The organism is uncultured Acetobacteroides sp. (assembly GCF_963667355.2).
Lineage (GTDB): Bacteria > Bacteroidota > Bacteroidia > Bacteroidales > ZOR0009 > Acetobacteroides.
This window is the reverse complement of record NZ_OY763328.2, coordinates 3,291,542-3,349,212: the sequence shown is the minus strand read 5'-3', so window position 1 is coordinate 3,349,212 and position 57,671 is coordinate 3,291,542. Positions and strand designations below refer to the sequence as shown.

Below are 57,671 nucleotides of genomic sequence, written 5' to 3'. Positions count from 1 at the left end.
TTCTAAAGAGATGAAGATATCTATAAGCAATACGAAGCTGCTGTCGGGCATCCTGTATACTTTGCTCGTAGGCGCCCTTGCCATAGTAGTGCTTTCGATGGCATCGTGCCAAAAGATGGACGTGCAGCTATCGAATCCCGACAAGGCTGTTGTTAAAGGTTACCTATTTGCCGGCAAACCCGTTTCGATAAGCATCTCCAAACAGCTGCTGTACGGTGCTACCGATACCATTACACACCCAATAGAGAACCTCGAAGTGGTTATATACGATTCGAAAAACAACGCCTACCCATTGCTATACACCAGCAATGGGGTATACAAATCGGATAAGCTGATACCCCAAGTAGGCGAGACCTACACCCTAAAGTTTACCTACAACAGCAAGGAACTATCGGCAACCACAACAGTACCTGCCAAGCCTTCCGGTTTTCAGGGAACATCTTCAATTTCGGTTCAACCTTTCGGCTCCACAACATCTGGCCCCCCATCTATGTCGCGTGCCGAATACTCTTGGACAAATACCAACAGCAGCTACTTCCTTATGGTAGTCGAATCGATAACGCCCAAGGCCACCCCCATAAACGACACAACCGAATACGAGGCGCTACCCGTATTCAGAATTTCACCCACACAGGGCAACTCGCAAAGCTTTATGGGGCATTCGTTCTACTACTACGGAGATCACAACGTCATTCTGTTTGCCATAAACCAGGAGTATGTCGACTTGTACGAGGATACGGGCAATAGCTCGCAAAATATTACCACCCCACCAGGAAACATCACAAATGGCTATGGAATATTTACTGCCATAAACGCCGATACGCTTAAACTTAACATAACGCCTTAATATATTCCCTTAATCCCAATTCTTTTTCAGTTACGATGGTGTTTACCATTATGCAATGAGGCGCAGTGATGCACCTCATTGCTGTTTATAGGGCGTTGTGTCTACATCGAACCCTCCCTGTAATCACCGGTTACTAGTAGTTATCCTAAATAATTACACCGTTGTTTAAAACCTTTTAGCTGAATAAGTTGTTAGTACCAATAAAAGAATCTATCAATGAGGCTTCAGAAAACCATCATCATAGCACTCGTCATAACAGCAGCAATTGCTGTTGCATGGTTTGGCGTGGGCATAATCGTAATGAAGAACGCCATCGAAAGCTACGAAACCAAAAAACCAGGCAGCAGCTACGAAGATTTTGCCCGTACCAAGTGCTTCAACGAGGAACAGCTCAATAATCTCAAAAAAGTAGAGTTCACCATTCCCTCAAAGAAGGATGGATGCCTGCTATCGGCTACGCTTATATACAACCCAACGCCATCAGCCAAAACCATTATATACTGCCATATGATTACCAGCTCGCGCTGGGAGGTTCTAAAGGGTGGCCGAATTGACTCGTTGCTTGCGCGTGGCTTTAACGTGCTCACCTTCGACCAGCGGGCACACGGCAAGAGCGAAGGATCGAGCCCCACCTACGGATTCCTCGAAAAGTTCGATCTCGATCAGTGGGTAGATACCGTATCTGCCATATTTCCTCGTGGGATTATTGGCGTTGAAGGAGTATCAACAGGAGCCGCAACGGCAATACTCCACGCAGGCGAGATTAACCCCAAAAAGGATGCGGCTCGTAAGGTTGCCTTTTACGTATTCGAGTGCTCCTACTCCGACCTAGCCAAGCAGCTTGCCTATCGAGTAAACCAGCACTACTACCTCCCCAACATGGCGCTCAAGACATCGCTAAAGATACTGGACCGTCCGTTTAACGGCTTCAACATCTACGATGTATCGCCAATAAAGGCGGCACGCCACATCGATGTCCCCGTTCTCTTTGTGCATAGCAAAGCCGACGGCTACGTTCCTGCCCAAATGAGCAAGGAACTGTACAATGCCGTGCGCCCACCTAAGATGCTGCTACTCGTCCCCAAGATGAGGCATGCCGAAGCTATATACGCCAGCAAGCTTTACTGGAACACCTACGATCGCTTCCTTAAAAACATCGCTCGGATTAAGGAGTAAAGCCCCAAACTTCGCGGTGGGCAAGGGTTGTGGCATCAAAAAAGAAGGTATATATTGTGCCTTGCTTTACGATTTTAAACAACAAACCACAACTACCAAGCATGGAAGAAAGAAACATCGAAACCATGGAGCTTAGCGGACGAACGCTAAAGGAGCTCTGGCTGGCTGCCAAGTGGGCAAAGCTGCTATCCATCATCATCGTTTGCTTGTATTTTGTTATGATAATTCTAGTGATCTTTAGCGGCATCATAACCTCGCTGTTTGCCACCATGATTCCCTTCGGAGGCTTCTTTATTGCCCTGGTGTACATCATCACGTACACCCTTACGGCGCTCATCCCCGGAATCATGCTCTACAACTTTGCCATCAACACACAAAAGGCCATCCTGCGAAACGACGACGACTTGGCCACTACCGGCGTTAAAAGGCTTCGCCAGCTATTTCAGTACAGCGGAATCCTGGCCATGATCTCCATCCTCCTGGTAGGCCTGATAATCGCCGTAAGCGTGCTGCGCACCATCTTCTAACGCGCAAAACCATTCCAAAAGGAATTGCTACCTTTGCGCGCGTTTAGCATATACTGATGAGTAAAGGAAAAGTTGTAGTTGGACTTTCGGGCGGTGTCGATTCGAGCGTGGCCGCCTACCTGCTTAAGGAGCAGGGGTACGAGGTTGTTGGCATGTACATGCAGAACTGGCACGATACCACCGGTACGCTCGAGGGCGATTGCCCCTGGAACGACGACCTGATGATTGCCGAAATGGTGGCCAAAAAGCTCGACATCCCCTTCATCTTTATCGACCTTAGCGATACCTATACCGACAGGGTGGTGAGCTACATGTTCGCGGAGTACGAGCGTGGCCGAACCCCCAACCCCGACGTGCTCTGCAACAGCGAAATCAAGTTCGAGGCATTCCTAAAGGCTGCCCTCGAACAGGGAGCCGACTACCTGGCTACCGGGCACTACTGCCGTAAGGACACCATCGAGGTAGACGGCATGCCAACCTATAGGCTGCTTGCCGGATCGGACCCCAACAAGGACCAGAGCTACTTCCTTTGCCAGCTCTCGCAGGAGCAGCTCTCCAAGGCGCTCTTCCCCATCGGGCATCTGCTGAAGCCCGAAGTCCGCCGGATTGCTGCCGAGCAGGATCTCCCCACCGCCGAGAAGAAGGACTCGCAGGGGCTATGCTTTGTGGGAAAAATCGACCTGCCCATCTTCCTTCAGCAGAAGCTGGCGGCCAAACAGGGCAACATCGTCGAGATCGACCCCGCGTTTTACGACAAGCTCCCCCCACGCACAACGCTGCAGGAGCTGGCCCGCCCCTACTTCTACCACCCCAACAACGGCAAGAAGGTGGGCACGCACAACGGCGCCCACTTCTTCACCATCGGCCAGCGAAAGGGGATGAACGTAGGCGGCAAGGCGCTTCCGCTGTTCGTTATCGCCATCGATGTCGAAACCAACACGCTGTACGTTGGCCAGGGGCACCAGCACCCGGGGCTTAACCGCAAGGGGCTTTTCATCAAAGAAGCCGAAATCCACGCCATCCGCCCCGACTTAGCCATGCGCGCTGGCGAAGAGCGCCGCTACAAGGTGCGCATCCGCTACCGCCAGCCGCTGCAGGACGCCACGCTCCACCGCACCGACGAGGGGCTGTACATCATCTTCGACACCCCACAGCGCGGCATCACCGCCGGACAGTTTGCCGCATGGTACGACAACGAGGAGCTCGTTGGCTCGGGGGTGATCTTCGAGTAGAGCGGACGCTTAACCATACAAAACGCCGATATCGTTTTCCACGATATCGGCGTTGCTATTTTTTACAAGGGCTTCGGATGAATTTACATCGATGTCGATACAATTTTAATGGTCGTCGGCTGAATTTGTATCGGTGTCGATGCAATTTCAATAGGCATCGATGCATTTTGTATCGGCATCGATATAATTTCAATAGTCATCGGCTGAATTTGCATCGGCGTCGATGTAATTTCAATGTCCGTCGATGCATTTTATATCGGCGTCGATACAATTTCAATGGTCATTTGTGGAATTTGCTCACCTGCATGAGCAAATTGCTCAGCTTCGGGTGGAATTTCCTCACCCAAGTGAGCAAATTGCTCACTCATCGGTGGAATTTACTCACCTATATGAGCAAATTACTCACTTATTGGTAGAATTTGCTCACCCATATGAGTAAATTACTCACCCATCGGTGGAATTTGCTCAGCTAACCTTGCAAATTGCAGGGTCATCGACCAAAATTGCAGGGTCATCGGCTGAAAATCATCCGCGCGCAGCCCCCGCTCCCCCCGGAGGCAGGCTACCCGATAAGCTTCTCGGCCTCGAGAAGCGCCGCAGGCTTACCAACGTCGATGATGCGGCTTTTGGTGACGTCGATGCCCTCGATGAAGTGGCTCTTGGCCAGCTGGAGGTACAGGTCGACAATGGAGAACTTGCCGTCGAAGCCATCCATCAGTTCGAAAATTGCGGGGTTCACCACGTGGATGCCGTTAAAGGCAAACGGTAGGTAGGTGTCGCCAACGCGGGCAATCTTCTGCTCGTTGGTCTTGATGTTCTTCCAGCCAGCCAGCTGCATCGCGTTATCGAAGAGAAAGTAGCGCGACGAGAGCCGGTTGCTCACCGCCAGCGAGGCCAGCGCCCGGCTTTCGACATGCCTCCCGTACAGTTCGGCAAGGTTGATATCGCTGATGATGTCGACGTTGTGGATCAGGAATGGCTGCCCATCGCTAAAGAAATGGGCGGCCTTCTTTAGCCCACCACCCGTATCGAGCAGCAGGTTTCGCTCGTCCGACACGGTGATGTTTACCCCAAAGTTGCCCCTCTCGGCAAGGAACGCCTCCACCTTGTCGGCAAAGTGGTGCACGTTAACGATGATATCGGTAAAGCCGAACGACTTGAGGCGCTCCACCACATGCTCGATGAGCGGTTTGCCGGCAAGAGGCACCAACGCCTTGGGCCTATCGTCGGTCAGCGGCTTAAGGCGCGTACCCAAGCCGGCACAGAATACCATTGCTTTCATCAGCGGTTACAGGTTTAAATGTTGCTAGTCTAAATATCGGCGGATGTTCTGCTCGCGATGGGTAAGTACCACCCGTACGCTGGGGAACTTCTCCTTGATGTACTTGGCACATCTCTCGGCCGAGTATACCGATCGGTGCTGGCCGCCCGTGCAGCCAAAGCTCACCAGCAGGTGGTTAAAGCTCCGGCTGATGTACTTTGCCACGGCCTTGTCCACCAGGTTCAGCGAATCGGCCAGGAACTCCTGCATCTCCTCATTCGCATCCAGATGCTCGATAACCAGCGCGTCCATCCCGGTGAGCTGGCGCAGCGCCTCCTCCCTACCCGGATTATGGATGGCGCGGCAGTCGAATACAAATCCACCGCCATTACCCGAAAAGTCATCGGGGATGCCCTTTCGGTAGGAGAAGCTGGCAACCGAAACGGTTAGCCGATCGGCAGGCAGCTCCACCTCGTACTTGCAGGCCTGATCGGCCAGCTTCCGGCACACCTCCATAAGGTAGCTCCCCTCAAACGGGTACTCCTTGCTGATTACCGTGCGGAGATTACGAAGCGCAGGGGCAATGCTCTGCAGAAAATGCACCTTCTTCTCGAAGAACCCCCTGAACCCGTAGGCGCCAAGCACCTGAAGGGTTCGGAACAGGACAAAGGTATTGATGCTCGCCTCTACCTGGGCGGTATCTACCCCATAGTTGCGTAGCGTTTCGTAGTAGTGGTTCAGGAACTTCTTGCGCACATCGTCGCTGAAGTTGGCCTTGGCCTGGTATAGGAACGAAACGATGTCGTAGCCCAGCGGGCCAAGACGAGCCCCCTGGAAGTCGATATAGTAGGGGTTATCGTTGTTCACCATCATGTTGCGCGACTGAAAATCGCGGTAGAGCAAAAAATTGCTATCCAGCGAGCACAGGTAGTTGGCCATATTCTCGAACGAGTCCTCGAGCAGCAGCTCATCGAACTGAACGCTGGTGCACTTCAGGAAGCTATACTTAAAGTAGTTCAGATCCCAAAGTATCGAGCGCTTGTCCATTTGCTGAATGGAAAAGAACTTACTTGGGTCAATCCCTTTGACGCCTTCCACCTCAATCTTTACAAGATCTTCCACCACCTTTGTCATTAGCTCATCGATAGAAGTGCTACCATCCATCAGCAAATCGTAAAGCGAAACATCTCCCAAATCAGTTTGAATGTAGGCCAGCCTATCGTCGGATACGGCAAGCACCTTGGGCACGCGCTTCCCCTTTCCCAGAAGATGCTCGGCGAGGTAGATGAACGCCTCGTTCTCGGCAACGCTCTCCCCTACCACACCAATATAGGTGCTGTTATCATGGAATATTCGGTAATACTTCCGGTTGGACCCAGCCCCAACCAATGGCTTAATTTCGGGTTTTGACCCTAAAAACTTTTCGGCTATACGTAATAAGCTATCCATTATAATTAACCTTAAAGGTTAAACCTTTTAGACGAGCAGCCAGCTGCTCGTCGTTTACATTACTAACTTCAAAAAAAGACAATTCCCTTCGAACCCCATAGTTCCCCCTCAAGTATTCGAAGAGATCTGGACGTGCACGAAAGGCAGCATCATCGATGACAATATTATAGGAGTTCAGGATGCAATCCCTAATCCCCTGTTCGGTACCATTCCCGGCACTAAACACAATCGTAGGGTCAAGCATCGGCAAATTCTGCGGCGCCCATGTCGGATTAGCCTCAAGCCCAAAGAACCGGAGGATGCTATTTACCGCCATCGAAGTCCCATTCGACTTTCCTTCTAGCGAATATCCGGCGATATGTGGCGTAGCAATGCTCACCATCCGCAGCAGATCCAAGTCCACATCGGGCTCGTTCTCCCAAACATCCAGCACCGAATACGATACCTTTTGGTTGGCTATTGCATGTTTTAATGCGCCGCCTTCCACCACCTCGCCCCTTGATGCATTGATAAGCACCGTTGGCTTGCCGAACTTTGCAAAAAACCGCTCATCAGCCAGGTGAAATGTCTTATCGATTCCATCACGAATAAGAGGAACATGCAACGTAACGATATCCGATTGTTGCAACAAAGTGTCCAAGTCAACAAAACTGGAAGAACCTTCGGCTCTGGCTCGAGGAGGATCATTCAAAAGAACCTTTAGCCCTAAGTAAGGAGCAACCGCCGCAATACGTCGCCCGACCTCACCAACACCTATAACACCAAGCGTCTTTCCATCAAGGCTTCCATAGCCCATGTTAGAGATATGGGCAAGAGCGCTTAGCGCGTACTGCACCACTCCATACGCATTACACCCTGGTGCATTTACCCAACAAATGCCTCTTCGCTGACAGTATTCCTTATCAATATGGTCATGCCCAATTGTTGCGGTAGCAATTATTTTCACTTTACTACCGTCCAATAGTTTAGCATCACAATTCGTACGGGTTCGTACTAGCAAAGCATCAGCATCCTTAACCAATTCGGGAATAAAATGAGTTCCTGTAGCGTAAACAACCTCGCCAAAGTATTGCTCTAAAACACCTTCTAAGTAGGGGATTCTATCATCTACAACAATCTTCATCAAACCATTTGTTTATGCAAAGATGAAATAAAAAGAGTAATAAATAGCATGAAAATTTAGAATAAGCCCATCAGGCACACAAGCCAATTAACGCTTTATCTTTTAACACATTGCATTAACCATCTTTTTCTTAATTGCCATTTTTTTAAGATTTTACCCGCTGCAAGACTCATACTTTTGTCCTGTTCATAATCGCATTCAATTGTTACATTAGTCAAAAGCCTTACCGTTTAAACCAATACAGGGGTTTACGTGGTAAGGTTTTTAGTTTTAAACCCTCCAAAACAAAAAAGGCTACCGTTTTACTGGTAGCCCTTTATATCATACTGAAATTCTACGATTTCTTTTTCTTGAAGTTTATTCGATTCTCCTCGCCTTTAAACAAGCGTTTGATATTCTTACGGTGAGTAAAGATAAGCAACACAGCCACAACGTTACCAAAAATAACCAGCGGCATTGGCGCATTTGGCAGTAGCAGATTGATGAATAGTGGGTAACAAATTCCAGCAATCATAGACCCCACCGAGACATATCGCGTAGATGCAAACACTACTGCAAATACCAATATACAAAGCAGCGCACTTACTGGACTTAACGCAACCCCAATTCCAGCGAGTGTTGCAACTCCTTTTCCACCTCTAAACCCTGCGAATATTGGTGCAATATGCCCAATAACAGCAAGAGCACCTAGCAATAGCTGAAAGTTGACAAACTGAGTAGTTCCTGGAGTAAAATCTGAGAAATGGACAAGCATAACAGCAACAAATCCCTTAACGAAGTCCAGAATAAAAACAGGAAATGCAGCCCTTGGCCCTAATACCCTTAGCGTATTGGTAGCTCCTGCATTTTTACTCCCATGCTCCCTCACATCTACGCCATAAAACCTTCTACCAATCCAAACAGCACTAGGAATCGAACCTAGGATGTACGCAATGAAAAGTTGAATTCCATTCAAAGCAAATTCCATAATTTCATTTTTTTTGTCCTTGCAAAGAAGTGTAATTTATTTCTTTTGAACAAGCGATTCACAAGCAACCTCATTCAAAGCAATAATAAATAAAGACTTACAGTTCGATTTTTAACACCTTTCTATCTATGTTAATAAATCGCAATCCCAAACTCCCACAAACCTAACTAACCATCCCATAAACAAGGTATTACTTAGTCTTGCGTTTAGCAGTCCAACTCAAAACACTAAAACCTCACAAATTTAAAGCCAGCCCATTGTCGAAAATGTCTAATTTTGAATAATTAAACGTAGTTATGACTAAAGAGCAAAAATACGAGTCTATCATAAGGTATTTCAGCGAGAAAATGCCCGATCCAAAGACCGAACTGAACTACACAACCCCATACGAGCTGTTAGTAGCTGTAATACTATCGGCTCAGTGCACCGACAAGCGGGTAAACATGGTTACACCCAGCTTCTTCAAACGATTTCCAACAGTAGAGATACTTGCTGATGGCACTGTAGAGGATATATTCGACCTTATCCGATCGATATCGTACCCAAACAACAAGTCGAAACATCTTCTTGGAATGGCTCAAACATTGATCAAAGAGTTTGATGGAGAAATCCCTTCGGATGTCGATGACTTGCAGAAGTTACCAGGTGTTGGACGAAAAACAGCAAACGTTATAGCATCTGTGATATTTAATAAGCCGGCAATGGCTGTAGATACACACGTATTTAGGGTTAGTGGCCGATTAGGGCTAACTCCAAATGCAAAGAATCCACTTGAAACAGAACGAGAACTAGTGAAGCATTTTTCAGAAGACCTGATCCCAAAAGCGCATCACTGGCTAATACTTCATGGTAGGTATACTTGCTTTGCCCGCAAACCAAACTGTAAGGAATGCGGGCTAACATCGGTATGCAGCTACTACCTTGATAAAAATAAGAGTAAGTAAAACTACACCGACTGCATGCCTTTCATATTAGCAGATCATCTAGTAACACTATTATCCAAGAAAGATTTTCTTGCCCAAAGAAGAGCTATCTTATACTCTAACCCTATGCTATTCGCCCAGTTTTTAGCATTTTTAAGCGTTCCAAACAGACATATATGAAAAAGGTGATAACTACTACACTAGTTCTTTTAAGTGTCCTTTATGCATTCAGCCAGAAAACTCACCTGACAGTCAGATTAAAAGAGCAAGCCCCCATATCGGCTTACCTATACCTCAACCAAGGATCAACTCAGGTTCCTGTAGACTCAATTATACTAGGAAAAGGTATTTTCACCTTTAATACTACTAAACTTGAGCCAGGTATTTACTCTTTAGTATTGAGTGAAGATACGTTTGCCCGATTTATCATTAATCACGAAAACGTAGAGGTGTCGACAACTCTCGATGCATTAGCGGATAGCGTTAAGATATTGCATTCGGAAGAAAATAAGGTTTACTACAGATTCCTGAACGAACGCAGCATTTACAACAAAAAAAGCGATGCAATTGATGCGCTGCTCAGCTGCTACCCTCCTAAAAGTAAGCTTGCAAAGGCACTTACCAAAGAGAAGAAAAGCATCGAAAGCAGCTACAACAACACAATTCGCGAGCTCATAAATGCCCCAGGAGATCTTTTATCCTCACAAATAATTCTCTCTGAAATACCAACAAAAGCCCCCGACAATCTTACACCAGAACAAAAGCACCAATATCTCATCGAAAACTGGTGGAATAGTTTTCCTTTCGAAAATACGCACATCACCAATACGCCCAGCATTGCCGATAAACTTTGGGACTACTTCGACCTATATTATGTTGATGGGATATCGCGTCAAGAACAAGAGAACTACTTTAAAAGAGCCATCGACGAGGTGCTAAACCAGCCAACCATTTCTAAAGAGGTGCAGAGTTTTTTTATAAACGAGATGATAAAAAACTTTGCACAATCATCGCATGATGCACTAATCGACTACATCAAAAAGAACTACCTACAGAACACGCAGGATCTTGATGCCGAATTCGACAGAATATCAAAAACATCAATTGGGCATATCGCACCCAACTTTGCCATCGAATCCGACTCCACTAAAACAGATCTTTTGAAACTAAAATGCAAAGGAGTTGTTCTTGTTTTCTGGTCAATGAATTGTTCGCACTGCCAAAAGCTACTTCCCGAACTTAAGAAGAAATACAACCAATTTAAAGGGCTAGGATACGAAGTAATCGCCATTAATCTTGATGCCTACCGACCAGCTTGGAGGCTCAACATTGCCAACAATGGCTATCAATGGATCAATCTGAACGTGCAAAATCCATACAACGATCCTATAACAACGAACTACAACGTTACTGGAACACCAACCATTTTCGTTCTTGATGCAGAAAAACGCATTGTAGATAAGCCAAACGATATAAAGCCGTTGCTTAAAGCCATAGACAACCTGGAAATGAAGAAATAAAAAGAGAGGGAAGGTTAATCACCTCCCCTCTCTTTTCTATACTTTAAATTGACAATGGTTATTCACCACCAGTCATGTTCTTTACATTTGAAATCTCCATAAATGAAGCGCCACTGTTCTTTCCAAAACTACCACCAACAACAATAATCAAATCCTCGGGTTTAAACTTACCCTTATCGCTGACAATCTTCACAGCATCCTTAATGAACTCGTCCCTACTCTCGCGTGGTGAAAAGTATTCGGTATAAATACCATATGAAAGGGCAAGTTCGCGCATCACACGCTTATGGTAGCACTTCGCAAAAACAGGCAACTTCCCTCTAAATGCTGCCATATACCTACCAGTACGCCCAGTATTCGTATCTATAATAACAGCTTTAATTGGCAGACTCAACGAAGCCTTAACTGCAGAACGTGCAAGCTGCGCAGTAATCTCATTGTTTACCTTGATATAGCTAATCTCCTCCTCTGGATTAAGATGCTTTTCAATTTCCATTGCCACACGGCTCATGGTCTTCACCGCATCAATAGGATACTTTCCGTAAGCAGTTTCGCCACTTAGCATGATAGCATCAGTACGCTGATAGATTGCATTGGCAATATCACTTACCTCTGCTCGGGTTGGACGAGGATTGTCAATCATGGTGTGAAGCATTTGGGTAGCAATAATTACGGGCTTACGCATTTGCATTGCTGCTCGAATTAACTTACGCTGCACCACAGGAATCTGCTCAGCAGGAAGTTCAACCCCCAAGTCGCCGCGAGCCACCATGATTCCATAGGAATAGTTAAGAATTTCTTCGATATTATCTACACCTTCCTTATTTTCAATCTTAGAGATTATTTTAGTCTTACTTTTCTTCTCATCGAGAATTTTCTGGATAGCAAGCAAGTCGTGTTTGTTACGAACAAATGAGTGGGCTATAAAATCTATATCGTTATCGATAGCCCAATGAATAAACGCTATATCCTTATCGCTAAGAGGAGGCAACTTTACCTGCACCCCTGGCACATTAACGCTTTTCTTACCTTTTAGAGAACCATTATCCTGCGATTCGCAGAAAAGAAACTCTTCATTTTTATCGAGTACAAGGAAAGCCAACTCTCCATCATCAACCAGAATGGACGCACCTACTGGAACATCCTTAACAAAATCCTCATAGGAAACATAGATGGTATCGCCAAAAGATAAACCGTTGCTATCGCCTTTAAACTTAAGTTTATCACCATGCTTTACAACGATATTTTCCTCGTCCTTCATCTTGCACGTACGTACCTCAGGGCCCTTTGTGTCAACAAGGATGGCTATTTTTTCGGATACAGCCCTTACGTTCTCAATTACGCGTGTAGAATCTTCGGGGGTTTGATGGGCAGTATTCAAGCGAACAACATCCATTCCTGCTTCGTATAGCTGACGAATAAAATCTATATCACACCTTCTATCTGAAATGGTTGCTACAATCTTCGTTTTCTTTAGCATCTTTATGCAGTTTTACAGAGTTCGCTTGTATTACTAATTCCCAACAAAGGTAGTTTTTTAGGAGGTTTGCTAAAGCATTGTACGCCAGCCTTCACTCATTTTAACAAAGCATATATTAGGCTACCTAAAGATCATATTTTTACAGTATCCCTAAATATTCTCATATACGCATACCGTTATTCATAAAAAATGCGTTAAGATCATTATATTCGCACGTTTGAATATTTGAATAAACGGTGTGGAGATGGAATGGATTAATTACAAAGATGATTATTTAAATTTTTTGAGGTTGGAAAAGGGTCTCTCGGAGAACTCCTTAATGGCATACGAAAGAGACTTCAACAAACTTCATTCATTCGTACAAACGAGCTATACAAAACTTTCGCCCACGGACATTAAACAAAACCACCTGGAGGAGTTTCTTGCCTCGCTATACGACAGTGGACTTAATGCCCGCTCTCAAGCAAGGGTTTTAAGCAGCATCAAAGGTTTTTACAAGTACCTAATGCTCGAGGATATTATAGAAGAAGACCCTACAGAACTTATTCAGGGTCCGAAACTCGACAGAAAGTTGCCTCACACCCTAACGGTGGATGAAATCGATGCGCTTATTGCCGCCATTGATCTTAGCAAGCCCGAAGGGTCTCGAAACAGAGCAATACTCGAAACCTTATACAGCTGCGGGCTACGGGTAACAGAAGCCATCAGCCTCCGGCTGAGCGATCTATTCTTCAGAGAAGAGTACATCCGCGTTATTGGCAAAGGCAACAAAGAGCGCCTTGTCCCCATCAACCAAAAGGCTATTGGCTATATCGAGAAATACATTACAGACCGCAACAAACTAAACATAAATCCCAAAGCGGATAATATTCTTTTCCTGAACCGCCGGGGCAACCAGCTTACCCGTGTAATGGTGTTTACCATTATTAAGGAACTCAGCCGCAAGATTGGGCTGAAGAAAAAGATCAGCCCCCACACCTTCCGCCACTCGTTTGCATCGCATCTTTTCGAACGAGGAGCAGACTTAAGGGTTATCCAGGAGCTGCTTGGCCACGAAACCATCATCACCACCGAAATTTACACGCACCTCGAGAAGGAGCATCTGCGCGAAGTGCTGCTAATGCACCATCCGAGGGCTATAATGCCAAAGGGGTAACCGAAATCACACCAAAATCAAATCCACTACTAATACGTTAATTAAACCTATAATTAAGCGAACCAAAAGGCTATAACACAGTTTAAGGAATGCAGTTTTGCAAAAATTCATACCTTTGAAGCCCTTATAGGATTGTATAACAAAGCGAAATAACAACCTAAAAACAATTTCGATAAAATGTCACAAGTAAAACGCGTGTATACCTTCGGAAACAAGCAAGCCGAAGGTAACGGTAAAATGCGTGAGCTTCTTGGCGGTAAGGGCGCAAACCTTGCCGAAATGAACCTCATCGGCATGCCAGTTCCTCCCGGATTTACCATCACTACTGAAGTTTGTACAGAGTACTTCAAACTAGGAAAGGACGAAGTTGTAAAGACCCTTGTTCCTGAAGTAGAAAAAGCCGTAAAGTACGTGGAAGACATCATGGGTATGAAGTTCGGAAACAACGAAGATCCACTTCTTGTTTCTGTACGTTCAGGCTCTCGTGCTTCTATGCCAGGTATGATGGACACCATCCTTAACCTTGGTTTGAACGATGAGGCTGTTGAAGGTATTGCAAAGAAGAGCGGAAACGAAAGATTTGCTTGGGACTCATACCGCCGTTTCGTACAAATGTACGGCGACGTTGTTCTTGGTATGAAGCCTGCTTCGAAGGAAGAGGAAGATCCATTTGAAGTTATTATTGACCACCTTAAGGAAGAGAAAGGCGTTGAAAACGACACCGATCTTACCACTGCAGATCTTAAGGAGCTTGTTTCTCGCTTCAAGGCTGCTGTTAAGAAGGTTACTGGTCACGACTTCCCAACCAGCCCATGGGAGCAGCTTTGGGGTGCTGTTTGCTCAGTATTCGACAGCTGGATGAACGACCGCGCTATCCTTTACCGCCAGCTTAACAAGATTCCTGCTGATTGGGGAACTGCCGTTAACGTACAGGCAATGGTATTTGGTAACATGGGCGAAACATCGGCTACTGGCGTTTGCTTTTCTCGCGACTCAAGCACAGGCGAAAACCTATTCAACGGTGAGTACCTAGTTAACGCTCAAGGTGAAGACGTAGTGGCAGGTATCCGTACCCCACAAGAAATTACCATTATTGGTTCACAACGTTGGGCTGCCCGCAAGAGCATGTCTGAAGCAGAAAGAAAGGCAACCTTCCCATCTCTAGAAGAGGTTATGCCTGCTGCTTACAAGGAACTTTTTGATATCCAAAAGAAGATGGACACCTACTTCAAGGATATGCAAGATATGGAGTTCACCATCCAAGATGGTAAGCTTTGGATGCTTCAAACCCGTAATGGCAAGCGTACTGGTGCTGCAATGGTTAAGATTGCTATGGACCTAACCCGCGAAGGTCTTCTTTCCGAAGAAGAGGCCATCCTACGCGTTGAGCCTAACAAGCTAGACGAGCTTCTTCACCCAGTATTCGACAAGGCTGCCATCAAGAATGCGAAGACGATCTCTCGTGGTCTTCCTGCTTCTCCTGGTGCTGCTACCGGCCAAATCGTATTCTTTGCTGATGATGCAGAGGAGTGGGCAAACAACGGTAAGGAAACCATCCTTGTTCGTATCGAGACTTCGCCAGAAGACCTTAAGGGTATGAACGTAGCTAACGGTATCCTAACCGCTCGTGGTGGTATGACCTCTCACGCTGCCGTTGTGGCTCGTGGTATGGGTAAGTGCTGCGTATCGGGCGCTAGCAACCTTAAGATCGACTACAAGGCTCGCACCCTAGAGGTTGACGGGAAAGTATATAATGAAGGTGACTTTATCTCGCTAAACGGTACCACCGGTGAAGTTTACGACGGTAAGGTTGGAACCCAAAAGCCAGAGCTTAGCGGTGACTTCGGCGAAATCATGAAGATGGCCGATAAGTACGCTAAGATGCTTGTTAGAACCAACGCAGACACCCCACACGACGCTAAGGTAGCTCGCGAGTTCGGCGCTCAAGGTATTGGTCTTTGCCGTACCGAGCACATGTTCTTCGAAGGCGACCGCATCAAGAGCGTTCGCGAGATGATTCTTGCTAACGATGAGGCTGGCCGTCGTAAGGCGCTTGCTAAGCTTCTGCCTATGCAGCGCGAAGACTTCGAAGGCATCTTCGAGGTAATGGCTGGTCTTGCCGTAACCGTACGCCTACTCGACCCACCATTGCACGAGTTTGTTCCTCACGAAGAGAAGCAACAGCGCGAAATGGCTGCCGAGCTTGGCATTTCTTTCGAAGAGGTATGCGAGAAAGTTCACAGCCTTGAGGAAGTTAACCCAATGCTTGGACACCGTGGCTGCCGCCTAGGTAACACCTACCCCGAGATCACCGAAATGCAAGCTCGCGCTATCATCGAGGCTGCTCTTAACCTTAAGAAGAAGGGCGTTAACGCCGCTAAGGTTGAAATCATGGTTCCTCTTGTTGGTAACGTTAAGGAGCTGGAGTACCAAAAGGATATCATCGACACCACCATCGCTAAGGTATTCGCAGAGTACGGCGATAAGGTTGAGTACACCGTTGGTACCATGATCGAGGTTCCTCGTGCTGCGGTAACCGCTGACGAGATTGCTAAGGTTGCCCAGTTCTTCTCATTCGGAACCAACGACCTTACCCAGATGACCCTTGGTTTCTCTCGCGACGATATCGGCAAGTTCCTTCCCGAATATCTTAAGAGAGGTATCCTTAAGGTTGACCCATTCGAAGTACTCGACCAAGAAGGCGTTGGCCAGCTGGTTAAGGGTGCCGTTGCTAAGGGTCGTAACTCGCGCGAAAACCTTAAGTGCGGTATCTGCGGTGAGCACGGTGGAGAGCCATCGTCAGTTGAATTCTGCCACTTCGCAGGGCTTAACTACGTTTCTTGCTCGCCATTCCGTGTGCCAATCGCACGCCTTGCTGCTGCTCAAGCTGCCATCAAGGATAGCAAGAAGTAGTACCTACTTCAACATATATAGAAAGAGCCGCCTTTGTGCGGCTCTTTTTGTTTACAGCTAGCCCCCGTTGCGAATACCATCCACCTCCGACATGCGGTAAAGTCCGGCAATCCTGACATGAAGATTAGCGATCTTGATGTGAAGGTTGGCGTTCTTAACATGAAGATTAGCGATTTTCATATGAAGTTTGGCATTCTTCACATGAAGGTTGATGATCTTGACATGAAGGTTAGCGTTTTTCATATCAAGTTTGACGATCTTCACATGAAGGTTGGCGATATTGACGTGAAGATTAGCGATCTTGACATGAAGGTTGACATTCTTCGCATGAAAGTTGACGATCTTCACATCAAGTTTGACATTCCTCACATGAAAGTTGGCGATCTTGACGTGAAGGTTGGCGAACTTCACGCATCCGCGAATGGCAAACTCCTCGATTTCACCCCATGCACATCCGATTTTAGCATCGGCAACCTGATAAATATCATAGCTCTTCACCAACATATTCGCCCCAATCATCCTACTTTTGTGGAAAACCATTGCCATGCCACAAGCATCAATCAGCATAGGGGCCGGCGGTGCCCTTGCTGCCGAAGCTATTGCCGAGCAGCTTACCGCCGCAGGGCTAACCCCGATCAGCATAAATGCGACCAGCGGGGTGCTCTCGTTCGGCTACAAGGATGGTGCGGCCCTCCGCCACGCCGTCGAGGTGCTGCGCCGCTACGGCGTGGCGCTGGAGCTGAAGCGGGAGGTATTTCCCATTACCGGCATGAGCTGCGCCTCGTGCGCGGCCAGCGCCCAAACGATGCTATCCGCCGCCGAGGGCGTGGTGGAGGCATCGGTGAACATCGCCACCGAGTCGGGGCTGGTGGAGTACGCGCCAGCGCTCACCTCCCCTACCGACCTTCGGAGGGTGCTCCAGCAGGTGGGCTTCGACCTCATCATCGAGGAGGACAAGGCGGCGCTGGACGAGGAGGTGGCGCAGCAGCAGCGGGCGCACCTCAGGCAGCTCCGGAGGCAAACCGTTGGGGCCATTGCCTTCTCGATCCCCACGGCAGCCATTGGCATGCTTTGGATGGAGTGGCGCTACGCCAACGTGGCCATGTGGCTGCTCGCGACCCCGGTACTGCTCATCTTCGGGCAGCAGTTCTTCGTAAACGCCTGGCGGCAGGCTCGCCATCGAAAGGCGAACATGGACACGCTGGTGGCCATCAGCACCGCTACGTCCTACGCCTTCAGCGTATTCAACACGCTGCTCACCGAGGTATGGCTTCGCCAAGGGCTTGAGGCGCACGTCTACTTCGAAGCATCGGCCGTAATCATCTCGTTTATTCTGCTAGGAAGACTCCTTGAGGAGCGAGCCAAAAGCAGCACCTCGTCGGCCATCAGGCAGCTGGTAGGGCTACAGCCCAACACGGTTGTCCGCATCAACAGCAACGGCGAAGAGGAAGAGATCCCCATCGCCAAGGTGCTTAAGGGCGATAGGCTGATTGCCAAGCCAGGCGAGAAGATTGCGGTAGACGGAAGGGTGGCCTCCGGCAGCTCGTTCGTGGACGAAAGCATGATTACCGGCGAGCCCATCGCCTCGGAGAAGTTCGAAGGCGAGCCCGTATACGCGGGCACCATCAACCAGAACGGATACCTTACCTATATAGCCGAGAAAATTGGGGGTGAAACCATCCTAGCCCAAATCGTGAAAAAGGTGCAGGAGGCGCAGGGAAGCAAGGCCCCCGTGCAGCACCTGGTGGATAGGATTGCGGGGATATTCGTTCCCGTGGTGATGGCCATTGCCCTCGCCAGCTTTGGACTATGGATGGCGCTTGGGGGCGACAACGCCGTGTCGATGGCCATCCTATCGTTTGTAACCGTGCTGGTAATCGCCTGCCCCTGCGCGCTAGGGCTGGCAACGCCAACGGCCATCATGGTTGCCATGGGCAAGGGTGCACAGCGCGGAATCCTAATTAAGGATGCCGAGAGCCTTGAGATGGCCCAAAAAGTAGGCGTTGTCCTGCTCGACAAGACAGGCACCATTACCCAAGGAGATGTAAAAGTCGACAGCATTGAGTGGGACAGCGAGGCTGACATCAACCAACTCTCGTCGGCGCTCTACAGCATAGAAAAGCGATCGAACCACCCGCTAGCAAACGCCGTAGTGGCCTACCTCGAAGGTCAAGGCAAAGCTGCTGACATCTCGGAATTCGAAAGCATCACCGGACGTGGAGTAAGAGCCACCATCGGCACCACTAGCTACTACGTAGGCAACCTACAGCTTATCGAAGAGCAGCATATTCCTATTTCGGATAGGATGATGGAGGCCTTCGAGCATCATTCGGACCAAGGGCGCACGGTGGTTCTTTTCGCCCAGCAGGATGGCGTTGTGGCAGCCATAGCGCTATCCGACCAGCTAAAGCCCACCTCAGCCGAGGCCATACGAAGGCTCCGTGAGAGGGGAATCGAAGTGGTAATGCTCACCGGCGACGCCGACAGGGTTGCACAGGCCGTTGCCAAGCAGGTCGGCGTTAGCGGGTACAGAAGCCAGCTGCTTCCATCCGACAAGTCGGATTTCGTAAAGCAGCTGCAAGCCGAAGGGAAAGTGGTGGCCATGGTTGGCGATGGCATCAACGATGCCGAAGCGCTGGCCCAAGCCAACGTCAGCATCGCCATGGGCAAAGGTACCGACATTGCCATGTCGGTGGCCAAGATCACCATCATCTCCTCCGACTTAACGAAGGTTGCAGAGGCTATAACCCTCTCCTCCATCACCACCCGCACCATCAGGCAGAACCTTTTCTGGGCGTTCATCTACAACGTTGTCGGCATTCCGATAGCGGCAGGAGCGCTATTCCCGCTGACGGGATTCATGCTCAACCCCATGGTGGCAAGCGCGGCCATGGCGCTCAGCTCCGTATCGGTGGTGTCGAACAGCCTTCGGATTCGTTCGCACAAAATCTAGCGTTGAATGTTACTAGGGAAAATTATAAAACCGAATATCATGACCAAGTTTGAATTCAAGACAACCATCAACTGCGGCGGATGCCTGGCAAAGGTAAAACCCGTACTCGACGCCAACAGCAGCATCAAGAGCTGGAATGTTGATACCTCGACACCCGAAAAGGTGCTAACCGTAGAAACCGACAGCGCAACGCCCGAGCAAATCATCGATGCGCTGGCTAAAATCGGGTACAAGGCCGAGCTGAAGTAAGCGATAGCGCCCGCAATTCATACAGATAATGCAAAGCTGAGCCCCTGGTTCTTTTTGCATTATTTGCATACGCGCAGCCGCAACCCCATCCTCGGAAGCAATTAATACCTATCTTGCCCAAAAGAATACAGAGCAGCAATGATACGACCAGCAACCTCCGCAGATGCCTCCGCCATCTGCAGCATCTACAACCATTACATAGAGAATACGGTAATCACCTTCGAGGAAGATGTTCTTACCGAAGATGAAATGGCCGAACGAATACGCGCATACAGCGAGAAGTACACCTACATCGTGTACGAGGAGAATGGAGAGGTGATTGGATATGCCTACGGCTCGAGCTGGAGAACACGAAGGGCGTACCGATTCAGCACCGAGACCACCGTTTACCTAAAGGATGGAGCCGCAGGGAAAGGAATTGGCACCTTGCTCTACACCGAGCTCATTGTAAGGCTTAAAGAAAAAGGATTCCACTCGCTGATAGGCTGCATAACCCTACCCAACGAAAACAGCGAGAAACTCCACGAGAAGATGGGATTTAAAAAAGTAGCCCACTTCCACGAAGCGGGCCGGAAATTCGATCAATGGCTTGACGTTGGCTTCTGGGAAAAGCTGGTCTAAATCGAGTTTAACTCCTCGGCAAACAACCCCTTTAGCCGATTTATCACAACAGGGAAGGTAAAAAGATCATGCTTTTTGTTCTTCTTTTCAAAGAAGGCAGAGGCAATCGTACAAATCCCCATAACCTCATTGTAAAGCGAGCATAGCGTTGCAACCTGCCGATCGTCCAACTCGCGACCAGTGGATAAGAGAGACACTTGCACTTCCTTCATCTCGTTAAGCAGCGCTGCCTGTTGCGTTAGCCTATCAAGAAGGAATGAATTCACGCCATTTCTGACTAGTTCACCCCGCACTCCTGCTGATAAGTTTAATGCGAAATGCTCCAACAGGCATATCAGTTCTTCCTCCGACAGCGCTGTTAGCTTTTTCTGAAACATTGTAAACCCTAAAGTAGCCAAGCTGCTGCTTTTCCTCTCCGGATTAGCCTGAAAATCCACTTCAATCTGCACTTTCAGGCAGCTTAAATCGAAGGCAGCCTTTTGCAGGGAGTCGTAAATGTCAAACTTTAAAAATTGGAGAACGTTGGGTAGGCTCAAGCCAAGTATTTCAGAGAAGGCATTATCCAGCCGGTTGTCAAGATCCGTAATATAGCTGCGCGTCCACAACGAACGAATCACCGAAAGTTCCTTTATGCAGCAGCGCAAATTTGCTGCAATCATTTTTCCACCAGCCAGCATAAGTGCATCACTGTAAGGGTAGTTCCGAGTAACCATAACTTTTATTTTTAGAGTAAAGCAAACAGTTAGCTTACATTTAAAGTCCCCTAAAACTACTTTAAATGTAAAAGCCTAGCAAGTTTTTTACCTATTATATATCATCATCGTCCTGCTAAAATCATTTCCATCATTCAACGGTCAGAATCCATTTTCCCGTTCATCTCCTTTTCCATGAAAAACCAGCACCATTAACAGCGTTTAGCACTATAAGAATGCGCCGTTAAAACCTCCAGCGGCGATTCCTTTTGCATTTCGGCAAATAAAAAGGTGTATTACTTTAAATTGCCCAGCACTACCTTTTATCAAGCTACAGTTTAAAGCTAAACAAAACCGAGATCAATATAAAACAAAGTTCAATTCGCACGAATATGTGTTAAACCAACATGGTATTAAAGAAAACCCCATATGTTTTTAAACAATAAAACAGGCCATATTTTTCTCGCAAAACTTTCGGTAATCCCATCGGGTTCAACTACATTTGCTCAAATCTTTTAACATAACGTTTATGAAACTTTCGCATATCGAGCACATCGGCATTGCCGTTAAGGATTTAGCAACTGCAATACCTTACTATGAAAAGGTTCTAGGTTTAACTTGCTACAACATCGAAGAAGTTAAAGAGCAAAAGGTTAAGACCGCATTTTTCAAGGTTGGACAAACCAAGATCGAGCTACTAGAATCAACCGATCCTGAAGGACCAATTGGCAAGTTTGTTGAGAAAAAGGGCGAAGGCGTTCACCACATCGCATTTGCAGTAGAAGGCATTGAAGGTGCTCTTGAGTTTGCTGCAGAGCAAGGCGTGCAACTAATCGACAAGACTCCTCGTAAAGGGGCTGAGGGTCTTAGCATCGCATTCCTACACCCAAAATCAACTATGGGCGTTCTTACTGAACTTTGCGAAGACAAAAACAAGTAGAAATAACCTGATATTACTCCAATGACCCAACAAGACAAAATTAATGAGCTGATCAAGCTTCGCGAAGAAGCGAAGCTTGGCGGTGGACAAAAGAGAATTGATTCTCAGCACAAGAAGGGTAAATTCACGGCTCGCGAGCGTATCGAAATGCTCCTTGACGAGAAGAGCTTCGAAGAGTTCGACATGTTCGTTAGCCACAGATGTATCGATTTCGGTTTAGAGAAGGAAACTTACCTATCTGACGGTGTTGTTACTGGTTACGGTACTATCGACGGACGTCTTGTTTACGTATTCTCTCAAGACTTTACTGTATTCGGAGGTTCTCTATCTGAAATGTTTGCAGCAAAGATCTGCAAGGTTATGGATATGGCCATGAAGACTGGTGCTCCTGTTATCGGTATCAACGACTCGGGTGGTGCTCGTATTCAAGAAGGTGTTAAGGCACTTGGTGGCTACGCTGATATCTTCCAACGCAACATTTTGGCATCAGGTGTTATTCCTCAGATTTCTGCCATGTTTGGTCCTTGCGCTGGTGGTGCTGTGTACTCTCCTGCACTTACCGACTTCAACATCATGACCAGAGGAACCAGCTACATGTTCGTAACCGGACCAAAGGTTGTTAAGACCGTAACCGGCGAAGATGTAACCCAAGAGCAGCTTGGTGGTGCTAGCATCCACGCAACTAAGTCGGGTGTTGCTCACTTTGTAGCCGACAACGAGGAAGAAGGTATCCTGCTTATCCGTAAGCTGCTTAGCTACCTTCCACAAAACAACCTCGAAGAGGCTCCTCTTAAGCTTACCAACGATCCAATAAACCGTATCGAAGAGCGTCTTAACGATATTATTCCTGATAATACGAACAAGCCATACGACGTTAAGGAAGTTATCCACATGTTGGTTGACGATAAGGAATTCCTTGAAGTACACCGTGACTACGCTCCAAACATCATCTGCGGATTTGCCCGTTTCAACGGTATGTCAGTAGGTATCGTGGCTAACCAGCCTATGTACCTTGCAGGTGTGCTTGATATGAACGCATCGCGTAAGGCTGCACGTTTCGTACGCTTCTGCGACGCCTTCAACATTCCATTGGTAACCCTTGTAGACGTTCCTGGATTCCTTCCTGGTACAGCTCAGGAGTACGGCGGTATCATCCTTCACGGTGCTAAGCTTCTATTCGCTTACGGCGAAGCTACTGTACCTAAGGTAACCGTTATCCTTCGCAAGGCTTACGGTGGTGCATACGACGTAATGAGTTCGAAGCACCTTCGTGGCGACATCAACTACGCTTGGCCAGGTGCTGAGATCGCAGTTATGGGTCCTAAGGGAGCTATCGAAGTACTTCTTAGCCGCGAAATCGGAAGCATCGAAGATGAGAAAGCTAAGGTTCAATTCCTTGTTGAAAAGGAACAGGAATATCGCGACAAATTTGCCAACCCATACGTGGCTGCCAAGTTTGGCTACATCGACGATGTAATCGAGCCTAAGAATACCCGTTTCCGTATTGCTCGTGCACTTCAGTCGCTTGCTACTAAGAAGGATGTTAATCCTCCTAAGAAGCACTCGAATATTCCACTATAACAGGTACTCCCCTATGAACAAACTTTTTAATTCGTTAAGAAGTTTGGGTATCCTCATATCGCTATGCGCTTTTGCGGGCAACGCTGTTGCCCAAAGCGCTAGCGACTTGAAGGTAAACGAATTTCTTGTAAACAATGTCAGCAACTATCAAGATGACTTCGGGGCTCGGTCCTCTTGGATAGAAATTTTCAACACAGCCAACAGTTCCGTAAACATTGCAGGCTGCTATCTCACCAACGACCCCAAGAATCCCACAAAGTTCAGAATTCCCAAAGGCAACTCTATAACCCAAATTCCTTCGAGAGGTTATCTCGTGTTTTGGGCCGACAACAATACTACCCAAGGCATTCTCCACCTCAATTTCGATCTTAAAAGTTCTAACTACTTAGCTCTTTACGACCAAAGCGGGAAAGTGCTTATTGATAGCGTATCTTTTAACCCTGCTGTACAAAAGGCTGACACCTCTTGTGCTCGCGTTTTTGATGCAGATGCTAAATGGGCTCTTCTTGCGAAGCCAACTCCTAATGCAAACAACAATGCTGCAGAACAGCCATCAGCTGGATCGACCATACAAAAGTCGGCCCCACACGGTGCTGCCCTAGCGCTTTTTGCTATAGTCGTTGTATGCGTTATCCTAATTCTACTATCTGTGTTGTTCAAATACATTGGCAAGGCAAACATCAACCGGGCCAAGAAGGCAACACTTATGGAATTTGAGAAGCAAGGTATTCCTGCAACGTCCATGGATGAGGGAGAAATATCTGGCGAAGCACTTGCAGCCATAGCGATGGCGCTTCAGCTGTTCGAGACCGAAAAGGTAGATCTCGATTCAACGATACTAACCATCGAAAAAACTTCGCGCACCTACTCACCCTGGAGCTCGAAGATTTACAGCATGAGTCAAGTTCCTCATAAGAAATAATCCAAAACGCTACTGCCATGAAAAACTTTAAGTTTAAAATAAACGGAAACGACTATACCGTTCATATCTCTAATGTAGAAGGCAACATTGCCGAGTTAGAGGTAAACGGCACTCCATATAAAGTTGAGCTCGATAGGGAACTTAAGCAAACCAAAACGCCTAAGCTGGTTCGCCCAGAGGCTATTCCTTCAACCGACTCGCACCCATCAGTTGCGAAAACGGTTAGCCCTGGTGTCGCCACATCTGGCTCTATTAAGTCGCCACTTCCTGGTACTGTCCTTAGCGTAAACGTGAAGGTAGGCGATGTTGTTAAGGTAGGACAACGACTCCTTCAGCTGGAAGCCATGAAGATGGAAAACAACATCGACTCCGACAAGGAGGGCCGCATTGCTGCCGTTAACGTAAAACAGGGCGACAGCGTGATGGAAGGCGATGTGCTAATCGTAATAGAAGCTATTAACAAGGCGCCAAAGCAACCCGAAGCACCTGCTCAGGTTCGCCAAGAGGCTGCTTCTACAACCAGCGCACAGCCATCGGTTGCGAAGGGCGCTAGCAGAGGTGCTGCCACTTCGGGGACTATCAAGTCGCCACTTCCTGGCACCATTCTTAGCGTGAACGTAAAGGTGGGTGATACCGTGAAGGTAGGACAACGGCTACTTGTACTGGAAGCTATGAAGATGGAAAACAACATCGACTCCACCAAGGAGGGCCGCATTGCTGCCGTTAAGGTTAAGCAGGGCGACAGCGTGATGGAAGGCGATGTGCTAATCGTAATAGAAGAGATAGGCAAGGAAATTAAGCAACCCGAGGCACCCAAGCAGGCACAGCCCGAAGCTGCTCCTTCGCCCAAACCTCAGCCATCGGCTGCAAAGACCGCTAGCCCAAGCGCTGCCAAATCGGCGGTTAACGTTAAGTCGCCACTTCCTGGCACCATTCTTAGCGTGAACGTGAAGGTAGGCGATACCGTTAAGGTAGGACAAAGGCTTCTGGTACTGGAAGCCATGAAAATGGAAAACAACATCGACTCCGAAAAGGAAGGCCGCATTGCTGCTATTAAGGTTAAGCCAGGCGACAGCGTGATGGAAGGTGATGTGCTAATTGTAATCGAATAGTATCGTTACCATGGAACAAACCCAGAGCACCTTTTCGTATCTGTCCGACCTAACATCACAGCTTCTGAGCTACACGGCTTTTGCCAACCTTACGCTCGGACATATCATCATGGTTGTAGTTGGGCTAGCGTTTATCTACCTAGCCATAAAGAAAGACTACGCTCCTCTACTCCTTATCCCCATCGGATTTGGCATAATTATAGGAAACATTGCCTTCGCCCCAGGCTTCAAGATTGGCGTTTACGAGAGCGGCAGCGTGCTCAGCTACTTTTACGCCGGGATGACTAGCGGGGTATTCCCTTCGCTAATATTCTTGGGCGTTGGCGCAATGACCGACTTTTCGGCGCTGATCTCCAACCCCAAGCTGATGCTTGTCGGAATTGCAGCCCAAGCGGGCATCTTTGGCGCTTACGCTGCCGCCCTATGGCTTGGTTTTACGCCCGGAGAGTCTGGTGCAATTGGCATCATTGGCAGTGCCGATGGTCCTGCAGCCATCTTCCTTTCGGGTAGAATAGCCCCCGAGCTTATTGGGGTAATTGCCCTCTCGGCCTACTCGTACATGGCACTGGTTCCAGCCATCCAGCCTCCTTTTATGAAGCTGCTTACCACCAAAAGGGAGCGCGTAATCCGCATGAAGGCACCTCGCCAGGTGTCGCAACTCGAGAAGATTCTCTTCCCCATCGTTGGGTTGCTTCTCACCTGCCTTTTTGTGCCAGCGGCGCTTCCTCTTTTAGGGATGCTCTTTCTGGGCAACCTGCTTAAGGAAAGCACCGTTACCAAACGCTTGGCCGAAACCGCAAAGGGCCCAATGATCGACTTGGTGACCATCCTTATCGGATTAACCATTGGAGCATCAACCCAGGCTACTGTGTTCTTCACCCAAAAGTCGTTGACCATCTTTATCCTTGGTATCCTTGCGTTTGTGGTGGCCACCATTGCCGGTGTGATATTCGTAAAGTTCATCAACCTATTCCTTAAGGAAGGAAACAAGATGAATCCGCTTATCGGTAATGCCGGAGTTTCGGCGTTGCCCGATAGCGCACGCGTATCGCAATACGTGGGGCTGGAATACAACACCAATAACCACCTGCTGATGCACGCCATGGGGCCAAACGTGGCAGGCGTAATTGGTAGCGCTTTGGCTGCTGGTATTCTGCTTAGCTTCCTCAGCTAGTAAATTCTGCTTTACATACAGATTCGGGTAGAGACGCTGCATGCAGCGTCTCTACTTTTTTTTAGGGAAACGAGCAGATCAGCCGGCCGAAAACAAGGGTTCTATAACGTTTTATGCTGGACGTAACTTCCCCGCATTACATGCGGGCTATTAGAATTCAATCCCTACAGGATTGTAGATTAGCAACCATTATGCGACAATACTCAGGATTAGAGAATCCAGCGATCATTACTACGACCTAAAAACCGGAGGGCTTTAATTTTAATAGCCTCGAGTGAAACTCTGGTAGCAGATCGAAAAATGGGAAAACGCCAAAGGGGTTGAATGGATTCACTAGGGAGCGGGCAAATCCATCGATATCCCCCACCCTATTCGTTATAGCACATAAACAAGAGAGGCCTTACGCGATGTAAGGCCTCTCCTGAAATGCATTTTTATAGTTTCAGCTTATGCAAGCTTCACGTTTACAGCATTGATTCCTTTTTTACCTTCTTCTAGGTCAAAAGTAACCTCGTCGTTTTCCTTGATTTTGTCAACCAAACCAGATACGTGTACGAAGTATTCCTTTGCCGATTCGGCATCTTTAATGAATCCAAAACCTTTGGTCTCATTAAAAAACTTTACTGTTCCTTTGCTCATTTTGATAAAATTAATGGGCGAAAGGTACGAATTAACATTTTAGAAATCACCTTTTATTTTAAATTATGCACTAAAAGAGATTTTTTTATCTAAAAACAGGGCTACAGCTAGCTGTAGCAGGCTTTTACATTCAAAAAAAAAATTGTCAATCACCATTTTTTCAGCCCTATACGACGGATTTTTTCGCTTTTTTGCCCGCTCCAACTGTCGAGCAGCGCCATATTTTCGGCAAGAAACGCCCAAAACTGGAGAGAACCCGCTTACAGTCTCAACGATACAGCCTCGACCAGCCGCCAAGCACTCTCGACTGGATGCCAATCGACTTTCAGCCTCCAAAGTACTGCTATCGATGAAGCGTTAGCCCCAAAACCTACGAGCTTCCCCCAAGGGCACAGAAGAAATTCGGCTAAGCACCCCCGCGCTGCCGTTGGGGCAGCCTCCGTTACGGCTATCGGACGAACCTTTAGAGCTTGGCACGCAGCAATAGCTCCAACCGTGGCACGATCGGCTCCAATCATGGCTCACTAAACTCCTCCGATGGCACAGTTGGCTCCTCCCTTGGCACGATAGGCTCCTCCTTTGGCACCGATAACTCCTCCTTTGGCACGGAAAACTCTTTTCTTGGCACAGATAACTCCTTTCTGGGCACAGGAAACCCTTTTCATGGCTCCATTAGCGGTTATCCAACATCGGGGAAGAGATATTTTTGCTACATTGAGGGCATTCTAACCAATACTACCAACCTATGCTGATATTTAGCCTAGAGCGCATCCTTAACCTAAAAGGAGTTACGGATCCCAGCGGGTATCTTCGCAAACGGGGATACGGAAAAAAGAAGGCAATCGCCATAGCCTTCGGGAAAAACCGCATGATTAGCCTCGACGAGATGGAGCAGTTCTGCCAAGATTTCGGCTGCACGCCCAACGACCTGCTCTCGTGGACACCTTCGGAACCCAAAGACGACTACCCCACCAACCCTCTACAGCCGCTCCGCCGTACCGAGGAGGTACTCCCGGTTATTGAGCTGATGAAGAACATCTCGAACAAGGGAATTGCCGAGCTGGAGCGCTACATCCAAGAGCGCAAGGGTGACAGACCGAAGGAGTAGAAGAGACAGGGCGTTGCCTTGTCTCTTAAGCCCACAACCTGCCAATCAACCCTATCCTAACAGAGGGTGCTAATTTCGGAGAGTTGTATTTTATTATTGTTGATAAAAAGTAAGCACATTATAAATTAACGGGATTATGAAAAGGAAAGTTTTGCTTGTTTGTTACTACTTAAATTTATTAATGATTATCTTTTTTGTTCTGATAGTTGTAGCGGGGCTACTAAAACAAGAGGATATTATCAACTTTTTCTTCTTGAACAGTACTGCCAATGTTATACGGATGCTTTTTTCAATTCCTGTATTTTATTTGTGGTTTAATTGTTTGGTTATATGGAGTAAGTACGACAAGCGAATTGGTCAATTTTTCCTGTTGTTTTTTTTAATCGGTACTTACAGCCCATTTTATTTCAAGAAACACATAAGAACTGGGATTGGAGCATAATTTAAAGTCATTTGTTTTATACGCGTAGCGCGGGCTACCACCAACCAACTCGATAAGAACTAAACGAAAAGAGGCGTTGCATGCAACGCCTCTACAAGTATTCTATACAACCTTACGGTGCGGTTTACCTATCCTCAATCCCCAGCATATCCATCAGCCCGTTGATAAAGGTGAGCGGATGGGCAGGGTTACCAGGCACGTACAGGTCGATGTGATTCGCCTCGACGAACGAGCGATCGAGGGCTGGGCTACCAGCAAAGAGTCCTCCGCTGATGGCATCGGAACCAACAAGCACCACCACCTTAGGATCGGGCGTAGCATCGAAGCACACCTGAAGGGCTTGGGCCATATTCGCCGAAACAGGTCCGGTGATAACCACCCCATCGGCATGGCGGGGCGAGGCAACGAACTCGATACCGAGACGCCCCATGTCGAAGTTAACGTTGCAGGAGGCGTTTAGCTCCATCTCGCACGAGCCTTCGCCCCCGGCAGATACCTGACGGAGCTTAAGAGAGTTCCTCAATGTCTTGCGGATTTCGGGACGGATAGATGAGACATCCAGCCGAATGGGCTTATCCTCCCCTGCCCTCACGATAAGATCCTCGCGGCGGTTGGCAGCAATCCTAAAGTCGTTGGTAAACTGTATGGCCGTTGGAAAGGCAAACTCGCACTCGCGGCAGAAGACGCATTTGCCCAGATCAATGCAGAGCGGCGCTGAACCGATTGCCCTGCTGGGGCACATGTCCACCAGCGCATCCACATCGGCCTGTGGTACGTCGAGGTTAATAACAGGACGGCCCCTAAACAACGGGGTAAGCGTTGCACCACGTAAATCTTTTACGTACTGGATTCCGTGGTCGCGGAGTATTTTGAGTTCGTCGAGCATGACTATTTCTTTTTTAAACACAGAGGCACTGAGATACAGAGAACACAGAGTTATAACTTCTTCTAACTCCTTTAAAGATCGTTCCCGCAGTACGAGAGGTTGAAACTCTTGTTGCAGATAGGGAAATCGGAGATCTCCTGATCGCGAACGGCTAGCGCTAGGGCAAACCAGCTATGGAACGATGGATCTTTCACCTTATAGTGATCGATAGAGCCTTCGGCGTTGGTTGTTGCCACGTGGCAAATCTCGCCACGCCAACCCTCCACCAGCGAAATGGCGAACGCGTTAGGAGCAAACGCCAAGTCAAAGTTTGGAGTAGCAGATGCAGCCTGATAGTAGAACTTGTCGAGCATCTCTAGCACCCGGTCTATGGACTGCACCACCTCGTCGGCACGCAGCTGTGCACGGTCCATTACATCGCCCGAATCCATTACAATAGGTTCGTGCTCCAGATTCTTGTAGGCAAGGTAGGGATTGCTCTTACGGATATCGCGATTAAGGTTGGATGTTCGGGCAGCCATTCCAACGGCACCAATGCCGCGAGCCTGCTCGGTGGTAACAATTCCAATCCCCTCGAATCGGCCAAGCACGGAAGGAAGCGAGAAGAGCCGTTCGGTAAACTGCACGTACTCGCGCTTTACCTTACTCATGTTCTTCACCACCTCGTTGCGGACATCGGCAGTAAGCGGATAGCGCGTTCCAGCAGGACGAATAATTCCCTTGCCAAAACGGTTGCCACACCAGAACTGCGTAGTATTAATGGTTACCGTGCGCAGCGCCTCGCAAACCACCTGCCCCAACTGATAGGCAACATCACCACAGAGGGCAGCGGTATCGCCAATGTGAATGGCAATACGCTCCATCTCCTGAGCAATCACGCGCTCCTGGGCAAGACGCTCATCGGCCTCTACCCCAGCAAGCGCTTCGGCAGCAAGCGTAAAAGCCAACCCATGCGACACGGCGCTATCGCCTGCTATATTTTCTGATAAAATAGTCTTTCGAAGAAGCGAAGAGCCATCGGCCATCAAGGTCTCTACGCCACGATGCTGATAGCCCAGCTGAATCTCGAGATGCAGCACCTTTTCGCCATTACAGATAAAACGGAAGTGACCTGGCTCGATAACACCGGCATGGATGGGGCCAACGCCCACCTCGTGCAGCTCCGTTCCCTCTATCCTATAAAATGGGTAGGAGTCCATCCACCCTGCATACGAGCGGTTGTACGGATAGCGAACAGGCTTAAGCCAAGGATGCCCCTCGAAGGTAACCCCAAAGTTTTCGGCAATCTCGCGCTCGTAGATGTGCATTGCTGGAATAGCGACCGTAAGCGAGGCCAGCGTAGCCTGTCCTTGGTAGCTATAGCCATATATTAGGATGTCGCCAACCCCATCGGAGAGGCAGATGAAGCAGGCCAACTCGTCATTGCAAGGCCTCGCGAAGTAGCTAACGCAACGACAATCGGGATTACGAAGGATATGTACCGTTTGCTCGAAGAATGCGCCATACTCCAGCATGGGAATATCGGCGAGCTTAATGGTTGCAGGATTACCTTTAACCCTAGCGTACTGATGATACTGGTTCATATCCTACTTTATTGCTTCGTTAATAAGGTTCATCACAAATCCATCTTTAAAAAAGAAGACGTAAAACGCCAATCCAACGAGGGCGTACTGAACTACCGTAAGTCGGATGGAGAGCTTAAAGCCGGTAGGCTTAACCGATTCCTTTGCATAAAGGATGGATAGCAGCTTTTGTACGATGGCGTAAACGCAGAATAGCAGCACCAGCACAAGGACAATGAAAAGCCCCCAGCACTGCTGCACTAGCATGGTTTTAAAGATTGCCAGCTCCGAAACGAATAAACCCGACGGAGGAAAAGCTACAATACCCAGCGTACCGAGCATTAACACCAGCGCCCCTGCCGAGTAGTGCTTAATGTAGCCGCCCATCTTCGAAATTTCGTAGGTATCGAAGGTGTTGCGCACCTGCCGAACTTGAAAAAAGAGCGCTGACTTTAGGAACGTATGGGCAATGATATGAACAAAGGCTGCATAGCGGGCAACGCCTCCAATGCCAAGAGCAATGGCAACCAACCCCATATTCTCGAGGGTTGAGTAGGCCAGCAGGCGCTTTAGATTATTTGACTTAAGCAGGTAGGTTGCCGCAATTACCACCGACAGGATACCCGAAAGAATAAGCACGTTACATGCCCACTGCCCAACCACGGTTCCATCGAGGATGTTAAGCAGCCTGTAGATAGCCACAAAGCCGCTATTCACCATCAAGGTAGACATTACAGCCGAAATTGGTGGAGGAGCAATGGTGTTGGCATCTATGCCAACGGTATGCATGGGGAAGAGCTCCATCTTGGTACTAAAGCCAACCAGCACAAATAGGAATGCAATACGCAGATAGGCCGGATTGGCGCTTACGGCAAGCACCTCAAGGCTCTTATACGAAAGAGGAATATCCCCAGAATGGGATACAATGGTTCCCAGAAAGAGTATACCCATATAGGCAAGCGCAATACCAATGGAACTAACAAATACGTACTTCCAGGTAGCCTCTAGCGCATGCGTGCTTCGGTGATGGTAGATGAGCACCGACACGGTAAGCGTGGTGGCCTCCATAAAAACCCATAGCACAATAAGGTTATTCGATAGGTAGACACCTACAAGCGAGGTAAGCAAACCAGTGAGCCCCGAGATGTAAAGAGGAATTCCCCTGTCGGACTCGTGTATCAGGTAGTAAAAGCTGTGGATGTAGGCAGGAATGGCAACCACAACCAGCAGCGTGAGCATTATAGTAGCAGTACCATCGAAGGTAAAGTAGGTTAGTTCCGATTGTCCTTTGCTTGCATAGGCACGAATCAACAGCGCAACAAGGTTGGCAACAAACAAACCGGAAAGCACCTTGCTAACCATAGGTTTCCGAATAGAGAGCATCAGCCCCACTAAAGCAACAGATATGATAAAAAAGTACAGCATTTCCTAATCCTTTAGCGATGATAAATCTTCCACATCGGGGTCGTTCAACCGTTTCCCGATACGCGAAGCAAAAACTCCCAAAATTAAAATGCTGGCAAACAGGTCGAGCAGGATTCCGACGTTAACCAAGAACGGCATCTCGGAACCAACGGCAAGCGAAAACATGAACACCCCATTTTCCAGCACAAGAAACCCCACCAAGTGTGGAAATATCTTCTTGTGGGTGATTACCAAAATCAACCCGGTGAAAACCGCAAACAAAGCGGTAATCATAAATATCTTTTCGATGCGCCCGATCTCGAGCATATCGCCTAGTACCACGCTAACTCCCATAGCAACCAACACCAAAAGCAACGAGTAGAATGCAGGAACAGCCTTGGTGTGCACCTTGGCAACCTTCATCTTTTTAACGATGCTCCGAAGCAGAAGAGGAACTGCAATAGCCTTGAAAATAAGTGTCTCGGTAACCACAAATATTAGCGATGCTAGGTCGTTGGCACCCGAGAGTTCGGAAAATGCCAAAAAGAACAGGAGCACCCCCTGCAAAGCAACAAGCTTAAGGTAGGCGGCAAACCGTTCGGCAATTGAGATGTACATCAGCGTTACGCCAAATAGTACTATAATAGCGAGATTCATGCGTTATGCTATTTTTTGCATTAGAATAAGAGCCACAATTAGGCCTAGCAGACCAATGGCCGTAAGCGTAAGCAGGTATTGAGGGTTTTTAGCCATCTTGTTACGTGCCCTAAACGATTCGAGAAATCCTACTAGAATAGCAAACCCAACCGTAATTACCCCAAAGTAAAGAAACTGATAGCCGACCTTCCATGTTGGAGGAATAAGCATGTTGGCCATTAGCATGGAGTAAACGCCAAACTTGAGCGATGAGGTAAGGTGGATCAAACCGAGGTCGAAGCCCGAGTTGTCGAGGATCATTACCTCGTGCACCATGGTAAGCTCCAAGTGCGTTTTAGGATCATCGACAGGAAGACGGCTATTCTCCACCATGGCAATAAGAATTACGAGGTAGGCAAAAAGAGCACCAAGCAACAAAGAGTAGTCGCCTACGGTATTAAATGCCCTAAAGATTTCGGTAAAGGAGGTGTAGCCCGTCATCATTGCCAAAACCCCCATCATTACGAAGAGAGCAGGTTCAACGAGTAGAGCGTAGAGTGTCTCGCGGTTGGCCCCCATTCCCTCGAAGCTGCTGCCCGTATCGAGCGCTGCAATAATCATAAGGAAGCGCCCCAGCGCAAGCAGGTAGGCAAAGAAGACAAAATCGCCGCTAAACGAAATCAGCGCGCTGCCACCCGCAAATGGGATAACAAGCATTGAGGTAAGCACGCAGGCAAGACCAACGGTTGGCGCAATACGAAAGATTGCACTTGTGGTAGTGCTGTAAACGCTACCCTTACGAAGTAGTTTCACGATATCGCGTACAGGCTGAACAATACGTGATCCCTTACGCCCCGAGGCTAAGCTTTTGGTTCGAGCAATAATACCCGGGAAGAAGAATGCTGCAACTATAATGAGTAGATATCCTATCATCCTAAATCATCTTAAAGTAGGTTAGCACAAAAATGGCCACTATAAACAGCAGCGCATAAAGCACGTAATGCTGCACATGCCCCGTTTGCAGAATGGCAGCCCTTCGGATAAGCTTCTGAAGCTTATTGGCGGGACGAACCGTAACCATATCCTCAAAGAGGTCGTTGCTCCCCGTCTTAAAGCTGGTTGCATGAGGAAAGAAATCGGTCTTTTCGAGCGGATCAAAATCTTTAGTAACCTTTACCAACGGTTTAGATATAGATATCAAGCTATCAGCATACGAGGTAGAGGTGTACTGCTGAGTAGAGTTAACGGCGGAATAGCCACATCCCCAGGTAGGCCCTTCGGTAATGACCACATCCTGCTGCACCCTTTTTCTAGCAAAAAATATAATTGCAATAAATCCTACAAACGCCAACGATATCCAGGTAATGCTGCTGGTTGTATGCAGCACAGGCTGTAAAAGTTCTGGAGATGCAGTTACCTGAGGAAACTGAGCAACAACAGGAAGAATAAGCTTAATGGCAACCGTTGGAAATAAACCTATCATCACTATCGCAGCAAGAAGGATATACTGAGGAACAAGCATCCAACCGGTTACCTCCTTAACGTGGTCGATTGGCTTACGAGGAACGCCTAGGAACGCAATTCCCACCGCCTTAGAGAAGGCAAAAACAGCCAATCCTCCAATAAGCGCTAGCACCATCGATGAGGTAATAAGCATAATGGTTTCGCGAAGCGACTGCCCTGCTAAGCTGCCGAACATCCCTACATATATAAGGAGCTCCGAAATAAATCCGTTGAATGGAGGAAGCGCACAGATAGCCATTGCTCCAAAAATAAAGAGGAATGATGTATGCGGCATCTTTTTAATAAGTCCACCCAAATCGTTCATGTTGCGGGTATGCGTTGCCGTGTACACCGAGCCTGCCCCCATAAACAGCATGGGCTTGAATAGCGAATGGTTTACGATATGCAGCACGGCACCGGTAAAGGCCAGCAGCGACAGCTGCGGATACTGAATATGAATTCCAATAAAACCTAAACCAAGTCCAATACCAATAATGCCGATGTTCTCGATGCTACTATAGGCAAGAACCTTCTTCAGATCCTTTTGTACGATGGCGCTAATTACCCCCCAAACACCAGTAAGAAGAGAAACTAGCAGCAAAATCATGCCCACCTCGAAGTACTGGTTGCGCATGGCAAATAGCACTCGGATTATTCCGTAGATGCCCATCTTAATCATGATGCCCGACATGGCACCCGATACGTGCGATGGAGCAGCAGGGTGTGCATTCGGAAGCCAGGTATGTAGCGGCACAAAGCCAGCCTTCAGCCCGAATCCTAAGAAGAAGAGCAGAAATACGGGAATCCCATTATTTAAGGTGAAGTAGGACGCTAGCGCATCAAAACCAAAAATTCCAGTTTTTGCATAGGCAACAACAAATCCGGCAAGGATAAGAAAAAAGCCTACGTGCATCTGAATAAGGTACGATATACCAACCTTAAACGTTTCGCGCTTCTCGGCCTCAAACATCACCAGTATAAAGGAGGCAAGCGTCATGGCTTCCCAGGCGGACAGGAAGGCAAACCCTTCGCGAAGGGTTACTACCAGTAGCATGGAAACCTGCAGCCAAACAAGCGCAGCACCATGAAGGGCCAACTCGCTCCTGTTCTTTGTTGCCAAATAAGGCGCCAAATACCCCTTCGAGTAAACCGAAGAAAGTACGCAAACTAGATTAATGGCAGCAACAAATAAAAACGATAACGGGTCTATCGAAATAGGAGTACCACCAGCCAAACACCCCAAATACGAGGCTGTGGAACCAAACCCTAGTGCGCTTACCGCTATAGCAACGGTATAAAATGCCACAATCAGCTGGATAGAAATCGTAATGGCAAACTGCCGTCCTTTGGGTAGAAAGAAGCTGATTAAAGGCAGAAACGCAGCTGAAATTAGAAAAGAAATGCTCATCAGATGTTTCCTGTCGAAGTAATGCCGCAAAGGTAAGGAAAAGCCCTTGAATAGGGATGCTATTTAGATTGCTTTTAGAATTTACACGAAACTTGAGCCACCATGCAAATGGTAATAAACAAGTTAACCGAACAAAAAAATAACAAACTATTATTTTGAATAAAAACTTCATTTGTCAGATCTATTTCTAGGGAGTAACCTCTCACACCTTCTCTCTATAATCCTACCACTACGCCATACCTTAACTATAAAAAGCACTTATTTTAAAAACAACAACGCCTATCAATTAATTTAGGTTGTACAACATAAATTTAACTCAAAAAAAACTCTGCTTTTGTTGCCTGAAAAAATGTCAAGAATATACTTTTGACCTTGCGAAGAAGTTGTAACTAACAAACGCACTATGAAAAAAATAACCTTACTCAGCATGGCTTCGTTGCTACTTCCATTGCTATCGTCAGCAAGCGAAGCCGATCTTAAAATTCCTGACCTGTCCGCCGGACAGAACACCCTACTTGGCTGGGGTTTTGTTGTTTGCCTTTTGGGCTTAGCCTTTGGCTTCTACCAATTCTTGAAGGTAAAGAAGGCCCAAGCGCACAAGTCGATGCTCGATGTTTCGAACGTAATCTTCGAAACCTGTAAAACCTACCTCATCCAGCAGGGAAAATTCCTCGTTTGGCTGTTTCTGATCATCGCTACGTGCGTTACCTTTTACTTTGGGTACCTTCAGGAAAAAGGGGTTGGCGGTGTTGCGCTAATCTTGGCATGGACCGTTATCGGTATCCTTGGGTCGTATGGCGTTGCCTGGTTTGGCATCAGAATGAATACCCTTGCCAACAGCCGTATGGCCTTTGCCTCGCTGGAGCGTAAGCCGCTTAAGCTGCTTCATATTCCGCTAAATGCAGGAATGAGCATCGGGGTGGTTCTTATCTGCATTGAGCTTATCATGATGCTTATCATCCTTACACTGATGCCTCGCGAGCTGGCTGGCGCCTGCTTCATCGGTTTTGCTATCGGTGAGTCGCTAGGTGCTTCGGCGCTTCGTATTGCCGGTGGTATCTTCACCAAGATTGCCGATATCGGTTCGGACCTGATGAAGGTGGTATTCAAAATTGGCGAGGATGACCCTCGTAACCCTGGCGTAATCGCCGACTGTACGGGCGATAACGCTGGCGACAGCGTTGGACCTACCGCCGACGGTTTCGAAACCTACGGCGTTACCGGCGTTGCGCTGATCTCGTTTATCGTTCTTGCAGTAGGCTTTGTTCCTGGAATCGACGAAAGCACCAAGCTTGCACTTCAGGCAACCCTGCTAACCTGGATTTTTGGCATGCGCATCCTGATGATCGTTACATCAGTATCGGCATTCGGGATTAACAACCTGCTCAGCAAGTCGCTCTACAGTGATACGGACGATCTCGACTTCGAGAAGCCGCTTACCAACCTGGTTTGGATTACCTCCATCCTATCCATCATCGCAACATTTGCGGCCAGCTACTTCCTTATCGGTCCAGCATCGATTGTGGATGCGCAGTGCCACAATGCTTGGATTATCCTATCGATCATCATCAGCTGCGGAACCCTTGGCGGCGCCATCATCCCCGAATTCACCAAAATCTTTACCAGCCCTAAATCGGCACACGTACAAGAGGTGGTGAAGGCCGGTAGAGAAGGCGGCGCGTCGCTGGTTATCCTTTCGGGATTTGTTGCCGGTAACTTCTCGGCATTCTGGAAGGGAATGGTATTTATCGGCTTGATGTTTATCGCCTACTACGCTAGCACCTTCGGGCTCGATCAGTTTATGATCTACTCCTCGATTTTTGCATTTGGCCTGGTGGCCTTCGGTCTTTTGGGCATGGGGCCTGTTACCATTGCGGTTGACAGCTACGGGCCGGTAACCGACAACGCTCAATCGGTGTACGAGCTATCGCTCATCGAGGATCTGCCTAATATCGACAAGGAAATCGAGAAGGACTTCGGCTTTAAGCCCGACTTCGAAAAGGCCAAGTACTACCTAGAGGCTAACGACGGTGCCGGAAATACCTTTAAGGCTACCGCTAAGCCAGTGCTTATTGGTACGGCTGTGGTAGGTGCAACCACCATGATCTTCTCGTTGATCCTGGTTATTAAGAACGTGCTTGGCGTAGAGCCAGACGCTATTCTTAACCTGCTTAACCCTTGGACCATCCTAGGGCTGATGGCCGGCGGTGCCGTGATCTACTGGTTTACGGCCGCATCGACCCAAGCGGTTAGCACCGGCGCCTACCGTGCCGTTGAGTACATCAAGCGCCACATCAACCTCGACCCTAACGCCGAGAAGAAGGCATCCATCGAAACCTCGAAAGAGGTGGTGAAGATTTGCACCCAGTACGCCCAAAACGGGATGTGGAACATCTTCCCTGCCGTATTCCTGTTTGCCCTGGCATTCGCATTCATCTCGGGCAGAGAGATTGTTGGTGCCGATCCGAAGGTGGCCTTTGCAGCGGCATCGTTCTTTGTGAGCTACCTGATTGGTATCGCCATCTTCGGCCTATACCAGGCCATCTTCATGGCCAACGCCGGCGGCAGCTGGGACAACGCCAAGAAGGTGGTTGAGGTTGACCTCAAGCAAAAAGGAACCCCTCTACACGACGCTACCGTTGTGGGCGACACCGTGGGCGACCCATTTAAGGATACCTCGTCGGTGGCCATCAACCCCATCATCAAGTTTACCACCCTGTTCGGATTGCTGGCCATGGAGATTGCCATTAGCGCCGAGTTTAGGTCGGTAGCTCCATACGTGGGGATCGTCATGTTTATCGGCGCCCTGTACTTCGTTTGGCGCTCGTTCTACAAGATGAGAATCGAGAGCTCGTCGGACGAGGATAAGCAGGAGGCCTCGGGCAATACCTCCGCGAAGAGCAGCCAAAATGCTACGGTGCTCTAAGCGCATAGCCAAACTACCATATAAGAGGTGGCCCTTGTAGGCCACCTCTTCTTTTTTGCGGTAGATTCATCTAGGAGTCAACCTATGCGGTAGAGCTGCGCAGCGGCTGCCGCACCTCCACCACTTTGCGCCACTAACAGCCCCAGCTTAAATTCTTGCTTCCGGGGAATATTCACGGAGCTGTGTCTACCTTTTTTGGAAAATATCGCACCTTCTGCTCAGAATGTCGCGTCTGCTGATAAATATATAGCGGCTACTGATCAAAATGTAGCATCTGTTGATCGACATGTAGCGTCTGCTGATCAAAACATAGCATCTTCTGATCAAAATGTAGCGTCTGCTGATCAAAATATAGCATCTTCTGCTCAAAACAGGGGGTATTGGAGCTGCGATACGGGCTAATTAGGGCGCTGGGAGCCATGGGGGCAACGGGAGTATTCGCGTAAAAGGAACTACCCCGAGGGCTGCGCGGGGGTGTTTAGCCGAATGCCCTTCGTGCCCGTGAATATTCCCTAAAAACCTTCGACGACGGCGGTTCAGCTGATAGATAGCTCTCTTTTCAGCACCCACTAAACAACGCAGGGGCTGCCCCCTAAGCGGAGCAGCCCCTTTATAAGTATCCTATCAGCTAAAGCCTATTCCTGAATGAGCTCGGTAACCCTATCCACCAGGTAAACGATGGACATGTAGGGAACCTTTCCGTTGGTGGTTAGCCCAATCTCGCAGGTGCGGCTGTTGGAGAAGCCCTGCTTAACGTTGGCCCGCTCGAGCTGTGGGCGAAGCTTGCGCAAGGCGTAGGCGTTCACCTCGGGGTTGGTGAATCCCTTATCGCCGGCAAAGCCGCAGCAGCCCACCTCCTCGGGCACCATCACCCGGGTGGAGCAGCGCTTGGCCAGCCCAATGATGGTATCGCGCAGCTGCATCTTGGTGGTCGAGCAGGTGATATGGAGCGCCACCGGCTCGTCGACGGGTGTAAAGCGCAACTTATCCACCAGGAAGGTTTCGATGAATTCGGCGGGCTCGTACAGCCTCATCGACTTGATGCAGGCCCGCATGCGGTATAGGCAGGGGCTTTGGTCGCACAGTACAGGGTACTCGCCGTTGTTGCTGGCCTTCCAGAGCGAATCCTCCAGTTCCTTAGTTTTGCGGTCGGCAATATCGGGCATCCCCTTGCTCTCCCAGATGGTGCCGCAGCATAGCGCCTCCATATTTTCGGGAAAGATCACCTCGTAGCCAGCCTTGTTGAGCAGGCTCACCATCTTGGTGGGCAGCGGCGTTTGGCTGGGGTCGCCCTTAGCCGTTCCCATGGTTTGGTTGATGCAGCTGGGGAAGTACACCACCTTTAGCGCGCTAGGCTTCTGCACCGCAGGCCTTACCTTGTTGCTCTTGGGCATCGAAGGCGTCCAAAGCGGAATGCCCGCAGCCTTATGCAGCGTGCTGGTTACCGCCCCCAGCGCCGACGATCCCATAACCGTATGCGCCGCATTGGCAGCGGCAAGCACCGGGCGCAACGCCTGCTTGATACCCTCGAAGTGGATGGCCGCGAAGTCGCCCACCTTCCAGGCAAAGCCGCCCTGTGGGATGTTGGCCTGGCGCACATCGTGGGTAAGGTGCCCCGTGTTGATGCCCATCGGGCAGCTGGTGGCGCAGAGGCCATCGCCGGCGCAGGTGGCATCGCCCAAGTAGGCGTATCCCTTGCGCAGGTCGGCCAGCAGCGCCGCATTCTCGCCCGTACGCTCCAGCCTCGAAATCTCGCGCTGCACCACAATGCGCTGGCGCGACGAGAGCGTCAGTCCGCAGGTTAGGCAGTTCACCTCGCAGAACCCGCACTCGATGCACCTATCCACATGCGGATTGGTGAGCGGAAGCGGCTTGAGGTTCTTTATATGGCAATGGGGATCGTCGTTAAAGATAACGCCCGGATTGAGGATTCCCTTGGGATCGAAGAGCGCCTTGATGCGCTTCATGATGGCGAACGCCTCGCCGCCCCACTCGTACTCCACAAACGGAGCCATGTTGCGGCCCGTGCCGTGCTCGGCCTTCAGCGATCCCTTGTACTTATCCACCACCAGGCGGATAACATCGCCCATCAGCGCCTCGTAGCGGTCTATCTCGCTTTGGCTGTCGAAGCTTTGGTTGATGATGAAGTGGTAGTTACCCTCCAGCGCATGCCCGTATATTACGCCATCGGCATACCCATGCTTGGCGATGAGGCCCTGCAGCTCCACCGTTGCCTCCGGCAGATTCTCGATATGGAAGGCCACATCCTCGATGAGGCACGACGTGCCAACCTTTCGCATGGCGCCAACCGAAGGGAAGATACCCGAACGGATAGCCCAAAGCTTGCTGTACTCCCGCTCGTTGTCCAGGAAGTCGACGGGCATCAAAATCTTATAGCTTTCGATGATGCCCTTAATCAGGGCAACATTTTCCGCCAGCTCGTGCTGCGACTCTGCCTTCGTCTCAAACAGCACGGCCGTTGCCGATTCAGGTAGCGTCTTAAGGTGTTCCGGCATGCCGGGTTTATCCTCCACCGACCGTAACGCCAGCCTATCCAGCAGCTCGGCACCAATAACAGGCTCCTTCTTTAGGCGCTGAATGGCTAAGCAGGCCTCCCGTATACCGTCGAAGTACACCATGGCGCTGGCCCGGAATGGTGCCACCTCCTCGGTAACCACCGTAGCCTCCTCCAAAAACGCCAGCGTCCCCTCCGATCCCACCATCAGGTGGGCGATGATGTTGAACGGATCGCTATACGTAATCAGCGGAAGAATATTCAGCCCGGTAACATTTTTAATGGAGTACTTGTAGCGAATCCACTCGTGGAGCTTTGGGTCGTCGAGTATCAGCTTCCGAAGCGCCAGCAAGCTGCTGCAAAAGCTTGGGTAGCGGTTATTAAACTCCTTGCGCGACTCCTCGTCGGCCGTATCCAATCTAAACCCATCGGGCATGATGATACGAACCGAGCGGATAACCTTATCGCTGTTGGCATGCGTACCGCAGTTCATCCCCGAGGCGTTGTTCATAATCACCCCGCCCACCATGGCCGACTTGAGCGAGGCAGGATCGGGCGAAAACTTACGGCCCAGCGGAGCAAGAATCTCGTTTACCCGCTGCCCCACCAATCCGCACTGCATGGTAATGGCAGAGGCATCGGAGGCAACCGAATACTTTTCCCACTTTTTACCCGCAACAACAAGAACAGAATTGGTTATACTTTGCCCCGAGAGGCTGGTACCGGCAGCCCTAAACGTAACTGGGATGCTAAGCGCCGCAGCACACTCCAAGATGAAAGAAACTTCGTCGGGAGTTTCTGGAAAAACGACCACCTGAGGAATCTGACGGTAGAAGCTTGCATCCGTTCCCCAGGCAAGCCGTTCAATAGCCTTAGTGGTAATATTTCGGCGCTTTACCTTCGCCGATATCTTCTGAACAAAAGCCCTGTGGGCTGCATCAATGGTTTCCATAATAGTAAAGGTGGTGAGGTTGATAACGCTGATAAAAGTATAAAAAAAGAGGATGCAGATAAGCTGCATCCTCTTCTTTATTATTCTTAAAAGAACCTACTACCAGCCCTGAGTTTGGGTCAGAGTAAAGCCCTTTGCTTTATACTCTTGAATTTCCTGAACACCAACAGGAGATAGATAAACTCTATCAGTGAAAGGATCACGAGGCTGTACGTTGATAAGCTTAAAGAAACCTACCATCTTATCCCTATTTGTTTTATCATAGGTAATCTCAGTACCATCAGCAGTACGAACAATCAGTTTTGGACCATTAGGCTTTGTGTACTGTGGATCATCTAGCCAAGCCTTAACGTCGCTATCATTATTAAAGTCCACCCAAGTTCCAAACATTGTATCAGGATACTTTATGTTATCCATGTAGCTAATCTTAGCCCAACGCTTGATATCAAGCAAACGAGGGAACTCAAAAACGAATTCCATGCGACGCTCACGACGGATTTCCCAAAGAAGAGGAGAAACATCAGAGTCGCGATCTGGATCGTTTGGAATCATAGAGATGTCAAGTGGTGCTGTTTGATGAACACCAGCCCTTTCTGCATCTGGATCCAAAGGTCTTTTACGTATTTGGTTAATAGACTCGTTGATATCCGTTTGAGAGCAGGTATAGCTTCCGCCATAAGTTTGAGCAAGTTCAGCCTTTGCCTCAATCCAGTTAAGCAAAATTTCTGCGTAACGAATTACAGGAGCATCATTTTCATTCACAGCCCCACCATATTGGCTAGGACGGATTCCATCTTTATCCCAGAAAGAGGCACCCTCGCGACTAATAAACTTATCGCTATAAAGCAATGTAGCCGATTTCTTTTCAGGGAAGCAGAAGAAGGTCGCCTCAAAACGAGGGTCACGGGTTTTTGCTAACTCAGAAAGCTTAAAGTCATTCGCATTTGCAAGAGAAGATGTCTTGTAAGGCTGACCATCGTTACAAACAAACGCTTTAATAAGCTGAAGATTTGCGGCCTTACCCTGTCCTTCGTAACCATTAGCATATGAAGCAACAGAGTGAGTTGTCATTGTTGCGGTATAGTTACGATAGAAGATAACCTCTGGGTGACCCTTTAAATCTGGAGAACCAAACAAAGAACGGAAATCGCGAGCACACTTGTACTTATTCGAATTCTTAACTACATCTGCTGCCTCTACGCAGAATTTCAGGTATTTCTCTACACGGTCAACATTATCAATGCTCTTAACCTTGTGATACTTTTCCCATGTTCCTTCAAATAGCATAATGCGCGAAGCAATAGAAGCAATCACATACTTATTTACATACTGAGAACTTCCATTATCCAATAGGTAAGAATTATCAATGGCATACTTTAGGTCGTCGTAGATGTGATCCATTACCACCTGACGGTTGTCACGATCTTTGAACATTTCTGGCAAATTGGTTTCATCCACTGGCTTGTCGAAGTAAGGAACATCGCCAAATGAAACTACAAGGTTATAGTAAGCGTATGCTCTAAAGAAGCGAGCTACAGCCATCCAATGCCTATAGGCAGCATCAGAATTTCCAACAACAAGATTCTTCTTGTACTGATCTACGCGTTGAATCATGATGTTGGCCTTGCGCACCCAACCAAAATTCCACGTCTCTCCGCTATACTGGCGATACCAACTACCTCCTGCAAGACCTGATGGAGTATATGAATTACCTACTGAACCAGGAACATTCGAAACAAAGTTTTCTTGTTTTGAACTCGACGATAAATCATCGTTAAAGGTATACCCTGTAAGAGGAGTATAGTTAACCCCATACCCTGAGTTGTACCCGGTAAAAAACCAAGTATAGAAATCGACACTATAGGTACGGAAGTCGGTTTCGTTTCTCCAAAAGCTGTCGTTATCCTGCACCTTATCCAGCTGAGGACGATCAAGGAAATCCTCACATCCCGTTGCTGTCATAAGAGCTACTGCAGCAAAAATTGCATATATATATCTTTTCATAGTTGTTACTGTTTTAGAAGTTTAGTTGAAGACCAACAGAGAAAGTTCTAAATGAAGGAGTACTTATACCTGCACGTCCTGCCTGATAGTTGTCAACAGAGAGCAAGCCTTCACCTGGAATCAATTCTGGGTCAACAGGAGTTCCGCTTAAATGATCCCAAGTATATGCATTCTCAACCGATGCATAAAAACGAGCTTTCTGTATCCAAGCCTTCTTTAGTAGATTAGCAGGTAATGTATAGCCTAAAGTTATATTCTTTACTCGTAGGTACGACATATCTAGCAGATAGCGGTCCTGAACCTGCATGCTATAACCACTTGTGCCGTTACCTAAGCTGTATGGACGAGGATAGTAGGCATTGATATTTTCGGGAGTCCAATAATCAGTACAGAATCTTTCGGCCATAGCACCATCAGCGGTGTTAAATCCGGCAAGAGTGGTAGATGAGCTACCCCACATGTCGCGCTTGCCTACGCCTTGGAAGAATATAGAGAAATCAACCCCTTTGTAATCGGCTCCTGCACGGAAGCCATACTCGTAACGAGGAGTAGAGTTACCTATTACCTCCTTATCGCCATGGCTGCTAACCGTATTATCGCCATAGGTAATTTGTCCATCTCCATCGAGATCCTTAAACATTACATCACCGGGCATAAACATAAAGCTATCACTTTGTAGGTAGGCCTGATAAACTGGATTATCGCCTTTAAGTTTGTAAGCTGTTTTACCAGCATTCTTAGCACCGTTTGCTTCTGTTAATGTAATTTTAATCAATTTACCATCAGCAGTATGCTCAAAATCGGAATCTTGGTATAGACGGTTGGCACGGTATCCCCATATTTCTCCATATGTTTTATCATTGTACCATCCGCTAATGCCTGTTGCCGAACCGAATTTGGTGATCTTAGTGGTAGCGTCAGAGAGCGTAAACATTCCATTAATGCCAATTCCATTTGCAAATCTGTGGTTGTAGTCAACAGACAACTCCCATCCTCTTGTTCTTAGATTACCATAGTTTCCTGCAGGGGCGGTTGTTCCGTATGTATCTGCAATTCCGTCAGCGCCAACAATCATATCCTTTGTGTCGCGTTGATACCAGTCGAATGTAAATCCTAGCTCGTTGTTAAGGAAACGGGCATCAATACCTAAGTCTAGCGTAGCAATTTTCTGCCAAGATATATCGCTAGCTACTGCAGTTGGCGCAGTTACAAAGTTTGTTTTCTTCCCATTTTCATCCAACCAACTCGATTGTGTAATCTTTCCAAGGTTCGATCGGTAAAGGCTATTAGAAACCGTTTGGTCACCAATTTCACCGTAAGAAGCTCTAAACTTTAAGCTGCTAAGTACAGGCTTAGCCCACTGCATAAATGATTCTTCGCTTGCACGCCATCCTGCCGAGAATGATGGGAACCAGCGCCATTGCAAATCAGTAGGGAACTTCGACGATCCGTCGTAGCGTAGGTTGGCCTCCAAAAGATACTTACCCATCAAATCGTAGTTAATACGTCCAAAGAAACCAAGCTGCGACTCCCAAGACTTTCCACCACCTGCGGTTTGGGTACCAATTGCGTTACCAAACTGTACATTATTTAAATCGGTAAGAGATGTAATCTTTCCCCAATGGTACTCTTCAACGTAAGAAACACGGTTAACACCAGCCATAAACTTAAACGAATTCTCGTCGTTTAACTTAAAGTTGTAGGTTGTATACGCATTGAATGTGTTACGCTGAGAGTTTGTTGATTGACGATTAATGTTGTCAATACCAGAACCTACATCAGTATAGGTTTTATTTACCAAATCGTATGCTTGCATAGCTCCAGGTTCAGAGGCAGCAACTACCTTACCATCGCTATTTACGTAAACGTTACTACCATCGGCAGCTTTTCTTGCAGTTGTACCACTCCAGGTATCAGCAGCAGTAAAACGAATGCCAGGACATAGCCAGTTGTACTCCTCATTAGCATGCGAGTAGTCAAAATCTGCAGTCCAATCCTTGGAGAAATTTAGGTGAAAACCTAAGTTTATGTTGGTATAGTTCTTTTCCTGCGTAGACGTATTTGCCTGATGGAACTCTTCGGTAGGGCTACGAAGCTCGTTACCATTCTCATCATTTCCGATTGGATATTGAGGTCCCCAACGGTATAGGTAGTACCAAGGGTCAATAGCACTTGTTGTTGTATTAGGATAGCTTTTGGTGCGCTTTGAGTAAATAGCACCTGCATTAAAGGTAATGTACTTATTAAACTGGGTGCTCAATCGGAGAGAAGAATTGTAACGAGTAAAGTTGTCTTTCTTAGCAACCTTATTCATACCATCCTGGTCCAAATAGCCCAATCCAATATTATAGGTAGTAGTACCGCTCTTCCCATTTAAAGAAAGATTATGCTCCTGCGAAGGCGACCACTTTCTTATCAAATAATCGTAAGCGTTATAGGTACGAAGACCGACCTTCTGTCCTGCAGAATTTTGGTACCAGTCGCGTCCATAAACGGTAGGATCATCGCTTCCAATCTTTCCGCCATAGTTCTTCTGCCAATCCTTAGCCTTGGCTAAACCTTCCTCGGTAACCTTATAGAAAGCACCCGTAGAAGTAGCGTCAACATTCTTAGCCGCAATCAAGGCATACTCCATTGCCTCTATGCCACCCATGTTGTACCCCTTTTCGGTATTTTGCCAAGACATGTTGGCCGAGTAGGTAACATTAACGGCATCACTCTTCGCCCCCTTCTTAGTAGAGATAAGAATAACACCAAATGCAGCCTTAGCACCATAAATAGATGCAGATGCGGCATCCTTTAGTACGGTGATAGACTCAATGTCGTCTGGGTTAACCAAGGTAATGCTGGGGATTTCTACGTTATCCATCAAGATTAAAGGGGAACTCGAACCATTGAGAGATCCAATTTGTCCACGTACCTTAATCTTAGGATCAGATCCAACTTCAGCACTTGGAAGCACTACGGATAAACCTGCAGTTGTACCCTGTAAGCCACGCCCCACATCGGCAATTGGTCGGCTATCCAACGTCTTGTTAATGTCAATTGACGTTACAGCACCAGTTAGGTTTGCCTTCTTCTGCGAACCATAACCAACTACTACCACCTGCTCCAGCGATACGTTATCGTTCTCCAGAACAACGTTAATTGCATCCGACTTCGTCACCTTAACTACAGTAGGCTTGTAGCCAATTGCCGAAATCGTCAGGTTCGACCCTGCAGGAACCTCAAGCCTAAACTTACCTTCGATGTCGGTAACCGTTCCGGTTGTGGTTCCCTTAATAGCAACGGAAGCACCAATCACTGCGTTCTTGGTTTGGTCGAGGACCGTTCCGCTTATCTTCACCTTCGCGGCCTGCTGTGCTACAATAGCCGAGCTGGCAGCAAAACTTGTCCCGGGGTTGAACATTCCGAGGAATGCCAACGACCCTACGATTACTAAGCACCTCTTTGCTCGAGAGATAGCTAGCGTGTATTCAAGTCTTTTCATTCAATATTATTTAATGGTTAGAGCAATTCAAAACTAGTTACCGTTTCAATTCTTTACAAACATATTCTTAACAGCACTAACATCTGTTAATCTTTTTTTTCATCAACCCGAAGAAGAAAAATCATACGGCACTGTTATCTTGCCAATTACAGATGTGCAACAATGTGCAAAGAAAGCGATATTGAAGATTTTTTTTTATGTACAAAAATCCTTTTTAGCTCAATAAATGCCTATTGTTACTTCTTCGTCCGATCCGTAAAAAAGATATAACCCGCATTATAAACCTTTTACAGCAACATCATGCTATTCAACATGTACGTTCTACTCCAAATAATCGTAATATTTAACATCGCATTTTGCAATACATCCTTTTCTTTTCGAACACCCCCATTAAAACGCACCAATTCCCTGCTGTTTTTTCTTTTTTTTCACCACCCCCTGCATTATTCGCGAGCTACCGCACAGAACAAATACAAAAACGAACAAAACACCTGACATGCGCACTGCCGTTGCAACTGCCGATTGTAGGATTTCAGGTTAAGACAAAATGGTTGTTAGCATGTTAAGCATCAACCAGCGCTAGCCGACTGCCCACTATTCGCCCTTCTCTTTAGCCATAGCACTACCTTAAGAGATAGCGCATTTGTAGAAATGCATAAACCGTTGCATCAATCGCTTTACAGCCAAATGCGCTTCTAAAAAAAGGCTCCGCACTGTACGGAGCCCTTGCATTCACACCTAACTAAAATATTAAGTCGCTAGACTTTATCTAGCTTAACCAACAATTTCGCCATTTCGCTGCCATCGACGCTGATCTCCACCGTTTGGGTTACATAGCCAACCTTTTCGATGGTTACCACGTAGATGCCTTCGGAAAGATTTTTCACAAAAAAGGCTCCCTTATCCGCCGTTTTCTTTACCAGCACCTTTTTGCCTTTTGCCGATGCCTCTGCGCCGATTACGCCTTTGGGGGTAAAGGTAACCTTGACCCCTTTTATGGCCTCGCCGCTTTTAGCATCAACAACATGCCCCTTAAGCGCAAGGGTGGTACCGCCCTTATTTACAATTTTTCGGTTATTCCGGTAGGCCGAGTAGAAACTTGGCTGGGTCAGCCTCACCACATCTACAAGCACATCGAGTTTTCCCATGATGTTATCGTTCTCCACAAAAAGCGCGTCGAGCTGGGCAGTTATCACCTTCATGTCGGTGATGCTCGTTCGTACTGTGGGAATCGCTGCCAAGAAGTTGTCTGATAGCTGCTTCAAATCGGATAGCGCCTTTTCGGTAACGCCATAAACCGCCAAGTCTTTCAGGTGCTCGTTAGCCCTGTTGCAAACCACCTGCACCTTAGCCGGAATGCTAGCCTCCCTCGATCGGCTAAAATCAGTTTCATTATATGAGACCTCTTTCTCCAGCACCTTGTTGCCAGACATTACCGCGCAAGCCTTTAACTTACGAACCACATCGCAGGTATTAACGACCAACTCCTTACGCAGCTGCTCCTTAATATCAAATAGCCCCGTAATATTGGCTTCCTGCTTTCCCTTGTTTAACTGTATTTGCTTAACATTCTCCTGCAAAAGCAAGAATATCGCTGGAAAATTGGGGATAGCATTCGCGACTGAAATGTTTTTGTTGAAAAAATCGAGGAGCGTTAACGCCATTGCTAGCTTTCTTTCCTGTTTAGTATTCATAGTGGTTTTGTCTTTAAATTAACCGTACAAAGCAATATTAATTATTTTTTCACCAATTGTTAATTTTTATAAATCTTTTTTCACAAAACATACCCGCTTTTTTATTAATTATTCATAACATGCGTAATTGTACGTTTTATTTTTACGTTTTTAATTTATACAGCTATATAAAGGACGAATTCTACTTCGTAAAGTAGCAGGTCATCTTTTAACATTTTGAACTCTATAATGAATAGAATGGGTAGTAGGCAGCGATTTGATTTTTATTCCTTCATCAAGCGGTGACAGAAGGTGCGGAGATAGGAAAACGCAGAAGTGCATCTATAATAATAGGTGTCGGTATACGAATATCGCGTTTCGACCTCCTTGAATAAGCGTTTCGGGGCAGGGATGCATTGTATGCATCTCTCGAAATTATATAGTTTTAGTTTAAAAGCGAATCATTTGACGTGACTTTGCCAACATTTGCCAGACATGTTAAATTGTTTGGTTGTCTTTGCCAATTGTTCGCCTGTCTTCGCCATTGTTTGACTGACATATTGTATTGTTTGAGTGTCTTTACCAATTGTTTGCCTGTCTTCGCCATTGTTTGACTGACATATTGAATTGTTTGGGTGTCTTCGCCAATTGTTTGCTATGCTATCCATCATTTGCCTACACCAAGCTATACAAAGTTGATACGTATACCATTTTGCATACCGTCTCCTACGCTTAGCCAGCCTCGCATAAAAAGCTGCATTGCATTCGCCTAGTGGCATCAAGCCATCGGCAATGCAATGCAGCACATTGTGGGTAGAACGAGTGCAGTAGCCACTCGTTCTACCATAATATCCTAGATACCAAACATCGGTCCGCAGCGCCAGCGCTACTTAGCGGATAGCTTAAATACCGATCCCTCGATGAGTGAGAGCCAAAGGTCTCCAGCCTCATCAATGGTAAATGCGTTAACCGACGACATGCCAACCTTCTCGACCCAAATGAGCTTATGCGAGGCCGCATCGACGGCAACCACCTCGCCCTTTCGGCTACCGAGGTAAATAATGCCCTTATGCTCCACAATGGGGCAAGGATTATGCTCGTAGCCAATGCCCGTGTCTACGCTCCAAAGCAGCATAAACTTCTCGGCGCTGGGCTCTACGGCTATCAGCATTCCATCCATCGTTTTGGCGTAAATTGCCTTCCCATCAGCCGATGCCCCCATCGACTCGCGCACCTTATACTCGTTATTGCGCCATAGCTGCCTTCCCGTATTGGCTTCGAGCGCAGTCATAAACCGATCGGGAGCAACCAGGAACACCGTTTTGTCGGTAGCAAAGAGCTGCACGTTGCCCGGCGAAAGCAGATCGACCTTCTTGCCGTTATTCCACGACCACTTGGTTTGTCCCGTTTGCTTATCGAGGCAGTATAGGTTGGTATCCCAAGTTCCAAAGAGCACCTTATCGCCAACCACCAGCGGAGCCCCCTGCGAGTACGAGCGAGGAAGCGCGTTACGCCAAGCCACATGCCCATTTTTCACCTCCACCTTCAGAAACTCCTTCGACGATGCCACATAGGCAAACTTCCCCTCTAGGGTAGGCGTGCCCACCGCTATTCTATCCGTCTTCAGCTGCCATAACACCTTTCCGCTCTTCGCGTCCAGCCCGTACAGCAGCCCATTCACCGTGCCCAGCAGCACTACACCTTTATATATGGTAGGATGTGAGTAAATCGAACCTTCCAGCTGCCGCGTCCAGGCAACTTTCCCGTCCTTTACGCCAATCCCCTTTACCTGACCCAGCGAGTTGGCCAGCACCAGCAGATCATCAGCCCGCTCCACCCCGTTAAACACCGAGGCATCATCCTGGTAAAAGCGGGTGAGATGGCATAGGCTGTCTATCTTCACCTGCTCCTCCGACGACTTAATGCCGGAGAGGTTGTTGCTAGCCAGCGACAGCGCAACTCTTCGCACTCGTTCCGCGCCAATCAGCTTTTCGTAGAAGAACAGCGAGTCCTGCCCTACCTCCACCTCGTTGTAGCCAAAGGTCTTTCCGTCTCCCGAGGCATTAGCACGCCCCATGATGCCTGGAATACCGCTAAAATTCATCAGCTGCAGCTTATGCCCATGCCCACAAAAGGCTACGGCAGCCCGATTAGCCTTTAGCACCGAGGTCACCATGGAGAAGTTGCTAACGCTCTCGTCAAGCGGATAGTGCGCAAAGCTAATAACCTTCATTCCAGGCTTTAGTTTCTCGGCAATCTGCTGTTTAAGCCAAAGAATATCCTCGTACTTAACAAAGCCATCGCCCATCTTCATGTACGGACCGCAGGGAAAGCCAACGTATAGGAATCGATCATCTGTAAATGCGAAATGATCCTTTCCCCACAGCTCCGTGAACGTTTTACAACCGCTTTCGCTCCAGGTTGTTTCGTGGTTTCCAGAAATGATGTAGTAGGGTACTGTCAGCCCATCCAATATACTCTTAACGTTGCGCAGCTCCACGTCGCTCCCCTGGTTGCTCAGGTCGCCCGTAATAAAAACATAGCTGAACTTATCTTGGTTAATTTCCCTTACAATTAACCGAAGTGTGGAATCATTTGCATTACCCGGAACAACATGCAAGTCAGTGAGTAATGCAAAACGTACCGATTGCGCCTCAGCAGCAGCCAAGGCAAACAATAGCACTACAAACAAGGTTACTTTTCTCATAGTAAAACGATTAACTATTATGTTTAAAGGTGGAGGCAAATATAGCTAAATATATAGGGGCGAATCATCGCTTAGAATTTAAGTTATCTTTGTTTTAGTCGATTTACGCCATGCTCAACCCCGCAAACCCAAGGTCTTCTCGGTTGGCAGCAGCGCAAAACGACCTTCACAAAAAACCAAGAGTAGAAGCAACAATTAAAACACAAATAACAATGAATAAAAGACTTAACTGCTTTATTCCTGCCGCCGATCTTGCACAGGTAGAGAGCACTGTAAAAGCCCTTAAGGCATCCGAACTCGTAAAACAGGTATACCTTCTCGTTACCGAGCAGGCTAACTTCGATGCGCTGGGATGCCCAACCATACAGGTCGACTCGCTGGTATCCAGCAATACCGTAAAGGCAATTGCCGCCCATGCCGACACCGACTACTCGCTAATCTACACCAAGTACACCACCCTCGAACTGGGCTACTTCGCCCTCGAGCGCTTCCTCTTCCTTGCCGACAGCTCGGAAGCAGCCCTAACATATGCTGACCACTACAAAGTTGTAGACGGCACTCGTAAAGCGAATCCGCTTATCGCATGCCAAGATGGTAGCCTTCGTGACGATTTCGATTTTGGCTCCGTTCTCATCTACAACAGCCAAATTCTTAAGCAAGCGGTAGCATCTTCGACCGAAGACTACCCATTTGCAGGAATGTACAACCTACGTCTTGCAGCGTCGTGCCTTGGTTCTATCCAGCACATCAACGAGTACCTATACACTGAGGTGGAAAATGATACGCGCAAATCTGGCCAAAAGATTTTCGACTACGTCGATCCAAAAAACAGAGGCGTACAAATCGATATGGAAAAGGCTTGCACAGCCCATCTTAAAAAAGTTGGCGCTTACCTCGAACCTATCTTCACCCCTATCCAATTTGATGCTGTAAACTTCCCCGCCGAAGCTTCGGTTATCATTCCCGTATTCAACCGCATTAGAACCATTAAGGATGCAATCAAGTCTGTCCTAATTCAAAAGACAAACTTCAAGTTCAACCTTATTATTATAGACAACCACTCCACCGACGGCACCACCGAGGCCATTAGGGAGTTCAACGACCCACGTCTAATCCACATCACCCCCGAAAGAAAAGACCTAGGTATTGGTGGATGCTGGAACGCAGGGGTTCACCATCCCGAATGCGGTAAGTTTGCCGTTCAACTCGATAGCGACGATGTTTACTCATCGGAGAATACGCTACAAACCATGGTTAACGCCTTCTACGAGCAGAATTGTTCGATGGTAGTTGGCACCTACAAGATGACCAACTTCGATATGGAGATGATTGCCCCTGGTATCATCGACCACAAGGAGTGGACACCCGAAAACGGACGCAATAACGCGCTTCGCATCAACGGTCTTGGAGCGCCCCGTGCCTTCTACACCCCAATGCTTCGCGAAATTAAGGTTCCAAATACCAGCTACGGCGAAGATTATGCCCTTGGCCTCTACTTCTCGCGCCATTTCCAAATTGGCCGCGTTTACGATGTTGTGTACAACTGCCGTCGTTGGGACGACAACTCCGATGCATCGCTAGATGTAGTGAAGATGAACGGGCACAACCTATATAAAGATCGTATCCGTACCTGGGAACTTCAGGCACGCAAGCAGCTAAACAAGAAGAAGTAGGAATGAATAGTGCTGTAAACACACTTTTAAAAGAGCAATGCGTAGAATGGCAGCAATGCGGCGAAAACTACGCAGCTCTCGAAACTGTTGAGGTTCGCAATACCCAAATCGAAGGATATAGCTTCAAGGTTCAGTTCAACCCCAAGCGAATTCAGTCGTCGGCTGCCAAGGTCGACCCCAAGAGCATCAAGGAGCGCAAGTGCTTTCTCTGCGAAGCCAATCGTCCTGCTGTACAGCGGGGCATCCCTTTCGCAGCCAAGTCGGGGAATGCCTATACCATACTGGTAAACCCATTCCCCATCTTCAAGAAGCACCTTACCATTCCTGCCGTTGACCATATCGATCAGCGAATAGATGGTAAAATTGCTGACATGCTCGAGCTTGCAGGTTGCTTAACCGACTACCTCATATTCTACAACGGTCCCAAATGCGGAGCTTCTGCCCCCGACCACTTCCATTTTCAGGCTGGGAACAAGGGATTCCTTCCCATAGAGATGGATATCGAGGCAATCCTAAGTTCGCAGGCAAAACAGGTTGCCCCTGATGTTTACGTGCTAAACAATGCCGCTGCGCACACCATTGTATGCAAATCGGCTAGCATCAATACCATCATTTGCTGGTTTAACCAGTTCTACTCCAAGTTTAGGCAGATAACCAACTCGGAAGAAGAACCAATGCTGAACCTGCTTGCCTGGGTGAACAACGGTCATTACCACCTTGTGGTATACCCTCGCAAAACGCATCGCCCAAGCCAATTCTTTGCAGAAGGAGATGCCAACATCCTGATTAGCCCTGCCTCAATTGACTTGGGTGGCATCTTTATAACGCCGCTCGAGAAAGATTTTAGCAAGCTTACGGAGACCGATATTAAGGATATCCTTCAGCAGATAACGGTTACCCCCGATGTTTTTAATAAGCTAATTCAATGAAAAGTCCCGAGATAACTGTCGGAATAATGTTTCAACCCTCCATCGAGTTCGTTCTCGATGGAGTGTTTACGTTTAATGGCAAGGAGTACAGCGGTTCGCACAGAGTCGAGTATCACAAGGGAAAGATATCCTTCGACGAGCAACTTTACGACAAGTTCTCCTTCGAAGGCTCCAACCCCAAGTCTACTTTTCTCCTAAAGGATGTTGTTATTGGCATAGGCTTCCACTGGGAGCGCAAGGAGGATCAACGCTTTGAAGGGAACCTCGACTTTATTATTGAGGATGAGAAGCTAACCGCCATCAACCGCATATCCATAGAGAGGTATCTTGTAAGCGTAATTTCGTCGGAGATGAGCGCCACCAGCTCGCTGGAGCTGCTCAAAGCTCATGCCGTTATTTCGCGCAGCTGGATGCTTTCTCAAATCCAAAAGCGCACAGCGCTCGAGAGCTCTGCGAAATCCTACATCAGCGATATCCGTACCAACGAGGAGTGGACCAAGTGGTGGGATCGCGAAGACCATACCAACTTCGACGTGTGCGCCGACGACCACTGCCAGCGCTATCAGGGAATCACACGTGCCAGCCAATCGCTCGACATGGTAGAAAAGGCAATCGACCAAACCTTCGGCGAAATGCTCATGAACGGTGAGCTAATCTGCGATGCCCGCTTCTCCAAATGCTGCGGCGGAGCCGTCGAAGAGTTCCAAAATTGCTGGGAACCAGAAAAGCATCCGTACCTAGTTAAGCTCTACGATAATGCAGAAGGTCAGCTCCCCGATTTAACCACCGAGGAGAATGCCGACAAATGGATTCGTAGTGAACCTGACGCATTCTGTAATACAAAAGATGCAACAGTGCTATCGCAGGTGCTTAACAACTACGATCAGGAAACCACCAATTTCTACCGATGGAAGGTTGATTTCGATGCACTAGAGATGAGTTCGCTGGTAAATCGCCGCATCGGCATCGACTTTGGTACCATTACAGATCTAGTACCTGTCGAACGAGGAACTTCGGGTCGCCTTACACGACTAAAGGTTGTTGGAACAAAGCAGACGCTAATACTTGGCAAGGAACTGCTCATCCGAAAGGCATTCTCCGAATCGCATCTCTACAGCTCAGCCTTCGTTATCGATAAAACCGAAAAGGGCTTCACCTTCACAGGAGCAGGCTGGGGACATGGCGTTGGCTTATGCCAAATTGGTGCTGCCGTTATGGCGCATAAAGGTTATGCCTACAAGGCAATCCTAAACCATTACTTCCCATCAGCCTCCATCGAAAAAAAATACTAATTACTGGCAGGTAATACCGGCCTAACCTTTTTAGAAGACTATGAATCAAACCCAAAAAAGCAAGAATCACTGGTCGTGGATCCCCTCGCTTTACTTTGCGCAGGGCATTCCATACGTAGCGGTAATGACCGTTGCTGTGATTATGTTTAAGCGAATGGGGTTATCAAACACTGATATCGCACTATACACAAGTTGGCTTTATCTCCCATGGGTTATAAAGCCTTTATGGAGCCCCTTTATCGATTTATTAAAGACGAAGAGGTTGTGGATCGTTTCCATGCAGCTGCTCATCGGAGCAGGATTTGCGGGCATTGCGTTTAGCATTCCCACCTCATTCTACCTCCAAGCATCGTTAGCATTTTTCTGGCTAGTAGCATTCAGTTCAGCCACCCACGACATTGCTGCCGATGGCTTCTACATGATTGCGCTAGACGAGCACGAGCAATCGCTCTTTGTTGGTATCCGTAGCACATTCTACCGCATTGCCATGATTGCCGGACAGGGTGTTCTTATCTGGATTGCTGGTGCATTAGAGGTTTCAACCGGAATGAAACCTGTTGACATCAACATTCAAGGAAAAACCGAACAGGTTGCAGCATCTTCTGCTTCAAAAGATACGCTGCTAGGACAATCGCTTCCAGGCGAAATCCATTTCTACACCGCAGCCGCAGAGCATGCTATGCAAATTGGAACAATTCCATCCGATAGCGCCCAGAAAATGATCGCCTTTGCCCGCGATTACAACCTCCGAAATGGATTCTCAACCGATACCGAGAGCAAAAAAGCCGAAGTTGCCAAATCGCAAAACAGCTCGGTTTGGTCTACATACGTTTCCGAACCGCTTGGCAACTATCTTAAAAAGCATTTTGGCGAGAATGTACGCGCCAAAAAGGCTAAGGTATCGAGCACCGCTGGTAATGTAACAATAGTTGCTGTACGCCTTTCGCAAAAGCCTGAGAACGGAAGAGATGTTGTCCTAAACACCTCGCTAGACTTTGGCGATAAGAGCTTCACGCTAGTTCAGGGTGAACGTTTGGTGTTTAAAGGGGAGAACTGGAACAAACCAGCATTCGTAGCCGTACAGGTTAACCCCAATCTAACAAA

General features: G+C 47.9%; 41 protein-coding genes and 2 pseudogenes (1 of these 43 cut by a window edge). 24 read left to right on the top strand and 19 right to left on the bottom strand.

Translation table 11 applies throughout. From position 1 onward, the window contains the following. The 5 genes from ACHZA1_RS13845 to mnmA all read left to right on the top strand — a co-directional run. Positions 1–6: the end of a TonB-dependent receptor gene (locus ACHZA1_RS13845; protein ID WP_320052453.1), read on the top strand. The gene continues 2,757 nt to the left of window position 1, outside the view; the window shows 6 of its 2,763 coding nt (coding positions 2,758–2,763); the start codon falls outside the window, past its left edge; it ends in the stop codon at positions 4–6. Between the two features lie 4 nt (positions 7–10). Further along, positions 11–847, top strand: coding sequence for a DUF4249 family protein (locus ACHZA1_RS13840; protein ID WP_320052452.1), 837 nt, complete (start codon positions 11–13; stop codon positions 845–847). Positions 848–1,063: 216 nt separating this feature from the next. Continuing rightward, positions 1,064–2,023, top strand: a complete 960-nt coding sequence (locus tag ACHZA1_RS13835; RefSeq protein ID WP_320052451.1) for a hypothetical protein — start codon at positions 1,064–1,066, stop codon at positions 2,021–2,023. A gap of 101 nt (positions 2,024–2,124) precedes the next feature. After that, positions 2,125–2,550, top strand: a complete 426-nt coding sequence (locus ACHZA1_RS13830; RefSeq protein WP_320052450.1) for a hypothetical protein — start codon at positions 2,125–2,127, stop codon at positions 2,548–2,550. Positions 2,551–2,606: 56 nt separating this feature from the next. Further along, positions 2,607–3,782 carry a tRNA 2-thiouridine(34) synthase MnmA gene (gene mnmA, locus ACHZA1_RS13825; protein WP_320052449.1) on the top strand — a complete coding sequence of 392 codons (1,176 nt, stop codon included), beginning with the start codon at positions 2,607–2,609 and terminating at the stop codon, positions 3,780–3,782. Positions 3,783–4,344: 562 nt separating this feature from the next. Here the strand turns inward: mnmA and ACHZA1_RS13820 are convergent. The 4 genes from ACHZA1_RS13820 to plsY form a co-directional block, all read right to left on the bottom strand. Further along, a complete protein-coding gene (locus ACHZA1_RS13820) occupies positions 4,345–5,064 on the bottom strand; it encodes a nucleotidyltransferase family protein (protein ID WP_320052448.1) in 720 nt (239 codons plus the stop codon). A gap of 24 nt (positions 5,065–5,088) precedes the next feature. Further along, positions 5,089–6,492 (bottom strand): phosphotransferase, encoded by a 1,404-nt coding sequence (locus ACHZA1_RS13815; RefSeq protein WP_320052447.1) that lies wholly within the window; start codon positions 6,490–6,492, stop codon positions 5,089–5,091. Then, positions 6,485–7,615: a 4-phosphoerythronate dehydrogenase gene (locus ACHZA1_RS13810; RefSeq protein ID WP_320052446.1), complete on the bottom strand. Its 1,131-nt coding sequence runs from the start codon at positions 7,613–7,615 to the stop codon at positions 6,485–6,487. The genes ACHZA1_RS13815 and ACHZA1_RS13810 overlap by 8 nt, the downstream gene beginning before the upstream one ends. Before the next feature lie 334 nt (positions 7,616–7,949). Beyond that, positions 7,950–8,582, bottom strand: a complete 633-nt coding sequence (plsY, locus tag ACHZA1_RS13805; RefSeq protein WP_320052445.1) for a glycerol-3-phosphate 1-O-acyltransferase PlsY — start codon at positions 8,580–8,582, stop codon at positions 7,950–7,952. 296 nt (positions 8,583–8,878) lie between these two features. On the opposite strand from plsY, the gene nth reads away from it, so the two are divergent. Continuing rightward, positions 8,879–9,526 carry an endonuclease III gene (gene nth / locus ACHZA1_RS13800; protein WP_320052444.1) on the top strand — a complete coding sequence of 216 codons (648 nt, stop codon included), beginning with the start codon at positions 8,879–8,881 and terminating at the stop codon, positions 9,524–9,526. 155 nt (positions 9,527–9,681) lie between these two features. Beyond that, a complete protein-coding gene (locus tag ACHZA1_RS13795) occupies positions 9,682–11,025 on the top strand; it encodes a thioredoxin-like domain-containing protein (protein ID WP_320052443.1) in 1,344 nt (447 codons plus the stop codon). A gap of 58 nt (positions 11,026–11,083) precedes the next feature. On the opposite strand, the gene pyk is transcribed toward ACHZA1_RS13795, so the two are convergent. Beyond that, positions 11,084–12,505 (bottom strand): pyruvate kinase, encoded by a 1,422-nt coding sequence (pyk, locus tag ACHZA1_RS13790; protein ID WP_320052442.1) that lies wholly within the window; start codon positions 12,503–12,505, stop codon positions 11,084–11,086. A 244-nt stretch (positions 12,506–12,749) separates the two neighbouring features. Here pyk and xerD point away from each other — a divergent pair, with 244 nt between their 5' ends. Then, positions 12,750–13,661, top strand: a complete 912-nt coding sequence (gene xerD, locus ACHZA1_RS13785) for a site-specific tyrosine recombinase XerD (RefSeq protein ID WP_320052441.1) — start codon at positions 12,750–12,752, stop codon at positions 13,659–13,661. Positions 13,662–13,838: 177 nt separating this feature from the next. Further along, the gene (gene ppdK, locus ACHZA1_RS13780) at positions 13,839–16,574 is read left to right on the top strand and encodes a pyruvate, phosphate dikinase (RefSeq protein WP_320052440.1); all 2,736 of its coding nucleotides are present in this window, start codon (positions 13,839–13,841) and stop codon (positions 16,572–16,574) included. A 57-nt stretch (positions 16,575–16,631) separates the two neighbouring features. Here ppdK and ACHZA1_RS13775 read toward each other — a convergent pair whose 3' ends face one another. Continuing rightward, positions 16,632–17,120, bottom strand: a complete 489-nt coding sequence (locus ACHZA1_RS13775) for a hypothetical protein (RefSeq protein ID WP_320052439.1) — start codon at positions 17,118–17,120, stop codon at positions 16,632–16,634. Here ACHZA1_RS13775 and ACHZA1_RS13770 point away from each other — a divergent pair. The 3 genes from ACHZA1_RS13770 (at position 17,119) to ACHZA1_RS13760 (ending at position 20,397) form a co-directional block, all read left to right on the top strand. Further along, positions 17,119–19,527: a heavy metal translocating P-type ATPase gene (locus ACHZA1_RS13770; protein ID WP_320052437.1), complete on the top strand. Its 2,409-nt coding sequence runs from the start codon at positions 17,119–17,121 to the stop codon at positions 19,525–19,527. The genes ACHZA1_RS13775 and ACHZA1_RS13770 overlap by 2 nt on opposite strands. A 39-nt stretch (positions 19,528–19,566) precedes the next feature. Continuing rightward, positions 19,567–19,776, top strand: a complete 210-nt coding sequence (locus tag ACHZA1_RS13765) for a cation transporter (protein WP_320052436.1) — start codon at positions 19,567–19,569, stop codon at positions 19,774–19,776. Between the two features lie 138 nt (positions 19,777–19,914). Then, entirely contained in the window at positions 19,915–20,397 is a 483-nt protein-coding gene (locus ACHZA1_RS13760; RefSeq protein WP_320052435.1) for an arsinothricin resistance N-acetyltransferase ArsN1 family B, read from the top strand. On the opposite strand, the gene ACHZA1_RS13755 is transcribed toward ACHZA1_RS13760, so the two are convergent. Beyond that, the gene (locus ACHZA1_RS13755; RefSeq protein WP_320052434.1) at positions 20,394–21,110 is read right to left on the bottom strand and encodes a hypothetical protein; all 717 of its coding nucleotides are present in this window, start codon (positions 21,108–21,110) and stop codon (positions 20,394–20,396) included. The two genes, ACHZA1_RS13760 and ACHZA1_RS13755, sit on opposite strands and share 4 nt — an antisense overlap. 508 nt (positions 21,111–21,618) lie before the next feature. On the opposite strand from ACHZA1_RS13755, the gene mce reads away from it, so the two are divergent. The 6 genes and pseudogenes from mce (at position 21,619) to ACHZA1_RS13725 (ending at position 26,818) form a co-directional block, all read left to right on the top strand. Then, positions 21,619–22,029 (top strand): methylmalonyl-CoA epimerase, encoded by a 411-nt coding sequence (mce, locus tag ACHZA1_RS13750; protein WP_320052433.1) that lies wholly within the window; start codon positions 21,619–21,621, stop codon positions 22,027–22,029. A 21-nt stretch (positions 22,030–22,050) separates the two neighbouring features. Continuing rightward, positions 22,051–23,610, top strand: a complete 1,560-nt coding sequence (locus ACHZA1_RS13745; RefSeq protein WP_320052432.1) for an acyl-CoA carboxylase subunit beta — start codon at positions 22,051–22,053, stop codon at positions 23,608–23,610. Between the two features lie 13 nt (positions 23,611–23,623). After that, the gene (locus ACHZA1_RS13740) at positions 23,624–24,532 is read left to right on the top strand and encodes an OadG family transporter subunit (RefSeq protein ID WP_320052431.1); all 909 of its coding nucleotides are present in this window, start codon (positions 23,624–23,626) and stop codon (positions 24,530–24,532) included. Between the two features lie 17 nt (positions 24,533–24,549). Next, a pseudogene (locus ACHZA1_RS13735) lies at positions 24,550–24,984 on the top strand (acetyl-CoA carboxylase biotin carboxyl carrier protein); the annotation flags it as partial. Further along, positions 24,967–25,644: a biotin/lipoyl-containing protein gene (locus ACHZA1_RS13730; protein WP_394701081.1), complete on the top strand. Its 678-nt coding sequence runs from the start codon at positions 24,967–24,969 to the stop codon at positions 25,642–25,644. The pseudogene ACHZA1_RS13735 and the gene ACHZA1_RS13730, both read left to right, overlap by 18 nt. 10 nt (positions 25,645–25,654) lie before the next feature. Continuing rightward, positions 25,655–26,818 (top strand): sodium ion-translocating decarboxylase subunit beta, encoded by a 1,164-nt coding sequence (locus tag ACHZA1_RS13725; protein ID WP_320052430.1) that lies wholly within the window; start codon positions 25,655–25,657, stop codon positions 26,816–26,818. Between the two features lie 447 nt (positions 26,819–27,265). Here ACHZA1_RS13725 and ACHZA1_RS13720 read toward each other — a convergent pair whose 3' ends face one another. Then, complete coding sequence (locus ACHZA1_RS13720) at positions 27,266–27,457, bottom strand: cold shock domain-containing protein (RefSeq protein ID WP_320052429.1); 192 nt, start codon at positions 27,455–27,457, stop codon at positions 27,266–27,268. 745 nt (positions 27,458–28,202) lie between these two features. Between ACHZA1_RS13720 and ACHZA1_RS13715 the strand changes: the two genes are divergently transcribed. Continuing rightward, positions 28,203–28,565, top strand: a complete 363-nt coding sequence (locus ACHZA1_RS13715; protein WP_320052428.1) for a hypothetical protein — start codon at positions 28,203–28,205, stop codon at positions 28,563–28,565. Between the two features lie 566 nt (positions 28,566–29,131). Here ACHZA1_RS13715 and ACHZA1_RS13710 read toward each other — a convergent pair. The 6 genes from ACHZA1_RS13710 to ACHZA1_RS13685 all read right to left on the bottom strand — a co-directional run bounded on the left by ACHZA1_RS13710 (position 29,132) and on the right by ACHZA1_RS13685 (position 36,406). After that, on the bottom strand, positions 29,132–29,893 hold the full coding sequence (locus tag ACHZA1_RS13710; protein ID WP_320052427.1) for an NADH:ubiquinone oxidoreductase: 762 nt from the start codon (positions 29,891–29,893) through the stop codon (positions 29,132–29,134). Between the two features lie 71 nt (positions 29,894–29,964). Next, positions 29,965–31,476, bottom strand: a complete 1,512-nt coding sequence (locus tag ACHZA1_RS13705; protein WP_320052426.1) for an NADH-quinone oxidoreductase subunit C — start codon at positions 31,474–31,476, stop codon at positions 29,965–29,967. 3 nt (positions 31,477–31,479) lie between these two features. Next, a complete protein-coding gene (locus ACHZA1_RS13700) occupies positions 31,480–32,880 on the bottom strand; it encodes a proton-conducting transporter membrane subunit (protein ID WP_320052425.1) in 1,401 nt (466 codons plus the stop codon). Positions 32,881–32,883: 3 nt separating this feature from the next. Further along, positions 32,884–33,516, bottom strand: coding sequence for a hypothetical protein (locus ACHZA1_RS13695; RefSeq protein WP_320052424.1), 633 nt, complete (start codon positions 33,514–33,516; stop codon positions 32,884–32,886). 3 nt (positions 33,517–33,519) lie between these two features. Continuing rightward, positions 33,520–34,428: an NADH-quinone oxidoreductase subunit H gene (locus tag ACHZA1_RS13690; protein ID WP_320052423.1), complete on the bottom strand. Its 909-nt coding sequence runs from the start codon at positions 34,426–34,428 to the stop codon at positions 33,520–33,522. Position 34,429: 1 nt separating this feature from the next. After that, entirely contained in the window at positions 34,430–36,406 is a 1,977-nt protein-coding gene (locus ACHZA1_RS13685) for a proton-conducting transporter membrane subunit (RefSeq protein ID WP_320052422.1), read from the bottom strand. 403 nt (positions 36,407–36,809) lie between these two features. Between ACHZA1_RS13685 and ACHZA1_RS13680 the strand changes: the two genes are divergently transcribed. Beyond that, positions 36,810–39,332, top strand: coding sequence for a sodium-translocating pyrophosphatase (locus ACHZA1_RS13680; RefSeq protein ID WP_320052421.1), 2,523 nt, complete (start codon positions 36,810–36,812; stop codon positions 39,330–39,332). A 635-nt stretch (positions 39,333–39,967) separates the two neighbouring features. Here ACHZA1_RS13680 and ACHZA1_RS13675 read toward each other — a convergent pair. The 5 genes from ACHZA1_RS13675 to ACHZA1_RS13655 all read right to left on the bottom strand — a co-directional run bounded on the left by ACHZA1_RS13675 (position 39,968) and on the right by ACHZA1_RS13655 (position 52,673). Continuing rightward, on the bottom strand, positions 39,968–42,799 hold the full coding sequence (locus ACHZA1_RS13675; protein WP_320054922.1) for an FAD-binding and (Fe-S)-binding domain-containing protein: 2,832 nt from the start codon (positions 42,797–42,799) through the stop codon (positions 39,968–39,970). A 99-nt stretch (positions 42,800–42,898) separates the two neighbouring features. Then, on the bottom strand, positions 42,899–44,803 hold the full coding sequence (locus ACHZA1_RS13670) for a RagB/SusD family nutrient uptake outer membrane protein (RefSeq protein ID WP_320052420.1): 1,905 nt from the start codon (positions 44,801–44,803) through the stop codon (positions 42,899–42,901). Between the two features lie 13 nt (positions 44,804–44,816). Further along, positions 44,817–48,293 (bottom strand): TonB-dependent receptor, encoded by a 3,477-nt coding sequence (locus tag ACHZA1_RS13665; RefSeq protein WP_320052419.1) that lies wholly within the window; start codon positions 48,291–48,293, stop codon positions 44,817–44,819. Positions 48,294–49,051: 758 nt separating this feature from the next. Next, complete coding sequence (locus tag ACHZA1_RS13660) at positions 49,052–49,987, bottom strand: carboxypeptidase-like regulatory domain-containing protein (RefSeq protein WP_320052418.1); 936 nt, start codon at positions 49,985–49,987, stop codon at positions 49,052–49,054. A gap of 865 nt (positions 49,988–50,852) precedes the next feature. After that, positions 50,853–52,673, bottom strand: a complete 1,821-nt coding sequence (locus ACHZA1_RS13655; protein WP_320052417.1) for a PQQ-binding-like beta-propeller repeat protein — start codon at positions 52,671–52,673, stop codon at positions 50,853–50,855. Between the two features lie 212 nt (positions 52,674–52,885). Here ACHZA1_RS13655 and ACHZA1_RS13650 point away from each other — a divergent pair, with 212 nt between their 5' ends. The 4 genes and pseudogenes from ACHZA1_RS13650 to ACHZA1_RS13635 all read left to right on the top strand — a co-directional run. Continuing rightward, a complete protein-coding gene (locus ACHZA1_RS13650; protein ID WP_320052416.1) occupies positions 52,886–54,346 on the top strand; it encodes a glycosyltransferase family A protein in 1,461 nt (486 codons plus the stop codon). 2 nt (positions 54,347–54,348) lie between these two features. Further along, on the top strand, positions 54,349–55,275 hold the full coding sequence (locus ACHZA1_RS13645) for a DUF4922 domain-containing protein (protein ID WP_320052415.1): 927 nt from the start codon (positions 54,349–54,351) through the stop codon (positions 55,273–55,275). Continuing rightward, positions 55,272–56,567, top strand: a complete 1,296-nt coding sequence (locus ACHZA1_RS13640) for a SpoIID/LytB domain-containing protein (RefSeq protein WP_320052414.1) — start codon at positions 55,272–55,274, stop codon at positions 56,565–56,567. Before ACHZA1_RS13645 ends, ACHZA1_RS13640 begins: the two co-directional genes overlap by 4 nt. A gap of 40 nt (positions 56,568–56,607) precedes the next feature. Beyond that, positions 56,608–57,123 (top strand): annotated as a pseudogene (locus tag ACHZA1_RS13635) (MFS transporter); the annotation flags it as partial. Positions 57,124–57,671: the final 548 nt, after the last annotated feature.

Excerpts from the sequence above, each read along its gene's own strand:
- mce (WP_320052433.1), top strand. The coding sequence starts at position 21,619 with ATGAAACTTTCGCATATCGAGCACATCGGCATTGCCGTTAAGGATTTA.
- ACHZA1_RS13725 (WP_320052430.1), top strand. The coding sequence starts at position 25,655 with ATGGAACAAACCCAGAGCACCTTTTCGTATCTGTCCGACCTAACATCA.
- ACHZA1_RS13815 (WP_320052447.1), bottom strand. The coding sequence starts at position 6,492 with ATGGATAGCTTATTACGTATAGCCGAAAAGTTTTTAGGGTCAAAACCC.
- ACHZA1_RS13645 (WP_320052415.1), top strand. The coding sequence starts at position 54,349 with ATGAATAGTGCTGTAAACACACTTTTAAAAGAGCAATGCGTAGAATGG.
- ACHZA1_RS13760 (WP_320052435.1), top strand. The coding sequence starts at position 19,915 with ATGATACGACCAGCAACCTCCGCAGATGCCTCCGCCATCTGCAGCATC.
- ACHZA1_RS13830 (WP_320052450.1), top strand. The coding sequence starts at position 2,125 with ATGGAAGAAAGAAACATCGAAACCATGGAGCTTAGCGGACGAACGCTA.
- ACHZA1_RS13770 (WP_320052437.1), top strand. The coding sequence starts at position 17,119 with ATGCCACAAGCATCAATCAGCATAGGGGCCGGCGGTGCCCTTGCTGCC.
- ACHZA1_RS13810 (WP_320052446.1), bottom strand. The coding sequence starts at position 7,615 with ATGAAGATTGTTGTAGATGATAGAATCCCCTACTTAGAAGGTGTTTTA.
- ACHZA1_RS13820 (WP_320052448.1), bottom strand. The coding sequence starts at position 5,064 with ATGAAAGCAATGGTATTCTGTGCCGGCTTGGGTACGCGCCTTAAGCCG.
- ACHZA1_RS13745 (WP_320052432.1), top strand. The coding sequence starts at position 22,051 with ATGACCCAACAAGACAAAATTAATGAGCTGATCAAGCTTCGCGAAGAA.
- ACHZA1_RS13670 (WP_320052420.1), bottom strand. The coding sequence starts at position 44,803 with ATGAAAAGATATATATATGCAATTTTTGCTGCAGTAGCTCTTATGACA.
- ACHZA1_RS13700 (WP_320052425.1), bottom strand. The coding sequence starts at position 32,880 with ATGCTGTACTTTTTTATCATATCTGTTGCTTTAGTGGGGCTGATGCTC.
- ACHZA1_RS13680 (WP_320052421.1), top strand. The coding sequence starts at position 36,810 with ATGAAAAAAATAACCTTACTCAGCATGGCTTCGTTGCTACTTCCATTG.
- ACHZA1_RS13705 (WP_320052426.1), bottom strand. The coding sequence starts at position 31,476 with ATGAACCAGTATCATCAGTACGCTAGGGTTAAAGGTAATCCTGCAACC.
- ACHZA1_RS13675 (WP_320054922.1), bottom strand. The coding sequence starts at position 42,799 with ATGGAAACCATTGATGCAGCCCACAGGGCTTTTGTTCAGAAGATATCG.
- ACHZA1_RS13765 (WP_320052436.1), top strand. The coding sequence starts at position 19,567 with ATGACCAAGTTTGAATTCAAGACAACCATCAACTGCGGCGGATGCCTG.
- ACHZA1_RS13665 (WP_320052419.1), bottom strand. The coding sequence starts at position 48,293 with ATGAAAAGACTTGAATACACGCTAGCTATCTCTCGAGCAAAGAGGTGC.
- ACHZA1_RS13690 (WP_320052423.1), bottom strand. The coding sequence starts at position 34,428 with ATGATAGGATATCTACTCATTATAGTTGCAGCATTCTTCTTCCCGGGT.
- ACHZA1_RS13755 (WP_320052434.1), bottom strand. The coding sequence starts at position 21,110 with ATGGTTACTCGGAACTACCCTTACAGTGATGCACTTATGCTGGCTGGT.
- ACHZA1_RS13715 (WP_320052428.1), top strand. The coding sequence starts at position 28,203 with ATGCTGATATTTAGCCTAGAGCGCATCCTTAACCTAAAAGGAGTTACG.
- ACHZA1_RS13840 (WP_320052452.1), top strand. The coding sequence starts at position 11 with ATGAAGATATCTATAAGCAATACGAAGCTGCTGTCGGGCATCCTGTAT.
- ACHZA1_RS13650 (WP_320052416.1), top strand. The coding sequence starts at position 52,886 with ATGAATAAAAGACTTAACTGCTTTATTCCTGCCGCCGATCTTGCACAG.
- ACHZA1_RS13720 (WP_320052429.1), bottom strand. The coding sequence starts at position 27,457 with ATGAGCAAAGGAACAGTAAAGTTTTTTAATGAGACCAAAGGTTTTGGA.
- ACHZA1_RS13775 (WP_320052439.1), bottom strand. The coding sequence starts at position 17,120 with ATGGCAATGGTTTTCCACAAAAGTAGGATGATTGGGGCGAATATGTTG.
- pyk (WP_320052442.1), bottom strand. The coding sequence starts at position 12,505 with ATGCTAAAGAAAACGAAGATTGTAGCAACCATTTCAGATAGAAGGTGT.
- plsY (WP_320052445.1), bottom strand. The coding sequence starts at position 8,582 with ATGGAATTTGCTTTGAATGGAATTCAACTTTTCATTGCGTACATCCTA.
- ACHZA1_RS13710 (WP_320052427.1), bottom strand. The coding sequence starts at position 29,893 with ATGCTCGACGAACTCAAAATACTCCGCGACCACGGAATCCAGTACGTA.
- ACHZA1_RS13655 (WP_320052417.1), bottom strand. The coding sequence starts at position 52,673 with ATGAGAAAAGTAACCTTGTTTGTAGTGCTATTGTTTGCCTTGGCTGCT.
- ACHZA1_RS13835 (WP_320052451.1), top strand. The coding sequence starts at position 1,064 with ATGAGGCTTCAGAAAACCATCATCATAGCACTCGTCATAACAGCAGCA.
- ACHZA1_RS13740 (WP_320052431.1), top strand. The coding sequence starts at position 23,624 with ATGAACAAACTTTTTAATTCGTTAAGAAGTTTGGGTATCCTCATATCG.
- ppdK (WP_320052440.1), top strand. The coding sequence starts at position 13,839 with ATGTCACAAGTAAAACGCGTGTATACCTTCGGAAACAAGCAAGCCGAA.
- ACHZA1_RS13660 (WP_320052418.1), bottom strand. The coding sequence starts at position 49,987 with ATGAATACTAAACAGGAAAGAAAGCTAGCAATGGCGTTAACGCTCCTC.
- ACHZA1_RS13695 (WP_320052424.1), bottom strand. The coding sequence starts at position 33,516 with ATGAATCTCGCTATTATAGTACTATTTGGCGTAACGCTGATGTACATC.
- mnmA (WP_320052449.1), top strand. The coding sequence starts at position 2,607 with ATGAGTAAAGGAAAAGTTGTAGTTGGACTTTCGGGCGGTGTCGATTCG.
- nth (WP_320052444.1), top strand. The coding sequence starts at position 8,879 with ATGACTAAAGAGCAAAAATACGAGTCTATCATAAGGTATTTCAGCGAG.
- xerD (WP_320052441.1), top strand. The coding sequence starts at position 12,750 with ATGGAATGGATTAATTACAAAGATGATTATTTAAATTTTTTGAGGTTG.
- ACHZA1_RS13685 (WP_320052422.1), bottom strand. The coding sequence starts at position 36,406 with ATGAGCATTTCTTTTCTAATTTCAGCTGCGTTTCTGCCTTTAATCAGC.
- ACHZA1_RS13640 (WP_320052414.1), top strand. The coding sequence starts at position 55,272 with ATGAAAAGTCCCGAGATAACTGTCGGAATAATGTTTCAACCCTCCATC.
- ACHZA1_RS13795 (WP_320052443.1), top strand. The coding sequence starts at position 9,682 with ATGAAAAAGGTGATAACTACTACACTAGTTCTTTTAAGTGTCCTTTAT.